Source organism: Vibrio sp. YT-15, from assembly GCF_033337445.1.
GTDB classification, from domain to species: Bacteria; Pseudomonadota; Gammaproteobacteria; order Enterobacterales; family Vibrionaceae; genus Vibrio; species Vibrio alginolyticus.
This window is the reverse complement of sequence record NZ_JAWOQR010000001.1, coordinates 403,067-460,737: the sequence shown is the minus strand read 5'-3', so window position 1 is coordinate 460,737 and position 57,671 is coordinate 403,067. Positions and strand designations below refer to the sequence as shown.

The 57,671-nt window shown below is 44.7% G+C and carries 52 protein-coding genes and 1 pseudogene (1 of these 53 cut by a window edge); 21 read left to right on the top strand and 32 right to left on the bottom strand.

Translation table 11 applies throughout. The annotated features are described in order from the left end of the window. The 4 genes in view from fhuB to R7D93_RS01970 are tightly spaced (at most 51 nt apart) and all read right to left on the bottom strand, a layout consistent with a single transcriptional unit that may run on beyond the window. Window positions 1-387: the beginning of a Fe(3+)-hydroxamate ABC transporter permease FhuB gene (gene fhuB, locus R7D93_RS01985; RefSeq protein ID WP_225495621.1), read on the bottom strand. It extends 1,581 nt beyond the left edge of the window; 387 of the gene's 1,968 nt are visible here — the first part of the coding sequence; its start codon is at window positions 385-387; its stop codon lies beyond the left edge, outside the window. Beyond that, a complete protein-coding gene (locus R7D93_RS01980) occupies window positions 384-1,313 on the bottom strand; it encodes an iron-siderophore ABC transporter substrate-binding protein (protein WP_213905448.1) in 930 nt (309 codons plus the stop codon). Before R7D93_RS01980 ends, fhuB begins: the two co-directional genes overlap by 4 nt. After that, entirely contained in the window at window positions 1,304-2,089 is a 786-nt protein-coding gene (locus tag R7D93_RS01975) for an ABC transporter ATP-binding protein (protein ID WP_017635311.1), read from the bottom strand. Before R7D93_RS01975 ends, R7D93_RS01980 begins: the two co-directional genes overlap by 10 nt. A 51-nt stretch (window positions 2,090-2,140) precedes the next feature. Then, window positions 2,141-4,243, bottom strand: a complete 2,103-nt coding sequence (locus R7D93_RS01970; protein WP_132936302.1) for a TonB-dependent siderophore receptor — start codon at window positions 4,241-4,243, stop codon at window positions 2,141-2,143. Window positions 4,244-4,388: 145 nt separating this feature from the next. Between R7D93_RS01970 and R7D93_RS01965 the strand changes: the two genes are divergently transcribed. The 6 genes from R7D93_RS01965 to gcvA all read left to right on the top strand — a co-directional run bounded on the left by R7D93_RS01965 (window position 4,389) and on the right by gcvA (window position 11,554). After that, a complete protein-coding gene (locus R7D93_RS01965) occupies window positions 4,389-6,242 on the top strand; it encodes an ABC transporter ATP-binding protein (RefSeq protein ID WP_225495619.1) in 1,854 nt (617 codons plus the stop codon). 237 nt (window positions 6,243-6,479) lie between these two features. Next, complete coding sequence (locus tag R7D93_RS01960; protein ID WP_207220427.1) at window positions 6,480-7,514, top strand: DUF4118 domain-containing protein; 1,035 nt, start codon at window positions 6,480-6,482, stop codon at window positions 7,512-7,514. Continuing rightward, a complete protein-coding gene (locus tag R7D93_RS01955) occupies window positions 7,511-8,209 on the top strand; it encodes a response regulator transcription factor (protein WP_172563914.1) in 699 nt (232 codons plus the stop codon). Before R7D93_RS01960 ends, R7D93_RS01955 begins: the two co-directional genes overlap by 4 nt. 151 nt (window positions 8,210-8,360) lie before the next feature. Further along, on the top strand, window positions 8,361-9,014 hold the full coding sequence (locus tag R7D93_RS01950) for a potassium channel family protein (protein ID WP_005375180.1): 654 nt from the start codon (window positions 8,361-8,363) through the stop codon (window positions 9,012-9,014). Window position 9,015: 1 nt separating this feature from the next. Further along, a complete protein-coding gene (locus R7D93_RS01945; protein ID WP_225495617.1) occupies window positions 9,016-10,380 on the top strand; it encodes a TrkH family potassium uptake protein in 1,365 nt (454 codons plus the stop codon). Between the two features lie 247 nt (window positions 10,381-10,627). After that, on the top strand, window positions 10,628-11,554 hold the full coding sequence (gene gcvA / locus R7D93_RS01940) for a transcriptional regulator GcvA (RefSeq protein WP_047103923.1): 927 nt from the start codon (window positions 10,628-10,630) through the stop codon (window positions 11,552-11,554). Window positions 11,555-11,648: 94 nt separating this feature from the next. Here gcvA and R7D93_RS01935 read toward each other — a convergent pair whose 3' ends face one another. Beyond that, on the bottom strand, window positions 11,649-13,385 hold the full coding sequence (locus R7D93_RS01935; protein WP_225495615.1) for a BCCT family transporter: 1,737 nt from the start codon (window positions 13,383-13,385) through the stop codon (window positions 11,649-11,651). A 319-nt stretch (window positions 13,386-13,704) separates the two neighbouring features. On the opposite strand from R7D93_RS01935, the gene R7D93_RS01930 reads away from it, so the two are divergent. The 6 genes and pseudogenes from R7D93_RS01930 to R7D93_RS01905 all read left to right on the top strand — a co-directional run bounded on the left by R7D93_RS01930 (window position 13,705) and on the right by R7D93_RS01905 (window position 19,582). Then, window positions 13,705-14,892, top strand: a complete 1,188-nt coding sequence (locus tag R7D93_RS01930) for an aromatic ring-hydroxylating oxygenase subunit alpha (RefSeq protein WP_225495614.1) — start codon at window positions 13,705-13,707, stop codon at window positions 14,890-14,892. 1 nt (window position 14,893) lies between these two features. Then, entirely contained in the window at window positions 14,894-16,330 is a 1,437-nt protein-coding gene (locus R7D93_RS01925) for an aldehyde dehydrogenase family protein (RefSeq protein ID WP_225495612.1), read from the top strand. Between the two features lie 142 nt (window positions 16,331-16,472). Beyond that, window positions 16,473-16,634, top strand: a pseudogene (locus R7D93_RS01920) (rubredoxin); the annotation flags it as partial. After that, window positions 16,623-17,906 carry an NAD(P)/FAD-dependent oxidoreductase gene (locus R7D93_RS01915; protein WP_225495832.1) on the top strand — a complete coding sequence of 428 codons (1,284 nt, stop codon included), beginning with the start codon at window positions 16,623-16,625 and terminating at the stop codon, window positions 17,904-17,906. The pseudogene R7D93_RS01920 and the gene R7D93_RS01915, both read left to right, overlap by 12 nt. A gap of 12 nt (window positions 17,907-17,918) precedes the next feature. Continuing rightward, entirely contained in the window at window positions 17,919-19,235 is a 1,317-nt protein-coding gene (locus R7D93_RS01910) for an NAD(P)/FAD-dependent oxidoreductase (protein ID WP_005385877.1), read from the top strand. After that, the gene (locus tag R7D93_RS01905; RefSeq protein ID WP_005385875.1) at window positions 19,232-19,582 is read left to right on the top strand and encodes an ethanolamine utilization protein EutQ; all 351 of its coding nucleotides are present in this window, start codon (window positions 19,232-19,234) and stop codon (window positions 19,580-19,582) included. Before R7D93_RS01910 ends, R7D93_RS01905 begins: the two co-directional genes overlap by 4 nt. A gap of 226 nt (window positions 19,583-19,808) precedes the next feature. On the opposite strand, the gene azu is transcribed toward R7D93_RS01905, so the two are convergent. The 4 genes from azu to norR all read right to left on the bottom strand — a co-directional run bounded on the left by azu (window position 19,809) and on the right by norR (window position 23,964). Beyond that, a complete protein-coding gene (azu, locus tag R7D93_RS01900; RefSeq protein ID WP_005375211.1) occupies window positions 19,809-20,261 on the bottom strand; it encodes an azurin in 453 nt (150 codons plus the stop codon). A 335-nt stretch (window positions 20,262-20,596) separates the two neighbouring features. After that, complete coding sequence (locus tag R7D93_RS01895) at window positions 20,597-21,247, bottom strand: HAD family hydrolase (protein ID WP_005385872.1); 651 nt, start codon at window positions 21,245-21,247, stop codon at window positions 20,597-20,599. Between the two features lie 267 nt (window positions 21,248-21,514). Further along, window positions 21,515-22,033 carry a hypothetical protein gene (locus R7D93_RS01890; RefSeq protein WP_005375218.1) on the bottom strand — a complete coding sequence of 173 codons (519 nt, stop codon included), beginning with the start codon at window positions 22,031-22,033 and terminating at the stop codon, window positions 21,515-21,517. Window positions 22,034-22,431: 398 nt separating this feature from the next. Then, a complete protein-coding gene (norR, locus tag R7D93_RS01885) occupies window positions 22,432-23,964 on the bottom strand; it encodes a nitric oxide reductase transcriptional regulator NorR (protein WP_262631743.1) in 1,533 nt (510 codons plus the stop codon). A gap of 190 nt (window positions 23,965-24,154) precedes the next feature. Between norR and norV the strand changes: the two genes are divergently transcribed. The 4 genes from norV to R7D93_RS01865 all read left to right on the top strand — a co-directional run bounded on the left by norV (window position 24,155) and on the right by R7D93_RS01865 (window position 28,260). After that, entirely contained in the window at window positions 24,155-25,657 is a 1,503-nt protein-coding gene (gene norV, locus R7D93_RS01880; RefSeq protein ID WP_213897542.1) for an anaerobic nitric oxide reductase flavorubredoxin, read from the top strand. Window positions 25,658-25,667: 10 nt separating this feature from the next. Then, the gene (gene norW / locus R7D93_RS01875) at window positions 25,668-26,816 is read left to right on the top strand and encodes an NADH:flavorubredoxin reductase NorW (protein ID WP_225496359.1); all 1,149 of its coding nucleotides are present in this window, start codon (window positions 25,668-25,670) and stop codon (window positions 26,814-26,816) included. A 42-nt stretch (window positions 26,817-26,858) separates the two neighbouring features. Further along, on the top strand, window positions 26,859-27,197 hold the full coding sequence (locus R7D93_RS01870; protein WP_225496357.1) for a DUF1971 domain-containing protein: 339 nt from the start codon (window positions 26,859-26,861) through the stop codon (window positions 27,195-27,197). 184 nt (window positions 27,198-27,381) lie between these two features. Beyond that, window positions 27,382-28,260, top strand: a complete 879-nt coding sequence (locus R7D93_RS01865; protein WP_017821261.1) for an NAD(P)-dependent oxidoreductase — start codon at window positions 27,382-27,384, stop codon at window positions 28,258-28,260. Window positions 28,261-28,455: 195 nt separating this feature from the next. Here the strand turns inward: R7D93_RS01865 and R7D93_RS01860 are convergent, their stop codons facing one another. The 17 genes from R7D93_RS01860 to malK form a co-directional block, all read right to left on the bottom strand. Further along, window positions 28,456-29,895 carry a catalase gene (locus R7D93_RS01860; RefSeq protein ID WP_017821260.1) on the bottom strand — a complete coding sequence of 480 codons (1,440 nt, stop codon included), beginning with the start codon at window positions 29,893-29,895 and terminating at the stop codon, window positions 28,456-28,458. Window positions 29,896-30,186: 291 nt separating this feature from the next. Then, window positions 30,187-30,804 carry a glutathione S-transferase family protein gene (locus R7D93_RS01855; protein WP_005375238.1) on the bottom strand — a complete coding sequence of 206 codons (618 nt, stop codon included), beginning with the start codon at window positions 30,802-30,804 and terminating at the stop codon, window positions 30,187-30,189. A gap of 14 nt (window positions 30,805-30,818) precedes the next feature. After that, a complete protein-coding gene (locus R7D93_RS01850; protein WP_225496355.1) occupies window positions 30,819-31,853 on the bottom strand; it encodes an NADP-dependent oxidoreductase in 1,035 nt (344 codons plus the stop codon). Window positions 31,854-32,004: 151 nt separating this feature from the next. Further along, a complete protein-coding gene (locus R7D93_RS01845) occupies window positions 32,005-32,604 on the bottom strand; it encodes a TetR/AcrR family transcriptional regulator (protein ID WP_005385858.1) in 600 nt (199 codons plus the stop codon). A 50-nt stretch (window positions 32,605-32,654) separates the two neighbouring features. Next, window positions 32,655-32,975, bottom strand: coding sequence for a N(4)-acetylcytidine aminohydrolase (yqfB, locus tag R7D93_RS01840; protein WP_005385855.1), 321 nt, complete (start codon window positions 32,973-32,975; stop codon window positions 32,655-32,657). A gap of 67 nt (window positions 32,976-33,042) precedes the next feature. Next, complete coding sequence (locus R7D93_RS01835) at window positions 33,043-33,438, bottom strand: VanZ family protein (protein WP_033906760.1); 396 nt, start codon at window positions 33,436-33,438, stop codon at window positions 33,043-33,045. Window positions 33,439-33,440: 2 nt separating this feature from the next. Next, on the bottom strand, window positions 33,441-34,748 hold the full coding sequence (locus R7D93_RS01830) for an oligosaccharide flippase family protein (RefSeq protein WP_225496353.1): 1,308 nt from the start codon (window positions 34,746-34,748) through the stop codon (window positions 33,441-33,443). A gap of 8 nt (window positions 34,749-34,756) precedes the next feature. Then, on the bottom strand, window positions 34,757-35,788 hold the full coding sequence (locus R7D93_RS01825; RefSeq protein WP_213906928.1) for a glycosyltransferase family 4 protein: 1,032 nt from the start codon (window positions 35,786-35,788) through the stop codon (window positions 34,757-34,759). Further along, a complete protein-coding gene (locus tag R7D93_RS01820) occupies window positions 35,785-36,618 on the bottom strand; it encodes a putative capsular polysaccharide synthesis family protein (RefSeq protein ID WP_086047258.1) in 834 nt (277 codons plus the stop codon). The genes R7D93_RS01825 and R7D93_RS01820 overlap by 4 nt, the downstream gene beginning before the upstream one ends. A gap of 15 nt (window positions 36,619-36,633) precedes the next feature. Then, window positions 36,634-37,881, bottom strand: a complete 1,248-nt coding sequence (locus R7D93_RS01815) for an O-antigen ligase family protein (protein ID WP_213867852.1) — start codon at window positions 37,879-37,881, stop codon at window positions 36,634-36,636. Further along, entirely contained in the window at window positions 37,847-38,899 is a 1,053-nt protein-coding gene (locus tag R7D93_RS01810; RefSeq protein ID WP_213867851.1) for a glycosyltransferase, read from the bottom strand. Before R7D93_RS01810 ends, R7D93_RS01815 begins: the two co-directional genes overlap by 35 nt. A 2-nt stretch (window positions 38,900-38,901) precedes the next feature. After that, window positions 38,902-39,711, bottom strand: a complete 810-nt coding sequence (locus tag R7D93_RS01805) for a putative capsular polysaccharide synthesis family protein (protein WP_213867850.1) — start codon at window positions 39,709-39,711, stop codon at window positions 38,902-38,904. After that, complete coding sequence (locus R7D93_RS01800) at window positions 39,689-41,869, bottom strand: GumC family protein (protein ID WP_225496351.1); 2,181 nt, start codon at window positions 41,867-41,869, stop codon at window positions 39,689-39,691. Before R7D93_RS01800 ends, R7D93_RS01805 begins: the two co-directional genes overlap by 23 nt. A 15-nt stretch (window positions 41,870-41,884) precedes the next feature. Beyond that, on the bottom strand, window positions 41,885-42,418 hold the full coding sequence (locus tag R7D93_RS01795) for a polysaccharide biosynthesis/export family protein (RefSeq protein ID WP_005375265.1): 534 nt from the start codon (window positions 42,416-42,418) through the stop codon (window positions 41,885-41,887). A 12-nt stretch (window positions 42,419-42,430) separates the two neighbouring features. After that, window positions 42,431-43,636: an outer membrane beta-barrel protein gene (locus tag R7D93_RS01790; protein ID WP_172563907.1), complete on the bottom strand. Its 1,206-nt coding sequence runs from the start codon at window positions 43,634-43,636 to the stop codon at window positions 42,431-42,433. A gap of 10 nt (window positions 43,637-43,646) precedes the next feature. Then, on the bottom strand, window positions 43,647-45,047 hold the full coding sequence (locus R7D93_RS01785; RefSeq protein ID WP_033906767.1) for an undecaprenyl-phosphate glucose phosphotransferase: 1,401 nt from the start codon (window positions 45,045-45,047) through the stop codon (window positions 43,647-43,649). Between the two features lie 421 nt (window positions 45,048-45,468). Further along, complete coding sequence (gene malK / locus R7D93_RS01780; RefSeq protein ID WP_172563906.1) at window positions 45,469-46,587, bottom strand: maltose/maltodextrin ABC transporter ATP-binding protein MalK; 1,119 nt, start codon at window positions 46,585-46,587, stop codon at window positions 45,469-45,471. 672 nt (window positions 46,588-47,259) lie between these two features. Here malK and malE point away from each other — a divergent pair. The 3 genes from malE (at window position 47,260) to malG (ending at window position 50,995) form a co-directional block, all read left to right on the top strand. Further along, window positions 47,260-48,438: a maltose/maltodextrin ABC transporter substrate-binding protein MalE gene (gene malE / locus R7D93_RS01775; protein WP_005375272.1), complete on the top strand. Its 1,179-nt coding sequence runs from the start codon at window positions 47,260-47,262 to the stop codon at window positions 48,436-48,438. A gap of 79 nt (window positions 48,439-48,517) precedes the next feature. Beyond that, a complete protein-coding gene (gene malF / locus R7D93_RS01770) occupies window positions 48,518-50,092 on the top strand; it encodes a maltose ABC transporter permease MalF (protein ID WP_005375273.1) in 1,575 nt (524 codons plus the stop codon). A gap of 12 nt (window positions 50,093-50,104) precedes the next feature. After that, window positions 50,105-50,995: a maltose ABC transporter permease MalG gene (gene malG / locus R7D93_RS01765; protein WP_005375275.1), complete on the top strand. Its 891-nt coding sequence runs from the start codon at window positions 50,105-50,107 to the stop codon at window positions 50,993-50,995. A gap of 367 nt (window positions 50,996-51,362) precedes the next feature. Here malG and R7D93_RS01760 read toward each other — a convergent pair whose 3' ends face one another. The 3 genes from R7D93_RS01760 to R7D93_RS01750 form a co-directional block, all read right to left on the bottom strand. Next, on the bottom strand, window positions 51,363-51,608 hold the full coding sequence (locus R7D93_RS01760) for a hypothetical protein (RefSeq protein WP_005375277.1): 246 nt from the start codon (window positions 51,606-51,608) through the stop codon (window positions 51,363-51,365). A gap of 171 nt (window positions 51,609-51,779) precedes the next feature. After that, window positions 51,780-52,265 carry an acyl-CoA thioesterase gene (locus R7D93_RS01755; RefSeq protein ID WP_005375279.1) on the bottom strand — a complete coding sequence of 162 codons (486 nt, stop codon included), beginning with the start codon at window positions 52,263-52,265 and terminating at the stop codon, window positions 51,780-51,782. 145 nt (window positions 52,266-52,410) lie between these two features. Then, a complete protein-coding gene (locus R7D93_RS01750) occupies window positions 52,411-53,316 on the bottom strand; it encodes a DMT family transporter (RefSeq protein ID WP_047101784.1) in 906 nt (301 codons plus the stop codon). Between the two features lie 98 nt (window positions 53,317-53,414). On the opposite strand from R7D93_RS01750, the gene R7D93_RS01745 reads away from it, so the two are divergent. Next, the gene (locus R7D93_RS01745; RefSeq protein ID WP_005385013.1) at window positions 53,415-54,203 is read left to right on the top strand and encodes an AraC family transcriptional regulator; all 789 of its coding nucleotides are present in this window, start codon (window positions 53,415-53,417) and stop codon (window positions 54,201-54,203) included. Here the strand turns inward: R7D93_RS01745 and R7D93_RS01740 are convergent. After that, window positions 54,198-55,115, bottom strand: a complete 918-nt coding sequence (locus R7D93_RS01740; protein WP_005385015.1) for a M14 family metallocarboxypeptidase — start codon at window positions 55,113-55,115, stop codon at window positions 54,198-54,200. The two genes, R7D93_RS01745 and R7D93_RS01740, sit on opposite strands and share 6 nt — an antisense overlap. A gap of 172 nt (window positions 55,116-55,287) precedes the next feature. Here R7D93_RS01740 and R7D93_RS01735 point away from each other — a divergent pair, with 172 nt between their 5' ends. Next, window positions 55,288-56,193, top strand: coding sequence for a DUF808 domain-containing protein (locus R7D93_RS01735; RefSeq protein ID WP_213867848.1), 906 nt, complete (start codon window positions 55,288-55,290; stop codon window positions 56,191-56,193). A gap of 95 nt (window positions 56,194-56,288) precedes the next feature. Here the strand turns inward: R7D93_RS01735 and pyrC are convergent, their stop codons facing one another. Then, complete coding sequence (gene pyrC / locus R7D93_RS01730) at window positions 56,289-57,317, bottom strand: dihydroorotase (protein ID WP_154203975.1); 1,029 nt, start codon at window positions 57,315-57,317, stop codon at window positions 56,289-56,291. A 155-nt stretch (window positions 57,318-57,472) separates the two neighbouring features. Next, window positions 57,473-57,637: a YqaE/Pmp3 family membrane protein gene (locus R7D93_RS01725; protein ID WP_005375297.1), complete on the bottom strand. Its 165-nt coding sequence runs from the start codon at window positions 57,635-57,637 to the stop codon at window positions 57,473-57,475. Window positions 57,638-57,671: the final 34 nt, after the last annotated feature.

Sequence of the window (57,671 nt, the reverse complement as noted above, 5' to 3'; positions counted from 1 at the left end):
GATCAGGCCAAACGCCACTAAAGCCCCAACCATTGCGGCTAATGCAGAGTAATCGGCGACCCAATCGACGAACCAAATGTTTACCACGACTAATGCAAGCCAAGCACCAGAAGAGGTGCCAAGAGTCAACGGCGAGGTGAGGTTATTCTGCGTTAATTGCTGCATTAAGCTGCCGGTGAGACCAAGCATGGCACCAACAAGCAGGGTCATACTTAACCTAGGAAGCTGCGCTTGCGTAAAGAATACATCACGAAACTCGGTTGCTACCTCTGGTTTTGTTAATAATTGCCATTGTTCGAAAAGTGATAAATTAGTATCAATTTGTAGGCTAAAGACGCTAAGTAACGTAATCAGCGCCAGATAACCAATATAATGTTTCGTTCTCATTGTTCTGGTGCCAACTCTATTAGACTGTCGGTAATCGCTTCTGCGGTGTATTGCAAAGACATGGCACCGCCATACGCCCACACTGCTCTGACTGAATTTACCCGCTGCTTTTTCACAAACGGCATCGCTTGCCAAAGTGGCGACTCTTTCAGTTTTCGTTCTTCTGGGAAAGGTTGTACGTAGAGAACGTAGCTGTTTTGAAGGCTCTGAAGCCGATTGATTCGATCTTGCTTTACTCCCCACGCACGTGGGGCCTCTTTAATTGGAGCCTGTAATCCCAGTTTTCTAACCACGTAGTCAGTGGTGGAGTTTTCGGTTGCAAGTAATACAGTATTCGGAGTTGAAAATCGCATCACAAGAACGCTGAGTGGAGCAGAGTAATAGTGGCGAATTCGCTGGCGCATCTGCGCAAATGAAGCATCTAATTCTGCCAATTTCTGTTCAGCAAGTGCCCCTTTATTGAATAGCTTGCCGAGCGTACGAAAGTGACGAATGGCCGTTTCAGCTGCGGCCTCATTTTCAGAAAAATTAGGTAAATAGATTACCGGAGCAATTTGTTTGAGTAACGGAATCAAGTCTTGCTGTGGAGACGCAGCAAGGATGACATCTGGTTTCAAACTGGCTATTTTTTCTAAGTTGGGCTCTGCTCGGGTTCCAATATCTTCAATTGACTCTGGTGCAGTTGGATTGACGACCCATTGGCGGTAGCCTGGTAAATTTGGGGCTGCGATTGGTTCTACGTTTAGCGCCAAAACTTGTTCTAAGATGTCCCAGTTTAAGGCAACAACGCGTTGAGGCGCTTGCTCAAAACTATGCTCACCATATTCATCGGTAACGGTGATGACTGCATGTGCATTGGTCATAAAAAATACGAGGAGAAAAGCAGATTGTGTAACCACAGTAAGTAAACGAGCCATTATGCGCATACAACAGCCACCTTTTGGCTCGCTAATGTGTTAGCCGGGCTTGGGTGCTCAATCAGCTTAATTGGTGACTCATATAGTTTAGAAAGGCGTGCCTCGTCTAACAACATGTCGGCGTTGCCTTCAAAGGCAATTTTACCTTTTTTGAGCGCAACAATGTGGGTGGCGTAGCGCAGGGCTAAGTTCAGATCGTGCAGGATCACGATAATGCCTACGTTCTCGGTTCGATTCAGTTCTGCCAGCAGCGCCATTAGTTGAAACTGATGGTGAACATCGAGCGCCGAGGTTGGCTCATCGAGAATTAAAATTGGCGATTGTTGAGCCAGTAGCATAGACACCCAAGCGCGTTGGCGCTCGCCGCCCGATAAGTCATCCGCCAAAGCTTGAGCAAAAGGTGTAACCCCTGTTCGTTCCATAGCCTGCGTGATGATCTGTTTGTCTTCAGCTTTCCAACGACCAAGTGCCCCACGCCACGGAAAGCGACCTAAGCGCACTAGCTCTTCTACCGTTAAACCAGCCGAAGAGGGCAGCTTTTGTGGCAAATAGGCGATCTGTTTTGCCAACTCTTTGGTTTTGAGTGATGAAAGGGAAGTATCGTTTAGTGTTACCGTGCCTTTATCTGGTGGCATTTGACCAGAAAGCAGGTTCACCAGTGTCGACTTACCTGAACCGTTATGGCCTAAAACGACCGTTAGCTCATTTGTTGGGATGTTAAGTTGTTCGATGCCGAGGATCTGACGTCCACCTCGCACGATCTCAATATTAGACAGTTGAAACATGGATGGCTCTTAGGAGAAAACTCCCCTCAATAGAGGGGAGTAGAAGTACAATTACCAGCGGTAGTTTGCGTTTAGCATAACAGAGCGAGACTGGCCGTAGTAACACCAGTAATCGCAACCTGAAACAAACTCTTTATCTAGGATGTTGTTCACGTTTAGCTGTGCTTGCCACTGTGAAGTGATGTCGTAAGTGACTGACGCATCCCAAAGAGTGACTGAAGGAACCGTTAGGTTCGAGCTCTTAGGGTTATCTTTTGACTCACCTACGTAGCGCACACCAGTACCGATATTGAGGCCTGGAATCAGGCTGTAGGCGCTGTAGTCTACCCATGCAGAAGCTTGGTGCTCAGGAATAAGTGCGGCTTGTTTTTTACCTTGGCCAAAGCTCTCATCTGTTTTCGCTTTAGTGTAGGTGTAGCTTGCCATCAGTTTTAGATCGTCGGTTAGCTGCGCCGTGCTTTCTAGCTCAACACCTTGAGATGTCACTTCACCTGTTTGTGTCGCAATCCATGTTGATGGGTTTGTGACCAATGCATTCTTTTGCGTGATGTCGAACCATGCAAGGTTGATAAAGCCATCCATAAAGCTTGGCTCATACTTCACACCCACTTCTACTTGCTCGCCTTCCAGCGGTTTGTAAAGTTCATTGGTTGCCGCATCAATAGTGCTGATCACTTCAAACGACTGAGAGTAGTTTGCGTAAGGTGACAGGCCATTGTTTGCAAGGTACATCACACCCGCACTTAGAGAGAGCTGACCATCATCACGAGATTCACTTTGATCAACGGTAGCGCCTTTGCCAGAGTTTTCTGTTTTCACCCAGTCGTAACGAGCACCGATGTTACCAATCCACTGTTCATGCAGTTTCAATTGGTATTGTGAATAGAGACTTGCTTGAGATTTCTCAATCTCACGTTTCACGTTGTTGGCAGGATCAAGAGGGGTGAAGTTACCGTAAACTGGGTTCCACGGATTGATGGTGCCAAATGCGTAGTTGTCCTGCTCGTCGCCATCGGTTTTGTGGAATTGCAGATCCATACCGATAAGCACTGTGTGCTCTGCGTTGTCTGTCATCCAGTTACCGACAGCATTGTTATCGAACGTGATGCTCTGGTTTTTTCCGTCACGGAATACGATGCCTTGCGTTAACTCTTCTTTCGCTGGATCGTTGTTTGAGAACGCGTAAGAGCTGCGCAAGTACAACTCATTCGAACCGTAGTTGAGGTTTTGCGAGAGTGACCACGTGTCATTGATGTCGTGCTCTAGTAAGTAACCTAGAGAAAACTGCGTGCGTTCGTATTTATCGTAGTTTGGCTGACCAAGGTTAGTCGAAGGATCGATTTTGCCAAAGTTAGAACCAATCAGAGTACCTGCTGCCGGGAAGAATGGGTTAGTTGGTACACCGTCATCATGAAGGTAAGTTGCCAAAACGGTCAGCATTGTACGGTCAGAAATGTCGAACTCGACACTTGGCGCTAGGTAGAAACGCTCGTTATTTGTGCCGTCCAGTTCACCATCTTGGCTTGTCATCAAGCCAACCAAACGATAGCGCACAGTGCCTGCGTCGTTTGCTTCGTCAGCAATGTCAAAACCTACGGATTGGTGTTGGTTGTTGCCAACTTCGACTTTTACTTCGCCTTGAGGCGTAAACGTTGGTTTTTTCTGAACAGCATTCACGATACCGCCTGGTGCCGATTCACCAAACAGAATAGCCGATGGACCTTTAACGACTTCTACACTTTCTAGGCCGTAAGGTTCGACCAACCATGTGTAGTAACCATCGCGGAATAGGCGGTTGCCGTTTAGGTAAGTCGCTGCATCAAATCCACGAACTTTGAACCAATCAGTGTCGTTGTCTGCGCCATAAGGCTGAGCGGTTACACCAGACGTGTAGCGTAATGCTTCATCTAGCTTTTTCGGTGCACGAACACGAAGTTCATCTTCAGAAATGATAGATACGCTGCGCGGCGTTTCTGCTGCAGGGGTTTCTACTTTAAGTGCTTGCGCGGTGACCGTTATGGTCTCCATGGCAATCACGTCATCTTGTACGACGTCTTCTTGAGCTTGTGCTGTGAATGCAACCACTGCTGTAGGTGCTAAAGCACAAACCAACGCGTTGCGGATAGCGATGGTCAGTGAGTTATTCTTTTGCATAAATCTATTCCCGATAATTATGATTAACGCTAAGCTTAATTGTAATTATTATCATTTGAGCTTTTGTTTCGGTATTTTACTGACTTTTGTATCAAAAGATAGTAAAACGTTCGCAAATTCATTCGCGGTACCTAAAGTCATTGTTATGTTCAATTGGTTTGAAAAGCTGACCCAACCCTTTCCCCAGATGGAAACCGAAAAGCCACCGAAGACGCTATTTGGCTTTTGTCGTTTTTACACTCGTGGCTTTGAAGCCCCTTTACTCGTTATGGCTGTGTTCAGTGCGCTTATTGCCATTACTGAGGTGACGCTGTTGCGTTATATGGGCGAGCTCGTCGATATTCTCTCTAATCAAGATCGCGCAACATTCTGGCAAGACCAGGGTGATCGCATGCTAATGATGCTGTTCTTAGTGGCGGTTGTGATGCCAGCTCTCGGTTTTGTCCACTCAATGGTGATGCACCAAACGTTATTGGGTAACTACCCGATGTCTATCCGTTGGTTGATTCACCGTTACTTGCTAAAACAAGCGGTTGGATTTTTCCAGCGTGACTTTGCAGGCCGAGTTGCGACCAAAGTGATGCAAAGTGCGTTAGCGGTACGAGAAACGGTCATGAAGCTGGTGGATGTACTGGTTTATATCAGCGTTTATTTTCTTTCGATGCTCTGGATGATGGGCGAAGCCGATGGTTTGCTAATGTTACCTATTGTGATTTGGATAGGAATGTACGCGGTTATCCAGTTCTACTTTATCCCTAAAATGAAACAAGTAGCGACAGAGCAAGCGGATGCTCGTTCTGTAATGACTGGGCGCATTGTCGATTCTTACACCAACATATCTACCGTAAAGCTATTCGCGCACTCGCAACGAGAGTTGGAATACGCAGAAAGCAGCATGAAGCAATTTTTGGTGACGGTTTACCGCCAAATGCGCATGGTGACTTGTTTACTGTTTAGTGTGGATGCCATCAACTATTTGCTGCTGATGTCTATTAGTGCCATTTCGGTTTATCTATGGCTAGATCACGCTGTAACAATTGGTGCTATTGCGATTGCCATCAGTATTGCATTGCGCGTACAAGGTATGTCGAAGTGGATCATGTGGGAAGTTAGCGCACTGTTTGAAAACATCGGTACAGTAGTAGACGGTATTAATACGATTTCAAACGATGTTGAAGTGAAAGACGTACCAAATGCTAAGCCTTTGCAAATCTCTCAAGGTGAGATCTGCTTTGATAACGTTGGTTTTAACTACAGTGATGAGAAGGCAGTATTTGAGAACTTGAATCTGACTATCAAACCGGGCGAAAAAGTCGGCATTGTCGGTCGCTCTGGGGCAGGTAAATCCACGTTGGTCAACTTGTTGCTGCGCTTTTACGACGTAAATAGCGGTAAGATTTGCATTGATGGACAGGACATTTCTCAAGTTGAACAAGAGTCTCTTCGCCAACACATCGGTATGATCACTCAAGACACCTCTTTGCTGCATCGTTCAATTAAAGAGAACATTCTTTACGGTGATCCAGATGCTTCAATGGATGCCGTTATCGCAGCTGCTGAGAAAGCACATGCTAATGATTTCATTCAATCTCTACGAGACGAGCAAGGTAACGTTGGCTATGACGTTGAAGTGGGTGAACGCGGTGTGAAGCTGTCTGGTGGTCAGCGTCAACGTGTGGCGATTGCTCGCGTTCTGCTGAAAAACGCGCCAATTTTGATCATGGATGAAGCAACGTCTGCACTTGATTCAGAAGTAGAATCGGCAATTCAAGAAAACCTTGAACTTCTGATGGAAGGAAAAACAGTGATTGCGATTGCTCACCGTTTATCAACGATTGCCGCGATGGATCGTTTGATTGTAATGGATGACGGAAAAATCATTGAACAAGGATCGCATTACGAGCTGCTGCAATTGGGTGGTGTTTACGCTCAGTTGTGGAAGCATCAAACCGGCGGTTTTTTGTCTGAGCAAGGTGATGCTCAACTGCAAGTCATCTAATATGACGCTACACGAAAGAGGAGCAAATGCTCCTCTTTTTTGTGTCTGTCGTTTATACCGAGTAAGTAGGCGTTAATGGGCAACGTTAACTTGTGATTATTCATTGAGTTAGGCCAACTTAATGATGATTATGTTTATAACTCACTGTCGTTATTGAATTTTTTACGCTTTTTTTACGCGAACTCCGAATGGGCTTTTGCTAAAGTTTTCTACATCGAATTTTGGTTGATGTATTTTATGTTTGTTCAATGGCGAGATAACACCTTTCTCTTTTCTACTACCGTGATTGTTGGTGCGGTTGTGGTCTCATGGCTGTTAGACCAACTGTTTGGCTCTACAGCCGCAGTCCTGCTGATTTTACAGTTAGCAGTCGTGGTAGTGGCGTTTCAATGCAACTCGCGATTCGCTTATGCGGCGGCGGTGATCGAAGCGTTGAGCTTCAACTTCTTTTTCACGACGCCTCGTTACTCTTTGCAGATGTTTCGTCCGGAAGACATTTTTAATTTAGTCGTGTTTATGGTGGTGGCATTTATCACCAGCACCTTTGCGGATCTTTATCGTCGCCAGCAGGGCGAGTTAAAACAAACCAAGCTGCAAAACAGCATCCTGCTATCGGTGTCCCATGACTTACGCACGCCGCTGGCAACCATTATTGGAACATTGACCACACTCAACGAGTACATGCCCAAGCTCAATGACTTAGAGCGTAAAGAATTGCTCGACAGTGCGACTTCAGAAAGCCATCGCTTGCATCAATATATCGAGAACCTCTTACAGGCGACTAAGCTCCAGCACGGCACATTAAAAATTACCAAAAAAGATGAGTTGATTGCAGATATTGTTCGGGATGCGGTTTCTCGTTTGCCAAATTACACCGAGAAAGTGTCCATGAATATGGATGATTCCGTTGATTATTTGTCAGTAAGTCGTTCGCTCATCGAACAAGCGATTTTTAATGTGCTGGATAATGCCATGCGATTTTCACCAGAGAATGAATCTGTTGAGGTTTCTCTTTCTAAGCAGGGTTCGTCGTGCGTGATTGATGTTCGGGACATGGGGATTGGCATCAAAGCTGAAGATGCGGAAAAAATATTCAACCTTTTCTATTCCGGCGCGAACAACAAATCGGCCGATTCAGGCACCGGAATGGGACTCGCGGTTGCCAAAGGCATCATCATCGCACACCAAGGAGAGATTCAATCTATGCCAGTATCAGAAGGGACGCTGATCCGCATTCTACTTCCACTCAATCAAGGAGCAGAGCAGGCGTGAGTTACAAAGTTTTAGTCGTGGACGATGAGCCTCGCATTCATACCTTTATTCGAATTTCGCTGTCTGCTGAAGGGTTTGATTACATTGGCGCGAGTACCATTGCAGAAGCCAAAGCGTGTTTCGAAGCACATTCGCCGCACGTCATTCTGCTAGATTTAGGCTTGCCCGACGGCGATGGGAAGGAGTTTCTCACTACGCTTCGTCAGACGTATAAAACGCCAGTGCTAGTGCTGACGGCTCGCGATCAAGAAGAGGAAAAAATCCGCCTTTTAGAAGCGGGCGCGAATGATTACTTGAGCAAGCCTTTTGGCGTAAAAGAGCTCATCGCGCGCATCAAAGTGCTGGTTCGAGATTTGGTGGATGAGAAATCCATCGCTGATGAGCTGGTGGCTGGCCGAGTCAAAATCATCAAAAGCACCCACCAATTTTGGTTGGATCAGAGGGAAATTCCACTCACCAAGAAAGAATTTTCTTTCATTGAACAGTTGATTCTCAAGCCGGGAAAACTCATTGAGCAAACTCATTTGCTAGCGGTGATTTGGGGAAAAAGTCATGTCGAAGATACTCACTACTTACGCGTGTTAGTGAGTCAACTACGCAAAAAACTGAACGATAGTGCTGACGAACAGCGACTTTTAAAAACCGAGCCGGGGCTGGGTTATCGTTTAGTGCTTGAGACGTCCAAGCACCACTAAATTCCAAATTTAATCAACGTTAATGCCAAGGTTTAGTGCTGGTTATCGGCACTCGAACAGGATTCGTGTTGCCTATTTTTCGTGACGGAAAATCAGCCTAGCCCTTAACGCATTAGCATTTTCTATACATAAAACACAGTTAGGGATTGATATGGCTCACTTTACAGTAATTGGTTTAGGGCGATTTGGCGTTGCCGCTAGCTTAGAACTTATTCATCTTGGACACACCGTAACGGGGGTGGATAGCGACCCGAAAATCGTCGAGAAATACGTCGAAGAGTTAACGCAAGCGGTCATATGTGACGCAACAGACGAAGGCGCACTCAGAGAGTTAGCGCTAGCGAACAGTGATGTGGTGTTGGTGGCGATTGGCGAAGACATGCAAGCCAGTTTGTTGTGTACGTTGGCGCTGAAAAATCTGGGTGTGAAATCCATTTGGGTCAAAGCGAGCACCAAAGCACACCACACCATCGTGTCTAAGCTTGGTGTACAACGCATTATTCATCCGGAAGAGGAGATGGGCGTAAGAGTCGCACAGGCACTCAACTATCCGATGGTGAACAACTATTTGGAAATGGGGCATGGCTTGTATGTGGTGGAAATCCACGTTAAATCCAATCTGCACGATACGCCGCTTTCTAAGTTGATCAGCCGAGGCAGTTACAACATTCAGCCTATCTTGGTGAAGCGCGAAGAAGCCGTCTACACCAATATCAATGATGAGTTTGTGCTTAATGAGTTCGACACGCTGTTGCTTTGTGGTAGTCGCGCTGAGCTGAAATACGTCGCTCCAAGGTTGGTGTAACATGGTTTTGTGGCATCCCTCTATTATCCCCATCGAGCGAAAACCCAAAGCGGGCAAAAAATTGTTGGGCGCACCGCCATTAATACTTAGCCTCAGCTTTGCGTGCTTGATCATGCTCGGCACGGTCTTACTCAAACTGCCGATTGCCACCACAGAGCCCATCACTTGGATTCAAAGCCTGTTTACAGCAACATCGGCCATTACGGTGACGGGATTAGTTGTGGTGGACACGGGCACGGCGTTTACGCCTTTTGGGCAAGTGGTTATTGCTTTCCTGATTCAATGTGGTGGCCTAGGTTTGATGACGTTTGCTATCGTGACCTTGCTGGCTCTGGGCGGAAAAATTGGCTTTTTGGAGCGAGCAGTCGCGAGAGAGGCGTTCAACCAGACTGATTCATCGACACTCATTGCCACTGCTAAATCTGTATTGATGTTCGCTCTGCTCGTTGAACTTATTGGTTTCACTATTTTGAGCGTTTATTGGAGTGAAGAGCTGGGCTGGGAAACCAGTTTGTTCCATGGTTTCTTCTACACCATCAGTGCGTTTAACAATGCAGGTTTTGCGTTGAGTGCCGATAGCTTAATGCCTTACGTGGACGACCCGGTCGTTAACTTCACCATTACCAGTTTGTTCATTATTGGTGGTTTAGGCTTCTCGGTTTGGATTGACTTAAAACGCAATCGCCGTTGGCATCGACTCACCGTTTACAGTCGAATGATGATCTTAGGCACGATGATCATTAACGTGGTGGCACTTATCGCGATTTATCTGATTGAATATGACAACCCCAACACGCTTGGCCCGTTGAGCGAAGCAGGGAAATGGTGGGCATCGTGGTTTCAAGCGGTGACGCCAAGAACGGCAGGGTTCAACACTTTAGCTATCGATCAGTTGGAAGATGCCACAACGGCGATCATTCTGGTGTTGATGTTTATCGGCGGTGGATCATTGAGTACGGCAAGTGGCATTAAAGTTGTGACATTTATGGTATTGGTCTTGGCAACTTACAGCTATTTGCGTCGCGATGAAGCAACCTATGCCTTTCAACGCGAGATTCCCAAAGAGACCATCAGCAAGGCATTGGCGCTGACTCTGATCTCGGTGGGGGTGACTTGGTTTGCCATATTCACGCTGTTACTGACAGAGAAAGCGTCTATGTTAGACATTATGTTCGAAGCGGTCTCGGCACTGGGTACGGTTGGGTTATCGCGAGGCTTAACGGGCAGTTTGTCCGAACCAGGTGAGTTAGTGATCATCTTCATGATGTTTATGGGACGATTAGGGCCTCTTACATTAGCGTACTTCTTAGCCAGTCCAAGAAAGAAAAAAGCGCGTTACGCGAGTACTAAACTGGCAATAGGGTAAATGGGCTAACTCGTACAAAGTGAGCAAAAGGCTAGGCAAAAGAGGAGTAACTGCTCCTCTTTTTGTGCTTGTTGTAGCCACGAAACTGTATACGGCAGTCTCTCTCACAACAATTTATGATTCATCTCTATTTTTTATCATTTATAAATTGTCGTTTTTGAGGTGTTGTCCAGAATGGCATTATCCACGTGCAACATAAGATTGCCGGGAATAAAAATAATTACAATACTGCCTTACTGGAAGATACATGAAAATCAAACCCCTCCCACCTTTAAATAGCCTCGTTGCGTTTGAAGCGTCGGCGCGGCACTTGAGTTTTACGTTAGCCGCTGACGAGCTAAACGTGACCCAAGGTGCTATCAGTCGCCAAATTAGACAATTAGAAGAATACTTAGGCAAGGCTATGTTCACGCGAGCCAATCGAAGCATTAATTTAACGCCTACAGGTCTTCAATATTATCAAGCTGTCAGCCAATCTTTGCTCGATATTGCTCAAATCACGGGTGAAGTGAAGAAGTGGCAGGGCGAACAAAAGATCACGGTTGCGACGACAAATGCAATGGCAGCCTTGTGGTTGTTGCCTAAGGTTGCTCAATTTCAAAATGAACATGATGACATCGATATAAGAATATTGGCCTCAGATAATGTGTTGGACTTACGCCGATTAGATTGCGATATCGCCTTGTTTTATTGTCGCACTCCACCTGCGGAAATGGACGTGACAACGCTATTTTCAGAAGAGGTATTCCCTGTGTGTAGCCCGCTTTATTTAGAGAAAATCGGCCAGCCTAGTGAGCCAGAAGAAATCTTCAATAAAACGTTACTCTATCTGGAAGAGTCTCAAAGAGATTGGGTTAATTGGGAGCAGTGGTTTGCGAGTGTAGGATTGCCAAATATTTCGCCTCGTAATCGCATGAACATCAATAACTATCCAATGCTGTTACAAGCGGCAATTAATGGTCAGGGAATCGCGTTAGCCTGGGGGTCATTAGTGGACGACTATTTACAAAGCGGTGCTTTAGTTAGGCCAGTCGAACACGTGCTTTCAACACCTTCCAATTTCTCTATGCTTGAACCTAAAAATAGAGGTTTAATCCCAGCAAGCGTCAAGCGTTTTAGAGAGTGGCTTTTGCAACAGTTGCCAGATGAGGTGGGTGATCGAGGTTTAGCCTAAATCAATAAGCAGAGAAAATAACAGAGTTTGGTCACGTTAAAAAAGCGGGAGTACCAGTTCCCGCTTTGTTTTAATTGATTGATGAAACGACGCACTAACTTAGTACTGGTCCCTGATTGAGTGTGGAATCACTTTTTTGTGAGGATCTTGAAGCGATAGGCTCGGAAGCCACTGTTTTGCTTTCAACAAGCGGTTCAACAGGACCATCAAGTTTCTCTTGCTCTGGGTGAACATGCTCAGGCAGCATTGCCCATGGCTTAGGTTCGCGTCGAATACTATGAAACAGCGTTAAGCTCATCACCGCGATAAAAATGGCGATAGGGAAACCGGCAATAATGGAGGCCGTTTGCATTGCTTTTAACCCTCCTGCGTATAGAAGTACTCCCGCAATGGCTGCGATCATGATCCCCCACAATACGCGTATAGAGGTAGGAGGCTCACTGTGCCCAGCGGCATCGAGGGTACATAGAACCAAGGTACCCGAGTCTGCGGAGGTAATGAAATAAGTACCGAGTAATAGACACGCAAGCACGCTAAGTAGTTTACCAAACATACCTGTATCTAGATTGTCGAATAGCGTAAACAAAGCGCGTGTCGTATCGGCTTTAGTCGCTTCAAGAATCGGGCCGCCAGAAAAATCCGCAGGTGGTGTTTGTTTGGTTTCTTGTGCCGCAGTGACTTGCTCTTGATGAGCAACACGAGCGTCTTGCTCTACCTTCAACGCTGCACCACCAAATACTGAAATCCATAAGAATGTGATCAGCGTGGGTACGATGAGAGCACCGCCGATAAACTCACGTATTGTGCGTCCTTTAGAGATACGAGCTACAAACATGCCAACGAAAGGCGCCCAAGTCATCCACCAAGGCCAGTAATAAGCCGTCCACCAGTTTTGCCAGCCAGAGTCATTCTGTGCATCGCTCCATAAGCTCATACCGACAATGTTTTGTGCATAAAGCCCCGTGCTTTCAAGTAGCGTATTTAAGATATAGCGAGTTGGGCCAATATAAAGTACGACCAGCACGAGTGCGAGTGAAAGCAGCATGTTCCATTCTGATAAACGGCGAATACCTTTCCCTACACCAGATAGCACCGACGCAACCGCACAAGTACAAAGGGAAACGATAATAAAGAGTTGAATCCCCAAACTAATGTCTAGACCAAAGGCTTGATTCAAACCAGAGTTTATTTGGATAACTCCCATCCCTAAGGTTTGAGAGATACCGAAAGCAGTCACCGCGACTGTTAGGATATCAACCGTGTGTCCGATAGGCCCATAAATACGATCGCCAATCAAAGGGTACAAGATAGAGCGTAGGGTAAAAGGCAGATCTTTACGGTAGGAAAAGTAAGCTAATGCGAGTGCCACAATGATAAAGACAGACCAAGGATGTAGACCCCAGTGAAAGAATGTCAGTTTCATTGATGTTGTTGCGGCTTCATTGGTCAGGCCTTGAGTAAATGGGTTGTCAGCGTAATGCCACATCGGTTCTGCGACCGACCAGAAAATTAAGCCTATCCCCATGCCTCCGGAAAAAAGCATGGATACCCAAGACAAATAACTAAACTCTGGTTTTTCGTCATCTTTACTCAAACGAATATGCCCATATCGACTAACCATAAGGTAAAGAAGAAAACCGACAACGAGTGAAACAAGTCCGATGTAAAACCACTTCATATTCTGTAGCAAAATGCCGGAAATCGTTTCGAAGTATTGGCCCGCTTGATTGGCGAGAATGGCGCAGAAAAGTACAAAACCGATAACGACGATCTTTGATGCGATTGTCACAGTCGGATTGAGTCCTTTCAATATCCCAGATGTTGCTCTCATAGGCATCCCTCACAGTGCGTTTGTTTTAGTGTTATTGTTTGTTGCGTTATTGTTAATTTTTGAAAGAGAGTAGAGAGAGGGCTTTTGTGTTTCAACTGATTAATACTCATCGGTTAATGAGTATTAATCATGACAAGAAGATCATTGTTAATTAAAAGGTTATTTTTTTGTTCGAGATCAATGCATGAATGACAAAAACTCATCCAAGCCCGGCGAAAAAGTCGTTTGTTTGTTGCCGGGTTGTTAATCAAAATCATCTCCACTAACACAACACGATGTTGTACGCACTGGATGCAACTCGACTCTCGGAGATAAGAATATGAGTAATGTCAACCAAACCATTATTCCTGTTGAACTTGTTGATAATGTACTGAACCCAATCAGTGAAGCAACAGGAATGCCGAATCAGGCCTACACTAGCGAAGAGTATTTTACCTTTGAGCGTGATCAGGTGTTTGGTAACACTTGGGTATGCATTGGTTTTGCATCAGACCTGCTTAAAAATGGTTATGTGATGCCACTTGATTTCATGAATCTTCCACTACTCATGATGAGAAATCGTCAAGGTGAAGTCCAAGTCTTCCACAACGTGTGTAGCCACCGAGGTATGAAGCTGGTGCATGAAGCAGGCGAAGTTCAAGGCATGATTCGCTGTCCTTACCATTCATGGACGTACGATCTTGATGGCAATCTAAAAGGCACACCACACATTGGTGGTATCGCAAAACACAAAGATGACCGATTTAAGTGTGAAAAACATGGCCTTAAGCCACTTCGTTCAGCCGTTTGGATGGACATGGTATTCGTCAACTTATCGGGTAATGCAGAAAGCTTTGAAGAGCATATCGCGCCGCTAGAGCAACGTTGGCAGCAGTTCTTAGGTGAAGAAGGATTAGGGCTTCTTCGCCGCGTGAACATGGGTGGCAACTTAGAGATAGAAGTGAAAAGTAACTGGAAGCTTGCCGTAGAAAACTACTGTGAAGCTTACCACTTACCTTGGGTGCATCCGAGTTTGAACAGTTATTCTCGCCTAGAGGATCACTACAACATCATGTTTGCAGAGCGTTTTTCTGGCCAAGGTAGTCTCGCATACAACCTCTCTGATACTGCAGGTACACACTTACCTAAATTTCCAAACTGGCCAGAAGATAAACTGCGTCATGCAGAATATGTTGCACTCTTTCCAAACGTGTTGCTTGGTATTCAAGCCGATCATGCCTTTGCAATGATGATTGAACCAATCACTGCGAATAAGAGTGTTGAGCACCTACGTGTTTTCTATGTGGGTGATGAAGCAACGAAAGATGAGTTCGCTGCGTGCCGTACTGCTACCGTTGAGTCATGGCGAGTCGTATTCGGCGAAGATATTGGAGCGGTCGAGGGCATGCAGGAAGGTCGTTACTCACCTGGCTTTGGTGGTGGTGTGTTCTCACCAGAAATGGATGTTCCGACGCATTTCTTCCAAACCTGGTTGGCAAAGCAAGTGAAAGCGGCACTGGAGCAGTAATATGATGCATTACCTTAATTATATTGATGGTGAGTGGTGCGATTCAGAGCAAGCGCTGACCGTCATTAACCCTGGCACAGCCGAAGCGTATGCGACGATTGCAGAAGCCACTATCACCGATGCAGATCGCGCAATGGCAGCGGCACGTCGAGTGGTCAAGCAAGGTCTTCTTTCGGACGTTCGTCCAGCCGTCAGAACCGAGTGGATGTTAAAAGCCTCCGCGGCTATTCGTGAAATGGTTGATGAAGGTGGGTTAGTTGCCTGCCGTGAAAATGGGAAATCTTTGCAAGATGCCAAAGATGAGTTTTTAGAATCGGCACGTTACTTCGAATACTACGCTGGCATGGCCGACAAGCTGGAAGGCACGTCAATTCCGTTGGGTAAAGATTATGTCGATTTCACCCAATATGTGCCGTTTGGTGTGTCAGTGCAGATTGTGCCGTGGAATTTCCCAGTTTCTATTTGTGCACGCTCATTAGCTCCTGCATTAGCTGCTGGTAACGCAGTGGTGATCAAATCGCCAGAGATTTCCCCACTCGCTATGACGTTGTTGATTAAAGCGATTGAAAAAGCGGGCTTCCCAAAAGGCACGATTAACTTGCTATGTGGCAAAGGCTCCGTAGTTGGCAGCCACTTGGTGCAGCATCAAGACGTTGATCAAATTGTCTTTACAGGTTCTGTGCCGACCGGCCAACGCATCCTGCAAGATTCAGCGCAACGCGCCACACCATCTGTGATGGAGCTGGGTGGTAAATCGGCTGCTATCGCACTGAAAGATGTGAGTCTCGAAACACTTTTGAAAAGTGTCCAGGTCGGTATTTTCTTTAACGCTGGTCAAGTGTGCTCGGCAATGTCTCGTTTGCTGATTCAAAAAGAGCGTTATGAAGAAGTAAAAGCGGCGGTAGTGGAAATGGCAAAAAGCCTAACTATTGGCCAAGGCGAGAGCCAACCAGATATCACGCCACTGGTTTCCGCTGATCAGCAAGCACGCGTGCTTGAAATGATAGAACAAGCAAAAGCCGACGGCGCGAACATCCTAACGGGTGGATACGCCCCTGATTTGTCGGGTTACTTTGTGGCACCGACGGTGATTGAAGCCTCACCAGATATGCGTATTGCTCAAGAAGAAGTGTTTGGTCCTGTACTGGTGATTACACCGTTCGAAACCGAGCAAGAAGCTGTCGCGATCGCCAATGGAACAGACTTTGGCCTTGTCGCAGGCGTATTTGGTGAGAACTTAAATCAGACGTTACGCGTTGCGCAGCAACTTCGTGGTGGGCAAGTGTTCATCAACGAATGGTTCGCTGGTGGCATTGAAACACCATTTGGTGGTGTAGGGTTATCTGGCTTCGGCCGAGAGAAAGGACAAGAAGCGATATATAGCTATGTCCAGACACGCAATATTGCCATTCGTTTGCAGCAAGACAGCAACGTATAGCCACCGTGTAACTGTATTTTCATCACCTCGTACCGGCTTGGACTTCAGACCACAAGCTAGGGCGAGGTTGATGGAATCACAACAAATCTGACAACGGTTTGTAAACACGGAAATTCTGAACAAGGTAGTTGGAGTATAAGTGATGAGAAAGTGGCTCTGTATTATTTGCGGCTTAATCTATGATGAAGCACAAGGTTGGCCATCCGATGGCATTGCACCAGGAACAGCATGGGAAGATGTACCGGATGACTGGTTATGTCCTGACTGTTTAGTGGGTAAGGCCGATTTTGAAATGATCGAAATTACCGACGATGCGCCACTAGAAGAGGTTGCAGCGGTGTCTTCGGTGTCGGTAGAAGCGTCTGTTCAGCCAAATACTGCTCAGCCTCTTCCATCTGAAGTTACTCAACCTGTATTCTCAAATGACCCTATCGTTATCATCGGTAGTGGCTACAGTGGTTACCAGTTGGCGGCGGCACTTAGAGCGCAATCTGAGACGGTTCCGATCACTGTCTTTACCGCTGATGATGGCGCTCTGTACAGCAAACCAGCTTTGTCTAATGCACTGGTCATGAATAAAGACGGCGACGCGCTACAAAGTGAGAGCGCGTTGGAGTGGGAAAGCCGTCTCAATATCCGAGTTTACCCGCATACCCGTGTTGAACAGATCGATCGTGCCAATTCAACGTTACATACCTCCATCGGTAAATACGCCTACAGCCGCTTGGTACTGGCAACAGGTGCATCACCGATTGAAATCCCAATTGAGGGCGATCGCTCTTGGGTTATGAGTGTGAACGACTTAGTTGATTACCGCCGTTTCAGAGCGGAGCTGCAAGACAAAAAGCGCATCGCGATCCTAGGTGATGGCTTAATTGGCTGTGAGTTCGCAAATGATCTGATCGAAAGCGGTTATGAAGTAACAGTTATCGGGTTGGGTCAATGGCCAATGGAGCGTTTGATCCCGCAACAGTTGGGTGAATCATTACAAAGCGCACTTGCCGATCGAGGCGTGCAATGGGCTCTACAAGACAGTATCACCAGAATCGAACCAAGGTCGGAATCTAGTGCGGTTTTACATCTAAACAGTGGCAAGCAGATTGAAGCAGACCTAGTGCTAAGCGCGGTTGGACTCAAACCAAATGTTTCTCTGGCTGAGCGCGCGGGGCTCGAAGTGGGCCGCGGCATTAAAGTGAATCAATTCGGCCAGACGAGTGATGAGAGTATTTACTCGCTAGGCGACTGTGTTGAAACGGAGCAAGGTTGGCAGCCGTATATTGCGCCGATTAATCAAATGATTCCTTCCGTAGCGAAAAGCTTGCTAGGTGATATTACGCCTACCTCTTTAACACCAACTCCAGTGATTGTAAAAACGCCGATTCTTCCACTCACGATTTTCCCGGTAGCCGCTGAAGAACAGGGACAATGGTACATCGAGAACCAAGCAGATGAATTGACCGCTGCGTTTTATTCACCAGAAGGAGCAATGCTCGGTTTTGCGTTGCTAGGAAGAAAAGTACAGTCATTACGCGGCCCTTGGCTAGATCAATTGTCATTGAAACTGTCAGCAGCGTAGCGGAGAAAAAAGATGATTCATTTACCCAATGATGACGTGACGTGTGGTTGGTATCATGCGTTGCCAAGTATTCCAGAAAAATCGGCGTTAAAAGGTAAACAAAGTGCTGACTATGCCGTGTTAGGTGCCGGTTTCGCAGGCCTAGCTATGGCAAGACGTTTAGCTGAACTTATGCCTAATGCACGAATTATACTGATTGATGCGCAACGTATCGGCCAAGGGGCTTCAGGAAGAAATTCGGGCTTTGTTATCGATTTGCCTCATAAGTTTTCACTTGAGCATCCCGACCCTGAGCACAAGCAAAAGTTATTATCACTCAACCGTTCTGCGATTGCTCAGCTAAACACTTTAGTGTCGAAGCACAGTATTTCTTGTCAGTGGTCAGCAAAGGGCAAATATCAAGGAGCCGTAGGGGCGCGCGGTGAAGCATATCTCGATCACTTTGAGCACCTAATGAAAGACCTTGGCGAACCATACTTCCATGTTAATGGCAGTGAGCTTGCGAAAGTCTTAGGGACAAATTACTACAGCCGCGCAATTTACACGCCAGGTGGTTATTTAATGCAACCTGCTGCTCTGGTGCGTGGGCTAGGGGAAAGCCTTCCAGAGAATGTCGAGGTGTTAGAAAACTCGCCAATCCGCAAGCTCAGTAAAGAAAACGGTTGCTGGGTATTACATGGAGATAGTGGCTCTGTTGAAACCCCTGAACTGCTGCTTGGGACCAGCATTTTTACTCGGGAGTTTGGTTATCTTAAAAACAGACTACTTCCAGTGATGACGTTTGCAAGCTGGACGCGTCCATTAACCGACGCAGAAATGCAACGATACGGAGGTGAGCTGAATTGGGGGTTAACTCCAGCTGATCATGCGGGAACGACGTTACGTATGACCGCCGATCGACGTATTTTGATCCGCAATACTTACAAACACGTGCCGAAATATGGCTCAAGCATGAACGATAAAGTCAGAGAACAAATTCGCGACGATCATCGTCAGGTCTTTCTGGCGCGTTATCCCGAGCTGGCCGACGTACCATTTACTCACACATGGGGTGGGGTGTATGCCATCTCTCGTAACTTTACTAACTTTTTCGGTCAATTAGATGAAGGTGTTTATGCCAGCGCTTGTGACAATGGTGTTGGTGCTGCGTGGGGAACCATTTCTGGAACACTGTTAGCTGACTATGTCGTTGGTGCGACATCTAAATCATTGGATGACATACAGCAAGTGACAGGAATGCCTTGTTTGAATCCGCCAGAGCCTTTTTTAGGTTTGGGAGTAAAAACGCGTATCCAATTAGCAAAATGGCAAAGCCGGAGTGAATTATGAAGCAAGTCAAACTTGTTGATAGTAAAAGTCTAGATTTCAATGTTCGTGGTGATACGCCGGGAATGGCGTATGTTGCCAGGGCGTTAAGCCCAGAAATTTCACCAAACATTGGTGTAGGCTTTGCTAAATGGGAAGGCGCTAAAGTGGCTTGGACAGTGCTTTATGATGAAGTTGTTTTTGTGATTGAAGGCTGTTTTGAGCTGACCGCAAATGGTGAGACACATTTTGTGCACCCAGGTCAGATGCTTTGGATACCGGAAGGAACTGAATTGGTTTATGGTGGGCATGCTCTGTTCGGCTATGTGGTTCATCCAGGAAACTGGAAAGAGTTACATGGTATTGAATGACTTTTATCATTTAGTAGTGTCTCGGAAAGGCAAAACAAAAATCCGATTTTTACCCATGAGTTTTCGTAAAAGAACTTAATCTCAATGGAGCAAGGGTTTCTTACTTGCTATGTTTCTTGGTCACGTTTCCAGACGTGTTAGACCTTTCTCAATTGCTATTTTATCTATCAAAAAGGGAAGCCTTGGCTTCCCTATAATGAGTCTTCTTTTGGCTTGGCTAAATCTTTTATTTTAGCTCAAATTTACCCTGCATGATTGCCCAGTGACCCGGGAATGAACAGAAGAATGAATAGTCACCGCCGGCTTTCATTTTCTCAGTACTGAACGTAATGCTGGTGCTTTCACCGCCACCAATTACTTTTGTGTGAGCGTAGACGCGATCATCATTTGGTTTTACGTAGTTATTTTCTGCTCCAGCTGCCATGCCATCAGTACCGACTGCTTGTAGGTTGGCTGTGTCAGAGATGACCACGTTGTGACCCATCGATTGCGCTGGCATCTTACCTGTGTGATTCAGCGTCAGTTTTACCTCTTTACAAGTGGCTGGTACGCTCAATGTTTTAGTAGAAAACTGCATCATATCGTTAGCATCTAATGACACTTCACACTCGGCACTGGCTTGGGCACCAAAGCTCATTCCGACTAATGCGAAGGTTGTTGCTAATAAACGTAAAGACATATAACACTCTCCATTTTGTATTTTAGGCTGACTTGGATTGATCTTATCCAATAGTTCTCATTATCAGCCAATTTTCACTCCAAAAACGTGCTTCAATCGGTATATTGACGTTTTGTTGCAAGCTTGTACTGGTCAGTTCCGCTATTTGATCACTCAAATACCTTATTTCATGCGATTGCGTGAGTTAAATCAAAAGTCGTGATTAGCCAGAGTTAAGGTGAAATTAATCTCGCTAAACGGGTGGAAGAATCGTTTGGTTTTAAGGTATTGGAGAGGTTTCGAGAAAGAAGCTCAGCTAAATTGCTGAGCTTCTAGAGAACAGATGACAAGTAAACCTAGCGAGTTTGTTTTAACGTGTGCAACACATCATGCAGTGAAGGTGCGACAGTATGGCCTAATTGCTTTATTTCGTCACAAGGCTCAACCAGATCAGGAATTTGATAAGTGATCATGTTCGCTGCTACCGCAGCACGTACGCCATTATTTGAATCTTCAAAGGCGAGACATTTGGTTGGATCTACGCTTAGACGACTTGCTGCAAGCAGGTAGATCTCTGGATCAGGTTTGCCGTGTGACACTTCACAGCCTGTCGTTAAGTTGTCGAAATACTTGCTTAGGCCCGCTAACTCCAACTTCTTCTGTGCCACTTCTTTTGCTGTAGAAGTGGCGACTGCAATTGGCAACCCTTGGCCTTTCAACCACTCAAGCAGCTCAATCACCCCTTCTTTTACCGGTATAGCTTGGTGCTTAACCACAGCGTCGTAACGGTCGCGCCACTCTTGGTGTAAGCGGTCAAGATCATCCCCATAAGCTTTACGAAAAATCACTTCAATGCCCGCTGCATTGCGACCAATGATTGAAAGGTAAACATCTTTATAGAAGGGTAGGTTCTGGGCTTCACATGCTTCTTGGAAAATATGCATACAGACGCGCTCAGTATCAAGGAGCAAACCATCCATATCAAAAATAGCAGCTTGGTAGTTCATTACATTAAGACTTTTTGGTTGGGATGGAGCATTTTGACACAAGCAGATCGGTTTTTCTTCTAAAAATTAGAACTTGATTTTGATCCTATGAGTTCACATTGCCTCTGAACACACTATACACAGAGTCTATAAATTAGGTGTGAAATATAATGTTTTTAAAATTATAAAATTCAGTTAAATAGATAAAACTCTATCTTAATATAAGCTAGAGTTTTATTAATATTCTATTGTTATTTTAACTATTGGATGATTTATTAATAGTTAAAATTAATAATAAAATAATACCAAATCACGATTGTTTACGACTGCATGAGTGTACCAGCTCTTGACTTCAGATATTTGTTGCTCTGATAAGCCTCCGAAGTCAACGTTATCTTGGTGAATATCTTGATTTTTTATCATAAAAACAACAGGGAAATCGTCAGGGAATGGGAATTTTATAGGATAATCGGTATTAGTGAATGGAATATCGCAGAAATCGTTTACATCGCAAGGATACCAAGAGTTATTGGATAAGTAATAACCAGTTATCTTACATATAGCTTCAAGCAAGTAAGCATAGGCGTAACCCAAGTGACTGTATTTTATCTCTTCAGACAACATTTGCATAAGAAGCTCTTCAGCTCGGATGCTTTCGCCACTACTTTCCAGCATTTCATTAATTACTTTAAAGGAGTCTTGACACCTTTCCATGATGGCTTTTTCTAGCTCTGGATTACGCTCATTCTTTAGTACGTTAAAAACCTTTTCAGTATCTAATGAATATACTGTCGCCCCATATCCCATATTTTTATTCTCCTCACTTTTATACAGTTAAATTCATTTAAGTGTTTTTATCGAAGGGATTATATTTTGATGTTTTTTGAAGGTAAAGTGTATACATAGAGGTTGTATTTATTATGATGAACTTTGAAAGTTTAGATTCTTAAAATAAATACTATATATTTAATTTTATTAGATCTGGCTCATAAAAATACCTTAACTATTATTGTGTTTATTGTTAAGGGTTATTAAATCTGTGAGGTGGTTCAAGACAATAAAATTTAGAAGAAAATACCGTCAAACTTAGGTGGCTATTCTATCTGAGCACTCAGCTCACTACTTATAGTGGGCTGAGTGAGCGGTTGGGCATCGGCTCTTTATTTGGCGATGAATATGCCATATTAGGTGATATTCGTTAGTGTCTATTTTATCGCCAGCCGTTTTGCTAATCGGTGCAAATTGCCGTTATCTAATTCAAGCTGACGTGCCGTTGCTGCCCAGTTGCCTTGGTTTTTTTCCAGAGCTCGAACAATCATCGCTTTTTGGAAGGCGTCTGTGGCAGGCTTTAATCCGCCTTCTGGTAGCTCAAGCCGAGATTTTTGTTCCGTTTTTTCAACGTTCTTGATGTTCTGATTCGGCGTTCGAATATCAAAATCTTGCTCAACTAACTCAATGTCCATGGCGTGAGTACGCGCCTTTGCCAAAACACCAGCACGTTTAATGACATGTTCAAGCTCTCGCACGTTGCCTGGCCATGAATAGTCTTTGAGTGCCTGCACCAAAGTGGGAGACAAACGAATGCTGTTCAATCCCAATTTGCTTCTTAAGCGTTCGGCGAAAAAGCCCGCTAACAACACCACATCGTCTTCACGTTCACGAAGAGGTGGAACATGAAGCGGGAAGACGCTTAGGCGGTGATATAAGTCGGCTCGGAAGCGACCAGCAGTCACTTCTTCATGCAATATACGGTTAGTTGCGGCGACAATGCGTGTGTTGACTCGAATATGGCGGTCATCACCCACACGTTGAATGTCTCCATATTGTAGAGCTCGAAGTAACTTGGCTTGCAGCTCTAACGACAGTTCGCCGACTTCATCCAAAAACAGTGTGCCGCCATCGGCTTGTTCGAACTTACCTTTACGATTGCTGATCGCGCCCGTAAATGCGCCTTTGATATGTCCGAACAACTCGCTTTCCGCGACTGATTCGGGCAGCGCCGCACAGTTGAGGTAAACCAAGGTATTGTTAGAGCGGCTAGAGCGATGGTGAATAGCGCTGGCAACCAACTCTTTACCTACGCCCGTTTCTCCCATCACTAGCACAGACAATTCCGTATCGGCGACTGCATCAATCTGCTCTTGAAGATTCTTCATCCCCTTAGAGTTGCCAATGATTTCATTACTTAAGGTGCGTTTCTCGGCGTAAGAGTCGCGTGGCAGGCTCGCTTGTGTCTCGAGCTGTTCTAGTAGGAGTGCAGTGTGCAAGCCACCTGCTGCCAATGCGCTGACAAAACGTAACTCTTGGTTGCGTAGCCCATCAAATTGGTTGGGATCGAAGGCGTCAATCGTAATGGCACCAATCAGTTGATCGTCGATCAGTAGAGGTAAACCAATGCAGGAATGGACATGCAGTTTGTCATCGTGGTTTGGAATCAAGCCGTCGTATGGATCAGGTAAGTCGCTGTCAGAGGGAAAGCGCACGATGTCGCCTGCTCGGGCAATGGCTTCTAATCTTGGGTGCTGCTCAATGGAGAAACGGCGTCCAAGCACTTCTTTCGCCAATCCATTGATTGCTAAAGGTTTAAAGTGCTGGTCTTCATACAAAAGAAGGGCAGAAGAGTCACACTTCAATACATCTCGAATCGTGGTTAACAACGTATCGAAGCGAGCCTGTTGAGTGAGCGCCGAGTTAAGGTCTTGCGTGATGTGTAGCCATTGCGCGATTAAAGAAGTCATAGCCAATACCGATTGTGTCAATATGACTATTGTAGTGTCTTAATGACAATTTTCAACTGTGTCTAAATGACACTTGTCAAAGTTGGATTTTAATTAAGATATTGAAATGTATAGTAATTAAAAGTTGGCACGCCCAGTGCAATACAAGAAGAAATTATTTTTGTTTATCCCGTCATTCAAGGTAGTAATTATGACAATTCACGTAAAAAACAACATCCACTGGGTAGGTCAACGCGATTGGGAAGTTCAAGACTTCCACGGTACAGAATACAAAATGACAAAAGGTACCAGCTACAACAGTTATCTAATTCGTGAAGAGAAAACCGTATTGATTGATACGGTCGATCATCGATTCAGTCAACAATTCATCCAAAATTTAGAGATGGAAATCGACCTTAAGTCTATCGACTTTATCGTGGTAAACCATGCAGAGGAAGATCACTCAGGCGCATTGTCGGCATTAATGGAGAAGATTCCGAACACGCCAATTTACTGTACAGAAGCGGCGATTGATTCGATTGTGGGTCATCACCACCATCCTGAGTGGAACTTCAAAACCGTAAAAACGGGCGACAGCATCGATATTGGTAACGGTAAGCAATTGGTCTTCGTGGAAGCGCCGATGCTGCATTGGCCAGACAGCATGATGACTTACCTAACTGGCGATGCAGTGTTATTCAGCAATGACGCATTTGGTCAGCACTACTGCGATGAACGCCTGTTCAATGATGAGGTGGATCAAAATGAGTTGATGGAACAGTGTTTGCGTTACTACTCAAACATCCTAACGCCATTCAGCAGCTTGGTAACCGCTAAAATCAAAGAAGTGCTGAGTTTCAATTTGCCTGTCGACATGATCGCAACGTCACACGGTATTGTATGGCGCGATAATCCGGTTCAAATCATCGAGCAATACTTGGCGTGGGCAGACAATTATCAAGAAGATCGCATTACGATTTTCTACGATTCTATGTCAAATAACACCCGAATGATGGCAGATGCAATCGCGCAAGGCATTCACGATGTCGATCCTAGTGTGGCGGTCAAAGTCTTTAATGTCTCTAAGCACGATAAGAATGAAATTCTCGCCAACGTATTCCGCTCAAAAGGCATCTTGGTTGGTTCGTCTACCATGAACAACGTCATGATGCCGAAGATCGCAGGCATGCTAGAAGAAATTACCGGTCTGCGCTTTAAGGCGAAGAAAGCCGCTGCATTCGGTAGCTACGGGTGGAATGGTGGCGCGGTGGATCGTATCCATGCTCGATTGACCGACGCAGGTTTTGAAACCGCAGTGAGCTTGAAAACCAAATGGCGACCAGATGGTAAAGCGATGCGTGAATGTCGCGAACATGGTCAAAACATCGCGAAATTGTGGGCAAAGCATGATCTGACAAGTCCTGTTCTTGCTCCGGCGATTGCTGCGTCTGCGCCACAAGTTCAATCACAACCCGCTGCGCCAGCGACAACACAGGCGGTAGTAGATGCTGCTCCTAGCAACCCTAGTACTGAGGCGCATCCTGCAGATTGTCAATGCATGGTTTGTACGGTTTGTAATTGGGTATACGACCCAGCTAAAGGCGAGCCTAATCAAGGCGTTGAACCGGGCACGGCATGGTCTGAAGTGCCAGATTACTTCTTGTGCCCAGAATGCCATTTGGGTAAAGACGTCTTTGTCGAATACAACGGGTAAGGGGGCGAATATGCAAGCACCTATTGTGATTATTGGTAGCGGCTTTGCGGCTTACCAATTGGTGAAAACAGTGCGTCGAATGGACGCACATATTCCGCTGCAAGTGTTTACTGCTGATGATGGCGCGGAATACAACAAGCCCGATTTGAGTCATGTATTCAGCAACAAGCAAACCGCCCGAGACTTGGTAGTTAAAAGTGGTGAGGCGTTTGCACAGGAACACAACATCGAACTGTTCGCCCATACCAAGGTTGAGCATGTCGACGTGCAAGCTCAGCAAGTGGTCGCCAAAGGCCAAACCTATCCTTATTCCAAACTGGTGTTTGCGACAGGCGCGAAAGCCTTTGTGCCACCAATATCTGGCGATGCAGCACCTGAGGTGATAACGCTAAACTCGCTACAAGAATATCAATTAGCGGAAGAGCAAATTAGCCGTGCGAAACGAATTCTAGTAATGGGTGGTGGTTTGATCGGCGTCGAGATCGCCATGGATCTCGCAACCAGTGGTAAAGCCGGTACGGTGGTTGAGCCAAATCCCCGTTTGCTCGCTAACTTGATTCCTGAATTTGTTGCATTACCGCTGGAGAATCAACTTAAGCAGCAAGGTATTCAACTTGCTTTGGAGACTGGAGTTGTCGCGATCAATCACTCGGAAGATTCGCTGGTGGCAAGCTTGAGCAAAGGTAAGGAAATCGAAGCCGATGTAGTGATTTCAGCGGCGGGTTTACGTGCAAACACTTGGTTAGCGAAGGCTTGTGGGGTGAGTGTCAATAAAGGCATCGAGGTAGATGCCCGATTACAGACATCAGCAGCCAATGTATTTGCATTAGGCGATTGTGCTGAGATCCAAGGTCGAATGATGCCGTACCTCCAACCGATCGTGCTAAGTGCCAATGCTTTGGGCAAACAACTACTGGGGCAAGAAGCAGAGTTGAAACTACCGCCTATGATGGTAAAGGTCAAAACGCCGAGCTACCCAATTCAATTGGCAGGCGATTTTAGCTCGGTGACGAACTGGAGCGTGCAGATTTCTCAAACTGGCATTGCCGCGAAAGCAGAAGATGAAAATAGCCGACTCATGGGCTTCGTCGTGACGGGAGAACAAGTTACGCAAGCATTTCCACTACTCCGAGAGTTGTCTCAAGCCGCTCAGGCTTAACCGATTTTAACGAAAAAAATTGTAATTAGAGAGGGTATCATTATGTCGCATCTAAGAATTCCTAAAGACTGGACTGTTCAACGTTCAACGCCTTTCTTCACTAAAGACAGTGTGCCACCAGCGCTACTGACTCATCATAATACCGCTGAGGGAGTGTTTGGACAGCTGTGCGTCATGGAAGGGCAAGTGACTTACTACGGCTTTGCTGATGAAAATGCCACAGAAGCAGAAGTAGTGGTGGTGATTAATGCAGGCCAGTTTGCTACAAGCCCACCGCAGTACTGGCACCGTATTGAGATGAGCGATGATGCTCAGTTCAACATCAATTTCTGGTCGAACAAAGATAAGAGTGGGCAAGCGATGTTCCACGCTAAGCAGTAGTAAACCTTTTTAAGTGCTTTGACTGTTATGCTAATCGTCAAGTAAAGGGGTGTAGAAGGCGCAATAAACGAACTGAAATACTGGATCATTGAGACCGTGGAAAGAGAAATCACGAGTAATGATTTCAATTCTTTAGTAGCATGTTACGAAACATTTCAGTCAGGTGAACTAAGGGAAGCGTGCAATGGAAAAACAACGAGTAGCATTTATTGGTCTGGGTGTGATGGGATACCCAATGGCTGGTTACCTAAGTAAAGCGGGCTTTGAAACCAAAGTATACAACCGCACAAAAGCGAAAGCCGACAAATGGGCTGAAGAATACCAAGGCGTGGCTTGTGAAACACCACGTGAAGCGGCAGAAGGCTGTGACATTGTTTTTACCTGTGTGGGTAATGATGATGACGTTCGTAGCGTTGTTTACGGTGAAGAAGGCATTCTGGTTGGCTTGAAAGCGGATGCAGTGTTAGTGGACCACACAACGACTTCTGCAGACCTAGCGGTTGAGTTGGCTGAAGCGTGTGTTAAGTATGGTAATCACTTCATTGATGCGCCAGTTTCTGGTGGTCAAGCGGGCGCAGAAAATGGTGTTCTAACCATCATGTGTGGTGGTGAACAAAGCATTTTTGACCGTGTGTCTCCGGCGATGGATGTGTACGCGAAGCAGATGACGCTACTGGGTGAAAACGGTCAGGGTCAACGCTGTAAGATGGTAAACCAAATCTGTATTGGTGGCGTTTTACAAGGCCTGAGTGAAGCTTTGCTGCTGGCACAAAAATCAGGCTTGGACATTGCTCAAGTTGTAGAAACACTTAAGCATGGCGCTGCAGGTTCTTGGCAGATGGAAAACCGCGCAAATACGATGGCTGAAGACAAGTTCGATTTTGGCTTCGCTATTGATTGGATGCGCAAAGACTTAGGTTTCTGTCTGCAAGAAGCTGAGCGAGTGGGTCTAGAACTTCCACTGACTAAGAAAGTGGATGAGCAATACGCAGACCTTCAACGTGATGGTTTAGGTCGCATGGATACATCAGTACTGATCAAAGCGGTAGCTAAAAATCAGTAGTTGATGAATCAGTAATAGATAAACAGTTCTTTGGTATCAAAGAGCTTAAAGAAATCTAAGTTAATCATAATGAATCACCTTGAGCATGTTTTGTGACTTGTGATTAAGGATTAGTGATTTGAAATCAGGAGGTACTGTAGAGTACCTCCTTTTTTTCGTCTTTAAATCACACAGTGTAATGATTGCAGCGTTCGCTTACTTGTTTAAGCCTAGTGCAATTTCAAGACCTTTGCCGTACGCTTCGTCCGCTTGGTATGCGTGTTGAACGTGGCGCTGTTGGATGAACTCTGGCACACCGTCCATTGCGCGAGCTGTGTTATCGAACAGAGTTTGACGTTGCTCTTCGCTCATCAGACGGAATAGGTCACCCGCTTGGCTGAAGTAGTCTTCGTCTACACGATGATCGTAGTGATCAGCGTTGCCATTGATGCGTAGAGGTGGCTCAGAGTAATCTGGTTGCTCTGCCCATTCTTGTTTGTAGTTTGGCTCGTAACCCAGTGTTGAACCAAAGTTGCCATCAACGCGCATTGCGCCATCGCGGTGGTAGCTGTGAACAGGGCAACGAGGTGCGTTCACTGGGATTTGATGGTGGTTCACACCTAGACGGTAACGCTGAGCATCGCCGTAAGCGAACAGACGACCTTGTAGCATCTTATCTGGAGAGAAGCCTATACCAGGTACTACTGCAGCTGGGTTGAACGCTGATTGCTCAACTTCTGCGTAGAAGTTTTCTGGGTTACGGTTCAGTTCAAACTCACCAACTGGGATCAGTGGGTAGTCTTTTTGAGACCATACACGTGTTAGGTCGAATGGGTTGAAGTTGACTTCATCCGCTTCTAGCTCAGGCATGATCTGTACGTACATCTTCCATTTAGGGAAGTCTTGACGCTCAATCGCTTCGTAAAGGTCACGGTGATGGCTTTCGCGGTCTTTACCTACGATCGCTTCTGCTTCTTGGTCAGTTAGGTTTTTGATGCCTTGCTGAGTTTTGAAGTGGAATTTCACCCAGTAACGCTCGTTTTCTGCGTTGATGAAGCTGAATGTGTGGCTACCAAAACCATGCATATGACGGTAAGACGCTGGGATACCACGGTCACTCATTACGATAGTCACTTGGTGGAATGCTTCTGGTAGTGATGTCCAGAAATCCCAGTTGTTGGTAGAGCTACGCATGTTAGTGCGAGGGTCGCGTTTTACTGCGTGGTTTAGGTCTGGGAATTTTAGTGGGTCACGTAGGAAGAATACTGGTGTGTTGTTACCAACCAAGTCCCAGTTACCTTCTTCAGTGTAGAATTTTAGTGCGAAACCACGGATGTCGCGTTCTGCGTCTGCTGCACCGCGCTCACCAGCTACAGTAGTGAAGCGAGCGAATAGTTCTGTTTTTTTTCCGATGTCAGAGAAGATCTTAGCGCGAGTGTATTTTGTGATGTCGTGCGTTACTGTGAACGTACCGTAAGCACCAGAACCTTTTGCGTGCATACGACGCTCAGGGATCACTTCGCGGTCAAAGTGTGCCAATTTTTCAAGGAACCAAACGTCTTGTAATAGTTGAGGGCCACGAGGACCTGCAGTCATAACGTTTTGGTTATGTGCGACAGGGCAACCTGCTGCTGTAGTCAATTTCTTGTTTGTCATTTTTCTTCCCCCTCCAGGGTTCAATACCTTAGAAACTGTAGAGGAGGTTATTACGGAAAAGCTGGGGGAGAAAACTGATATTGCTTATCAATTCAATAGATGGTGACTATGGTCGAAACTATATTAGAATCAGAAATTTACTACATTAGCTTGATTGACATAACAATCGGCGTTCTCGAAAGCGATTTACTGGGGGGGAGCGCTATCCAGTTAGCGTGTCTGCGATGCTAGTAATATCGCCCCTTAAATGAAGTTTTACGTGTCATCAAAGGGGCGAAAGGGGGGAAGTAATTAAGAGTACTTCACTTCAAGTTGTTCAGCTTTTGCAAATGCTGGGTGTGTCGCGAGCTGTTTCCCATAACGTTCAATATTAGGGAAGTGATTAACTAAACCAAACTTTTGAACCAATTCGACAATGAAAGACATCATGATGTCAGCGCCAGTCAGACGCTCTTCTACTAGGTAAGTTTTGCCTTCTAAGGATTGCTCGAAGTAGCCTAGTACATTCATTGCTTCCTTGTCGGCATAGCCTGATAAAAACTGAGTTTCATTTGGCTCTTTGCTTACGAAGATTTTTAGCAGCATAGGTAAAATTGCAGAGCTTTCTGCAAAGTGCATCCATTGCAAATATTCTGTGTGTGCTTTTGTACCGCGCTCAGGAGCAAAGGCTCCGTCACTGTATTTCTCAATCAAATATTCGGTCATTGCACCTGACTCAATGATAATCTCGCCGTTATCTTCAAGAACAGGTGACTTTCCTAATGGGTGAACACTTTTTAGTTCTGGCGGTGCCATGAAGGTCACGGAATCACGGACATAGGGTACAATTTCGTAATTTACATCTAGCTCTTCAAGTAACCAAATGATGCGCTTTGAACGAGACTGATTGAGGTGGTGAAGTTTAATCATTTACATATCCCTTTTTATAATGGGTCGTTAATCTGTACTACAAGTTTGCCGAAATTCTTACCTTCCAACAGACCGATGAATGCTTCTGGCGCATTATCCAGTCCTTGTACTAGATGTTCGCGGTATTGGATCTTTCCTTCTGCCAACCATTGATTAATATCTTGCGCAAATTCACCGTAACGATGTCCGTAATCATCAAAAATGATGAAGCCTTGCACCTTGATTCGTTTGGTCAGGAGCTTACTCATTAGTAATGGAAGGTGGTCGGTACCTTCAGGCAGCTCTGTCGCGTTGTACTGAGAAACCAAACCACAAAGTGGGATACGCGCATTTGTATTCAGAAGTGGCATTACAGCCTCGAATACTTTGCCACCTACGTTTTCGAAGTAAACATCAATACCTTTGTCACAGGCATTTTTCAGTTGTTCTGCAAAATCTTCAGCTTTGTGATCAATACACTCATCGAAACCAAGCACCTCTTTAGCGTAACGGCATTTTTCGTCTCCGCCTGCTATACCAACAACTCGGCAACCTTTGATTTTACCAATTTGACCAACTGTTGCGCCTACAGGCCCCGTAGCAGCTGCTACCACGATGGTTTCCCCTGGTTTTGGCTGACCAATGTCGAGTAAACCCATGTACGCGGTAAATCCTGGCATACCTGCAACGCCTAGCGCGTAAGAAGGATTTTGCGGTTCTTTACCAAGTTTAATGACCATCTCACCAGTTGAGATAGCGTAGTCTTGCCAGCCAACAGTGTAGGCAAGAACCCATTCACCTGCTTCGTAATCTGGGTGGTTTGATGCTTCTACCTGACAAACTGTACCACCGACCATTACGTCATCAATTGCAACAGGGTCAGCGTATGATTCGGCATCACTCATGCGACCACGCATGTATGGATCTAGAGATAAATAAACCGTTCTCAATAGCATTTCACCCTCTTTCGGAGTCGGTTTCGTTACCTCTTCTAAACGAAAGTTTTCTTGTGTCGGTGCACCATGGGGACGTGACGCGAGTACTATTCTGCGATTTGTTGCGTTAGTCATATCTATCTCACTTGTTGATTAGACCGGTCGTCTAGTATTTATTTCAAAATATCCCGCTTATGTAAAGCGGGAAGGTTTACTGTGTTAACACTGACGCTTTTTCTGACAGTGAAACGTGTGTAGGGTGTTCATTCTGCTTCCACGCCGCCCGTTATGGGCAAGTGCGCGTATTCTGCAGTAAGTGTTGAGTATAGGTCAGACTTTGCGTCAATGCTGCCTGATCTTGATAAAGTTTGTTCAGCAAGCTAGCGCCATTCCAAAGGTAGTATATCTGCCTTGCTAATAACGCACTGTCACCATTGGGGATTGAGCCATCTTGAATGCCGATGTCAATGCAATCCGCTATCGCTTGAATGGTTTTGTCTGCTCCTTGGCGTAATGCCAAGCGCATTGACTCTGAGAGATCGGAGACTTCTGCACTTAACTTAACCAATAAACATTTGTTCGCATTACACACGTCGTCTTCTACTTTGACCATTTCTTCGAAATAGCTCATTAGGCGTTGGTAGCCACTCAGTTCAGTATTGGTAAAGCGTGCGTTTAAACGCTCAAAATACTTAGTAAAGTAGTCTTGAATCATCGCTTCACCAAATTGTTCTTTGGACTTGAAGTAATGATAAAACGAGCCTTTTGGCACTGCGGCCTTTTTTAATAGCTCTGAAAGACCAACACTCGTGAACCCTCGGTTTACGATCAACTCGTATCCGACGTCGAGAATATGTTGGCGTGTGTCATTCGTCTTTGCGTTCATGAAGTGTACTATAGAATGAATTAGACCAGTCGTCTAGCCTTTGTTGTGGGTTATTTAATCAGCTCATACTCAATAACAAATAGCGTGTCGGTATTTGGGTAGATTTCTCGAATTAGCTGCTTGAGTTTTGGTAGTTCGATGGCTTCTTGTTCGGCATGAAACTCATTAATATCTTCAAAGTGAAGTGGTTCTACAGAACGTATCTTGATATCGCAGACTTTACGATCCGTTTCTAAGGTAAAAACTTCGACTTCTGTATTGGGAACGTAATGGCTTTCTGATTCATCTCGAATCGTTATCGTCTTTTTGCCTGACGTGATCAACGGGGTTAAGAATTCAAAAAAAGTAATCTTGGTTGGATGAGATGGCATGATGTACTCGTTAGTCTGGTTGTTTGGCGTAATTATATACCCAAATCCCCCAGAGATTCCTGTATTACTAGAACGATCGAGCGCGGATGAAGCGAATTAACTTGGCACTAAAGTAACCTGAGATAACGCCTATCCAGTTGGTGCTGAGATCATCAAAACTAAATGATCGATTTGGAATAAAAAGTTGGCTTATTTCTTCCATTGAAACGATAGCTAACAGCAGTAGCAAAAGACGAATCCCAAAAACGTCGGTTTTATTCGAGCTCACCAGAGAAGGGAACGTGAAGACCGATAAAAAGCCGATCAATAAACTGAAAGTAAAGTGAAGCGTACTTGATCCGCCTAAGTAGGTTTCCATTTGCAGGTAAGCAGTATGGTGTAGGTCAGAGCTTTTCCACAAAGAGAGTGAAGCGGTTAGCATCAGGACTAAAACAAAACTCGTGCGTGCCAGTATTAAAGCCATAATTAACCTATTGGAAAGAAGCCTAAGTAACGTTTTACAAAGTACAGTGCAGCTAAATTCTGGATAGCCATGCCAATTGCCATTGCCCACGCTGCACCAATCACACCAAACATTTGACAAAGCGTAACAAGTAGGCAGATGGACACCGTACCGGAGGAAATTGTAATGTATTTCATGGTTCTCTCATGACCACTCATTAATAATAAAAAACCTACTGAACCAGTCGCAACATTGACTAACTGCCCCAGAGAAAGGACGACTAATAGTGGTGCCGCGGCGAGAAACTCCTCACCAAAAAACTGCATTACAAACTCGGGGAAGAGGGTGCAAATAATTACGGGTACAATCGCTAAACCAACATTGGCTCGGCACGCCAAGCGGCTCAGATTCTGCAGTTTGCGCATGTGGCGCTCTTTGTAGAGAGAGGCAAACATCGGGGCGACCACAAAGTTAATGGTAATCAGCACAAAGCCAATCAGTAGTGATGTACGTTGGGCTGCGGCTAACAAACCGAGTTCCGTTGTTGAGATGAAAAAGCCCGCAATAACAAGGCTTCCCCACTGAAGAACATTCGTGAAGATACTGCCAACCCAGACTTGCTTGGCAGAAGCGACCATTTTTTTGTTTGGTACGAAAGCCGATGTTTGATATTGATCTGAGCCAAGCCAATTGGCACTAGATATGACCGCGACACCTATGCTCGCTAAAAGCAGTGCGGTCATTAGATTGTTGATATTTTGCTGACCGATATAGTCTAGGGCAAAGACAAAAATGACCATCAACATGCTTACCCCAAGCTGCAACGCAAACAGAGATGATACAACTTTTCTACATGCTTGAAGCACCCGACTGTTGGTTTGCGCAAGCACCAAGAAAGGTATGCAAAGCAAGCATAAAATAATCGCATACATTGGTGATTGAGTCTGGTTTAGCTGCTCTGGAAACAGATTAAATCCTGCCAACAAAACGCCAATGGCGAGCAGGCAAAATGCCATACTTCGATAAAGTGCGGTTTTATAGTTTTGGCTTTGTTCAAGCTTCTCTTTGTTATTAAAAGCGATCGCATTGTAACGAACTAACGAAACATCAAAACCTAGCTGAGAAACGATAGCGAGTAGCGAGACTAGGTTGAATAAAAAGAAAAATTGACCGGCCGTCGAAGCGTCACTGGTCTTCGATACAATCAGAGTCAGTAAAAAAGCAAATAGCGCACTCAACACACGCGTGATTGCGGTTTTTAATCCGGTAGATAACAAGCTTTTTTTACCGCTGGGCATCAACAGTAATTTTTGTTGAACAGTGTGAAACATAGGGGCATTTAACCGTAAAGTTTATTGAGTGCGAGGCGCTGCTTTTCTTCACTGAAGGCATCGTTTAATTCTGCTGTATACTGACGAAAATCGATCTCTTCATAATGATTGACACAATGCGCGATCTGCTTGGCCATTTTTTCAGGTGTGAGCGCTAAAAACGGGTAGTTGAGATCTTTGGTTGCGCCGATGGTCCGAATAACCATAGGAAGATGTAACTTGGATGCTTCTAGAATGGTTAACGGCATCCCTTCCCATGCTGCAGTATGTAGATAAAGGTCTGAACCCTTGAGCTTTTCAACTACCTCATCGCGAGGCAGCATACCCGTTACATCCACATTTTCAGTACGTAATTTCTGTTCGAGTACGTGGTTACCGCCACCTATCCATGTGATCTCTATCGGGCGGTTAAGCGCATACCGATTAAGGAACTGCAATGTGCTGATAAGAAACTGAGGATCTTTTTGGGGCGCGACACGACCAAGTACAACGATCTTCAGCGCTTCTTGCTTGTCTCGCTCTATACGATCTTCACTTTGATAAGACACGTAGTTGTTGAGCAGTTCGGCATGTTTCGCACCAATGCTAATGGCTAGGTCACACTCTCGTTGGCTACAGCCTGCAACCACATCAATTTTGCTCAGTTTTACTTTCTCTAGTGCTTTATAGATCTGGCGTGCAAGCTCTGAGATATCTTCACGTTCGAAGGCATAACAGTGCGGTGTGTAAACCAAGCGTGCCTTGCCAAGCTTTAGAAATCGGCCGAGAAATCCTGCTTTACTCGAGTGCAAATGCACGACGTCGGGACCAAGTGATGCAATCATGTGGTTTGCATCGCGAATAAATTGAAGCAAGCCGCCTTCTACCCACTTTGTCTGTACGAAAATGTGGTGGTTGTTCTCATTGGTCAAGTCGTTTTCTCGGGCTCTGGCTAGCAAGAAATGTTGATAAGGCTCGTCTCTGGATGAGTGAACATAACTATAGAGGGCGGTTTGAACGCCACCTCCAAATGCTTCTGTAACATGGAGCACTTTCTTCATGATGATTTTGTCCCTGGTGTTTGCATCCATTTGTGTTTAAAAGCATCACGCTCTTGCTCTGAATAAACGTGGCGATACAAGGGAAGATCGTACATATAGAACAGTTTTGAGAAGTCGTAGTGATTCTTAAAGTGTTGGTGGATATTAGAGTACCACTTGTTTTTCGCTTCGTTGCTGTTTTTCAGCACGAAGTCTTGCAACTCAAGAAACTCACCGATTTCTTTATCAAGAGAACTGAGCTGTTCGCATTTGATTAGCATGACGTTGGCCTGACCGTTCTGGAATGTGAAGAAAGGTTGAGTGTTGTCCAGCTCTTGGCGCATCACATCGATATTGAAATTACGCTTTAACTCGTTGTCGAACCAGTCCGCAAAATAGTTGAGATTGATATAGTTATCAAAGCAATGCTCGAGGTGCTGATACGTGACTTCCATATCTCGGTGAATTGCATCGTTCTTTTTGCCTTCGATAAATTGCAAATGGAGATCTTGAAAGAAGCGAGAAAAGACAGTTGCGATTGGATCGCGGACCAGCGTAACGATTTTAATCTGCTCGCGTTTTTGTAAGATACGTTTTCGCTGCTTGAGCACTAAGCGATAGAGTGCGCGGTTTCGGAAGTCGAAGAATTTACTCACGTCTTTTTTATTGTGATACATGTGAAATTCTTCGTGATCATCAAAGGTGTGGATGTGATAGCTCGGGATATTTTTCTCCCCTAGCGTGTGCTCAATTGATGAGGAGCCAACTTTGCCCATTTGGTAAACTAAAACAAAATTATCAGCTTGGAGTTCTCGGTTCTTTTCAAATTGTCGAGAGATTGAATACTTCATCTATCCTATCCTTGATTATTCATATTCGTGGTGATGGTTTACCGGAAAAGTATGAGCAATGGCCCTTGAGTCGTTGCTCATGCTGATCATGACGGGTAATAAGAGTATTAAAATTATGGTGGTGTTTACCGCAACGAAAAACACCATGATGAGGGCGTATATCGCAAGTAATAGGCTTTTTCTGTTTTCATTAAGACTACGGAAGCAAAAGCGAATAAAAAGAAAATAACCACCAAACAGCAGACCAATACCAAGCAATCCGTATTCAATTGCGGTATCTAACACAAAGTTGTGGGTGTAGATCGCCAGCTCATCATAATTAAAGTAACTGATCATAAAGTTGGGTAACATTTTCGCGCCGACACCTAACACTGGGTGTTGAAGTAAAATATCTAGCCCATTGGCAAGTAAAAGTTTTCTATGAAGATTCGATACCCAGCGGGCTTCACTTTGGTTGGCAAATAAGACGTCTTCTTGGGTTATTTCCAATGTGTCTGCTAGAGTTTCAAACCCAACGTAGAGTGTGGTTGTGACGGCAGTAAACACAATGAAGCTCAAGGCTAATAAAATCGCCCACGTGTACGTTTCGCTGAGCGATTTTCTCATTAAGTTTTTTACGAGCAGTTGGTCAAAGAAGAAAAGCAGACAAAAACCAAGTAGCGCTTTTCTTTCTTGTGACAACACCAGTAATACTAAAGCTACGAGCATCAAAAGGTGGAAAGCGCGAATTTTATCTCGATAAAGGTACAGTAGTGAGCACAGTACACCGAACCCGTATTTACTTACCCCGAGTAACTTAAACCCGCTTTGATAGCCCTGAGCAAAGTGCCATAAGGCAACGAGCGTACAGATGAAAAACAACAGATACGTGAAATAAACCATTACCCGTTCGTCATCAAACACGCCATAGGCGTACATTAGGCTCAGTAGGCACAAAATCGCTAACCATTGCACAGTTTCTATAACTAGCGGCATTAAAGGGACGCGATTTAGCAGACCATTTATGAACACATACCCAGTGAACAATATGAGGAACCCCATACAGGGATGCATGAGTTTTTCAGCTTTTCCTTCCAATACCACTAATGCAGTAAAACTAATGGACAAAAGGCTTGCGATGTCAGATGGGGCTAGCGCTATTCCTCCAGCACGAAACTTCATAGGAATAAAGAACAATGCTAATAGGCATGCTGCAAGCAATGAGGCGCGATGGCTCGATGGCACGGAACTATTTGTTGGCGCAAAGCTGCTGGTAGATTCCATAGTAACCTTCACGAAATTTATCGATGGTGTAGAGAGAGGCCCTATTGACTGAGTATTGACTTGCAGCGTCATACCGCTCAACACTTTCACACAGCTGGAGAACTTTTTGGCTCAGTTCAGTGGCGTTACCAACTTGAAATAAATATTCGGCACGTCCGGTGACGTCATCCAAACCAGGTACGTCCGATGATAATACGGGTAAGCCTGCTGCCATGGCCTCAACCGCCGCCAAGCCAAAGCCTTCGACGTGCGACGATTGCACGTAAATATCCATGTCGTTCAAAAAGGCTGGAACGTCAGAAACTACGCCATGAAAGTGAACACGTTGCGCGATGTTGATTTTTGTTGCCAATGCTTGCAGTGACGATTTTTTTTCTCCATCTCCCGCAAGGTGGAGTTCGTATCGTCTTGGTAAATGGATAAGTGCTTGGATAAGCGTTTCATGATCTTTATGTTGGTGAAGTCGGCCCACCATTCCAATCTTGATAACTGGTTTGTCGATTAGGTGGCTGGCGAATCTTGGTGTCATAGAAAACCTTTTTAAATCAACGCCATTGTGCACCACGTGATATTTGTGTTGGTAGCGAGGCATGAACTTCACCAGTTCATCTTGTACTTTTTCACTAATACTGACCGTCAAGTCGTGGCCCCAATACAAGACGTATTCCATGAACTTAAACAGCGGATAGTCACGTCGACGGTTATAAGAACAGTGCTCAGTCTGGATTCGTTTTTTACCTACCGCCAATAGCGCTAGGTAAATGGAAGGGTAGAGGTGCCCGTGAACGACATCCGGCCAACGCAGCAAAGAGAATTTCTCACTCAATGACAATGTGCGCCAGTTAAAACACTCTATCCCTTGGGCGGATAGCATTGGTAAGTAATCATTTTCATCACACAAGACCAAAATTTTGATTTCGTATTCAGGCTTATGTTCTAAAACAAGGTCGACTAAGAACTTCTGAGCACCGCCGTTCTGAGAAAGATCATTAATAATATGTAGAATCTTGGTTTTCATGATTAATTGGTCAGATATTGCTGTTTAAGGTCGATGATTTCTGCATTTGAGAAAAAGTGCTTCGTCAATTTAGAATTCAGCATTTCTTCAACGTACTCGGGTGTTGGTTGAAATTGCGTTTTGAATTCTTTCAGTAGTGGCGAGTACCATTTGTTGTCTGATTGATTTTCATAAACAACATCCACGGGGTAACCTAAAAAGTCTTCAACTGCGGAGTTAGCCTTTGTTAGCTTGTCACTTCGAATGACCAACAGTGAGAAGTTATTGTTATGGTATGTTTGATAGCCTACTTCGTGATTAAAAGACTCGTTAAACACATCAATCCCTGTTAGTTGTTTGATCTCGTTGTCAAACCACTGCAGCGCATATTGATGATTCATGTGCTTATCAAATGCTTCTTGGAGTAATTGCGGTCGTTCGGTACGTATTGCGCTGTCATCCTTTAGATATTTGTCCGCCATCCAAAAAGGAAGTGCTTGAAAGAACATTGAGACATTTCGTCCGATCGGTTCACGCACCAGCGAGATAATTCGAACTTTTTTTTTGCGCTTTAACATATGGCTCATCGTTATACGCTTTAGTCGTCGCTTTAACGCATTGATCTGAGGCTTATGCAATTGCGCTCTAACGGGGGATATTTGTTTTTGCGCATCGACGGTCATAAGGTCGTGCAAGTGAATCGAGTCAGGAATGGAATGCTCTAATGCACTCGAACCTACTTTGCCCATTTGATAGATCAATACCGGCTGTTCTTGGCTTTTCAACGTTTGGTACCAAGATAGGTTTACGTTAGTAGGCGTATTTCTGGACATAAAGCGTCTCTCCTTCCTTGGCCTTGGCTTGTGTGATTAAGACGCCAAGAGATGGAACTGAGTGTTGTATTTGTTTAGATAACGCAAGGTTAACCAGTGATGATTTTGTTGATTCTGAGCGAATGACGGTAATCAGACCATTGGCATATTGACCAAGAATAAGTGCGTCACTCACTGACAGTAGGGGCGGTGTATCGATAATGATCCGGTCATACTTATTTTGAAAATGTTCGAGCAACTTTTTAAAGCGATCAGAAGCCAGTAATTCCTGTGGGTTTGGCGGAATTAGGCCGGCCGATAATACATCTAAGTTGGCTTCTTTTATATGTGTAACACAATCTTTGATTGGCGTATCCATCGTCAGGATATGCGTTAAGCCAGGGCTTGATTCAGCAATACCGAATCGCTTTGCGATGGAAGGTCGACGTAAATCGCAGTCGATGATCAACACCTTTTCCATTTTTGAAAACGACACCGCCATATTGATACTGGTCGATGTTTTTCCTTCTTCTGGAATAGCAGAGGTAAAGGGCAATATCTTTTGCTTCGTGTTGGTTAATCTGAGCAGAAGCGAGGTTCTGACGGAGCGGCAAGCTTCACTAAATAGCTTTTCTTCATCATCTAAATACGCGGTATAACTGACGCCGTTTTTACGCAAATTGCGTTTTTTGACCATAGGAATCACACCTAAACACGTAACACCAAGTTTTTCCTGCACATCGGCTGTGCTTCGGATAACTTCTCGCATCGTTTCTAAGATGATGACTAGAGCGCAAGCAATGGCAAAGCCAAAAAAGGTGGCAATTAGTACCAGTTTGATTCGTTGTGGTGCCACCGGGAATAGAGGAATGATGGCTTTATCAGTAAAGCGAGCAGTGACATTCTTGTAGTCGCTGGTGGCGTTGGTCTCTTTCTCACGATTTAAGAACGCTTCATAGAGTGCCTTATTGGATTCAACCTCGCGTTTTAACTGTTCGTAACGCGCTTTTTGTGACCCTAACGATTGGAAGTCTGACTTTTTGTTATCGAGTTCTGCTCGAAGCATGTCCTCTTGCGCTTTTGCAGCAAGAAGGTCTTGTTGCTTACTGAAGGAAATGTCACGGATGAGTTGCTGGGTTCTAGATTGAATTTCAGCAAGCTGCGCTTTCGCCTGAATCATTCGATCATGTTTAGGTCCGTAGCGCTGTGCCAGTTCAGAGAGATTTTTGGCTGCCTGTGCTTCCGACAATTTTAGATCGCGGATTTGCGCTTGATTAGCGAATTCATCAATTGACAACAAGCTGTCTAAACTTTGCGAAGATTTACGTCGTAACAATTGGATTAACGTCTGCGCTTCAATACGCTTATTAACAGCGATATTCAGCTTGCGAGTGAGTTCTTCTAGCTCATTTGCGTAAATTTCATCAATACCATTTATATCGATCAACCCTTCTTTTAACAAGAATTCTTGCAGCGCTTGCTCCGAGTTACGTAATCGCTCCTCCAATTTTTGAGAGTTATTTGTCAACCAAGTAGCCGCATTTTGTGTAACGACCAATTTGGCTTCAAAATTTGCGTCAATGTAGGCTTGGCCGACCGCGTTGGCGATTGTCGTCGCAAGCTTAGGATCGGTAGAACGAAAGCGAATTCTGACTAATTGGGTGTTACGTACTGGCTCAATATCGAGTTTACTTCTGAAAGCTTGAAGTGCCTGATAATAGGATTCTGAAAACTGGGCGGTTTCTTTTGGGCTTGGTGCCACATTCAGTAGGTCTTGAACAAAAGGAATCGACTTTATTTGGTCGACTTTTTTATTTAACCCCCCTGAGCTTGTGAATTCAGGTAATTGGGTGAGGTTCAGCTCTCTAATGACCTTATCTGCAATATGATTCGATTTTAAAATGGCGATTTGCGTTTGAAAGTACTCTTTTTTTGTCGTGTCGACGCCATATACTTCCTCGATTGAAAGGGCGCTTTTTTGCTCCTCTTGGATGAGTAGCGTAGCTGTAGCTTGGTATATCGATGCTTTGGAGTAGATATACCAAGTACAAGTTAATGAGAACAGAAGCGTGAATGCTGCGATGCTTAGCCAATTCTTTTTAATCGCTTTGAAGTGATGGCCAAAACGAATCAGTTCTACTTTGTTCATCTGGAGATTATTTGGATGAGTCCCGTTCATTTGATTCCCTGTCACTTAAAAGAAGCTCTGGTCAATAAATACAATGTCACCAGGTTCAACGTTGCGGTGCATACTGACCCCTTCCATCGTTTGACCCGTTTTATGCTTGGTGAGGTTAATGCCTTTGCGTGAGGCTCTGTCGGTCAAGCCGCCTGCTAGAGCGATGGCCTTCTCTATGGTTAATCCTGGACGGTACTCAAATCCACCAGGCTTCCTGACTTCGCCATTAACGTAAAACAGACGAAAATTATTGATGGTGACCATCACTTTTGGATTGATGAGATAATCGCCTTTTAAGCCCGTTTCTATTTCGTACTTGAGTTGTTTTGGTGTTTTTTTGATTGCTTTAATTCGGCCAAGGTAGGGGTAATCAAAGTAGCCATCTGACGTTATTAGAATATTTTTAATCGTAAGATCTTCTTCACCATAGACCTGCACGGAAATGGTATCGCCAGTATCGAGTAAGTAATCTTCCTCGTTTGAGTCAGCGTTGACCAAAGTGCTAAATAGCAACAACGCTACACTCATGAATTTGATGAATGCCTTCATTAATAATCCTTTTTACAGAGAAAACTGTGCGCTTAAAGTCCAAATATTTTGTTCGAAGCTATAATCCGATCGGCTAGAGTTTTTATCTTGGTATTGCCAATCGGCTTGCAGCTGTATCCAACGTTTGATCTGATAATCGATACCAAAAGATAGAGTGTACCGATCGTCGTTTCTGGAGATTCCCGTGTAATCATCTTGTTGATAAACAGCACCTAAGCGAGTTGCAAGGTAACTATTCCAATCGTGCTTCAGGTTCAGTCGGTAACGAGTTTGTAGGTTGTAATCGCCATCTTGATCGGGGTTAACCGCCGCTTGAGTGGTTTTCACGCTGACTAGAGTTTGTTCTTGAGGCAACCATTCAAAGCCGATATCCCAACTAAAGCCTTTAAATGTCTCTCGTTGAGCGCTGTCAAAATCTTTGATTTGATAACCGAGTCGAGCGATGCCTTTGGTTTTTCCTGTGACTTCCCATTCGGCACCGGTGTAATAGAAACTGGTGTTGTTATCTTTCGATGGCTGCGCAGAATTTCGGTGCTGATACTCGGTTACGATTTGGTTTGTTCCGACTAACCAATAGGTTCTTGGCGTCGCTCTTAAATAGAACTCCAAATGTGCATTGGGAGCTCGAAAATCGTTGTATTTAGTTTTAGCGTTTGGGCGCCCAGGCAAGCCGTCACGATAGTTTTGATAGGTTTTATCACTATAGCCTAAACCGAATTCGAGTCTGCCTTTGGCACCGTTAGATCCAAAGACATAATTGGTTTTTACATCGTTACGGTTGAACTCTATTGGTGAGTCGATTGCGCTACCATTACCTTCGGTAATATCTTCTCCTCGAACTTCATGCTGGGCGCGAAAACGGTAATCAACCACTAAACGATGACGATGATTAAATTCGAAAAAGTTGGAAAACTGAAAAGTGTGGTCGTCGAAGTCGTTGCGATCGTCAGATGAAAAGCCAGCTTTTAACTTATATAAAATATCTGCGCGATAGCGATTCCGTTCTATACGTGCTAGTAAGCTTGGTTCTATACCCCAAATATTGACCGATTCTACATTGCCGGATTTTTCCGCTTTATTGATGTTGTCATCTCCCTCGTAGAAAGTTTTTACGAGGGGAATCAACTCTATACCAGACTCGGTTTGGTAAGCCATCGGTTCTGCGAGCAAGTCAGTAGAAGACAGACTCAATGCTATTGTCATTGTCAGTTTCTTCATAATCTCAACCTTAGTAAGCGTTAGCACCAGTGAAGCCTTTGAAAACGGTCATAAAGATGATTTTGATGTCCATCCAAACCGACCAATGGTGGATGTAATCCAAATCAAACTCGACTCTCTTTTCCATTTTTTCTAAGGTGTCGGTTTCGCCGCGATAACCATTAATCTGTGCCCAGCCAGTAATGCCTGGTTTTACTTTGTGACGTAGCATGTAGCGATCCACGATCTGACGGTATTCTTCATTGTGTGCCACGGCATGAGGGCGTGGGCCGACAATAGACATGGTCCCTTGCAGTACATTGATAAATTGAGGTAGTTCGTCCAAAGAGGTGCGACGTAGAAATCCGCCAAAAGGCGTAATACGAGGATCGTTCTTTGTCGCCTGTTTCACGTTGGAACCTTGATCCATGGTTGTCATTGAACGGAACTTCCAGACTTCAATCTTGCGTCCATCAAGACCGTAACGATGTTGTTTAAAGATGACAGGGCCTTTAGAAGTTGCCTTAATGCCAATCGCAATGACGAATAGAATAGGGGCGATTAAGACCAAAATAATGCTCGAAAACAAGATGTCTTCAAACCGTTTTACCCAAGAAGAAATTCCAGCAAAAGGTGTATCAAAGACACTTAGTGTTTGAACTTGGCCGATCTGCGCCCAACGAGAATGTAAAAGGTTATAAGTGAAGAAGTCGGGAATCAGATACGTATTTGCGGTGGTATCTGAGAATTGGTTAAGAAGTGACGCAATGCGCTCTTTTGCGTGCATTGGCATCGCGATATAGACGTAATCTACTTCCCCTTTTTTAGCTCGCTCAAGGGCGTGGTCAACAGCTCCTTTAATAGGATAATCAGAATTTGGCAATCTGTCGGAAGATCGTTCGTCGTAAAAGCCATCAAAAAGCACGCCGTGTTCTGTGTGGTTTTGAATTTCGTTAGCTAGGGTAATGCCGTGAGGAGTTTGGCCGATGATGATCGCAGTGCGAGTGTTGAATCCTTTTTTTCTCAAATAGGCTAATCCGGTACGGAATGTTACTCGCCATGCTAAAAGCAGAGCGGGCGTAATCGCAAACCACAGCGCTAAAATTGTGTTATCAAATAAGGTATGGACTTCAGAAAAATACAGCACAATAAAGATAAGTGCAGAAGTCACCGCCCAAGCAACACAGACAATAAACATCTGCTCTTTAAACGAACTGGTTCGCCAAGAGCGATACAGATTGCCGCTTTCTGCCATAAATAGAAAGGAGATGCCTCCAACGAAAGCCAATATGACGTAATCTTTCCCCATCGCAGTATTCATGTCTTTGAACACTAAAAGCAGCATAAAAGAGACGATGACAGCAAGATCTGAGATGCGATATAAAAAAGCGAACTCCATCTCATGAGAGCGGATAAGTCCTTTTTGTTTCATGACTCAGTTTCCCTTCTGACACGCTACCGCCCTTGGGTGTCTTCCCCAATTGCCGTGTCGTGAACGTTATTAGTAGTTAGTGCACAGAGCATTCTGTGGAATGCTGCTGAGTTTTTTGTCACGTGTAATTTCGTTGATAAGTGTAAAAATTTGCGTTGTTGAGGTAAGTGGAAATAAGAATGATATTTAGCCCTTTGGCTAAGTTTGGCGGGTTAGGAAAAAGCTGGTACTTACTTATGAGGAATGAGGAAAAGTATTAAAAATGAAGTATCAGTACAAAGACAATGGTTTATGTGAGGGTAGAAGAAACGGGTGATTTGATTCGTTCACGATTAATGATTTAGTATCGAATTGCTGATATTTATTAAGATAAAAAAATCCCTCTCACTTGAGAGGGATTTTTTGAGTAAGGACGAATGAATTATTCGACTTGTACGCCGTTTTCTTTGTATAGGCGGCGGCATGCGCGACCATCACTGTGGAACAGGTGACAACGATGAGCTGGAATACCGATCTCGATTTTATCGCCAGTGTCGACTGCAAGCGTGTCAGGCTGACGGAAAATAACGTCGGCGTCCGCACCTTCTAGGTTTAGGTATACTTGAGTTTCGTTACCTAGCTTCTCAACAATCATCACTTCACCGTGAATACTTGCATCAGCTTCAGAAGCGGATAATAGGTGCTCAGGGCGAATGCCTAAAGACATTCGGTCGCCGCGGTTAACTGTTGTACCATCCACCGGAATCCAGAAAGATACGCCGTTAGATAGTTGAACTTTGACGCGCTCTGCTTCTACTTCATCAATGAATACGCTCATGAAGTTCATTTTCGGAGAACCGATAAAGCCAGCTACAAAGCGGTTTTGTGGGTAATGGTAAAGCTCAAGCGGCTTACCAACTTGCGATACATAACCGCCGTCTAGTACAACGATTTTATCTGCCATTGTCATCGCTTCTACCTGATCGTGCGTTACGTAGATCATGGTACAACCAAGTTGGCGCTGAAGTTTCGTGATTTGTGCACGCATGTTTACACGCAGTGCCGCATCCAAGTTTGATAGTGGCTCGTCTAGAAGGAATACATTTGGCTGCGATACCAATGTTCGGCCAATCGCCACACGTTGACGCTGTCCACCAGAAAGTGCTTTTGGTTGGCGCTCAAGCAAGTGGCCTAGTTGTAGGATTTCTGCTGCTTGTTCAACACGCTTGTCGATTTCTGCTTTGTCTGCTTTTGCTAGTTTCAAGCCAAATGACATGTTGTCATATAAGTTAAGGTGCGGGTAAAGAGCGTAAGACTGGAATACCATACCAACACCACGTTTGGATGGTTCGACGTCATTCATGCGCTGGTCACCAATATACAAATCACCTGAAGTAATGTCTTCAAGACCGGCAATACAACGTAAAAGGGTAGATTTACCACAACCTGATGGACCTACGAAAACAACAAATTCACCTTCGTTGATTGTTAGGTCTACGTTCTTAGAAATCAGTACGTCGCCATACGCTTTACAAACATTTTTTAACGTGACACTCGCCATGTAGCTCGTCCTCGATCAATTTTTTATTATTCACCGCTCATCATTATATGAATTATCTAGCGAGCAGTAACAGTAGGAATCGGTAAGTTCTTGCGGTTGGTAAGAAAAGTAGGGTAGCACTTCAATAAAATGTCCTGAATAGAAGTGCTACCCATCATAGCCAAGTACGAGTTTCTCTCCCCCACATTATTCGTATTGTCTCCCCCGTGAAATAATTACCACAAACAACACTAATAATGACATTCCACTCGTCTGGCAATGCAAAACCAGCAAATCTTTTTCCTAATACGTAGGCACTGCTGGGAAAGGGTTCTTACCATCCACTCTTGGATGACTGCAGTTTCTAAGATTGTGCGTAGTGCGACATCCTCCTAATAGAAATAATTGTAGGGGGAGTAGAAAGGGAGGAGTAAAAAAGGAGGAGGAAGAAAGCAGTTGGTCGGAAATCACATTATTGCACCACCTAAAGTTGAAACCGATCACAGGAACTATCCATTTTGTGATTTGAGTCTCTTACCCTTGGCGATTTAGATCACGAAAATACGTCATAATTGTAAGGGCGTAGGGATTAGGAGGATGAGACATATTGGATTATTTCAGATGATATATGTCGAAATACGGCTGAACCTCAATGGACTAGCCCTACATCAAAAATATAAAAAGGATACGAACATGAAAAAGTTAAGCGCTGTAGCACTAGGTACTCTTGTTGCTTTGGGTTCTTTTGGTGCTAATGCTGCCATCGAAGAAGGACAACTTACTATCTGGATCAACGGTGATAAAGGCTACAACGGCCTTGCTGAAGTTGGTAAGAAATTTGAAGAAGACACAGGCATTAAAGTGACTGTGGCTCACCCAGATGGCCTTCAAGACAAATTCCCTCAAACTGCAGCGACTGGCGACGGTCCTGATATCGTATTCTGGGCTCACGACCGTTTCGGTGGTTACGCAGAAGCTGGCCTGCTAGCAGAAATTAAACCTTCTAAGAATATTCAAGAAGGTATCGTTGATTTCGCTTGGGATGCAGTACGTTACGACGGCAAATTGATCGGCTATCCAGTTGCGGTTGAGTCTCTATCTCTAATCTACAACAAAGACCTAGTTCCAAACCCACCAAAGTCTTGGGAAGAGGTTGCAGCATTAGATGCAAAACTTAAAAAAGACGGCAAGTCTGCAATCATGTGGAACCTAAAAGAACCGTACTTCACTTGGCCATTAATGGCGGCTGATGGCGGCTACGCGTTCAAATACACTTCTGAAGGTTACGATGTTAAAGACGCTGGTATCGCGAAAGAAGGCGTTAAAGACGCAATGAGCTTCGTAAAAGGCTTAGTTGATAAAGGCGTAATCTCTGCGGATATGGATTACTCCGTGTCTGAGTCTGCGTTCAACCAAGGCAAAACAGCGATGACGATTAACGGTCCATGGTCTTGGGGCAACATTGAGAAGTCTGGCGTTAACTACGGCGTGACTACGCTACCTAAGTTCCAAGGTCAATCTTCTAAGCCATTCGTTGGTGTTCTAACGGCTGGTATCAGCACTGCGTCTCCAAACAAAGACCTAGCAGTTGAGTTCATTGAGAACTACCTACTAACAAACGATGGCCTACGTATGGTTAACAACGATAAGCCTCTAGGTGCGGTAGCACTTAACTCGTTCCAACGTGAGCTTGATTCAGATACTCGTATCGCAGCAACAATGGACAATGCGATGAACGGCGAAATCATGCCAAATATCCCTCAAATGAACGCATTCTGGGGTGCGGCTAAGAACGCAATCATCAACGTAGTTGACGGTCGTCAAACTGTCGATGCAGCTCTTGCAGATGCAGAAAAACAAATGACTAAATAATTAAGTAAGACCTTTTTAAGGAGGAGGCAACTCCTCCTTACTTTTCTATATTTATTCTATATTCGCTAGCAGGTTCCCTATGCAGTCAGTTCAAGGTACAAATGCTATGACAGCACCAGAAGCCAGCCTTCCGAGCAGCAAAAAAGTGTTCATGAAATGGTCACTTTTAGGCACAGTCGGCATCATCAATGGCTACGCAACAATCCTTATGTATTCTCGCGGTGAGATTGCGTTTGCACTACTTACGCTCATTCTTACCGCTTTAGCGTTGTTCATCTTTGGTAGCAAAAAGACGTACGCACACCGTTACATCTACCCTGGTATAGCAGGGATGATCCTTTTCATTCTTTTTCCTTTGGCGTACACCATAGGTTTGGCGTTTACCAACTATAGCGCGAAGAACCAACTCTCTTTTGATCGCGCTCAGAACGTACTTTTGGACCGAACTTACCAAAGTGGTGATAGCTACCCGTTCACTTTGTATAAAACGGAGCAAGGCCATCAACTTGTGGTTGAAAAAGATGGTGAGCTACTTGCAAGCCCGACTTTTCAGCTTGATAACCTTTCAGCATCGGAGTTTGATCTTTCACCAATTGAAGAAGTAACGGGTGAAAAAGAATCAATCAAGGCGATTGTTAAGAACCGCAGTGCGTTGAGCAGTGTCGATTTACATTTGCCAAGTGGTGATGATATCCGCATGAGTGGGCTGCGCAAATTTGCTGCAGTTGTACCTTTGTACACATTACAAGAAGATGGTGAAACGCTTTACAACAACCGGACTGAAGAAACGCTACGTCCAAATATGGAAGTAGGTTACTACCAGCCTGTCGATGAAAACGGTCAATTTGTTGGTAGCACAGTGTCACCAGGTTTCGTGGTGAACATTGGTACCCACAACTTTGAGCGTGTTTGGAAAGATGATGGTATCAAAGAGCCGTTTATCAGTATCTTTATCTGGACCATTGTTTTCTCTGCGCTAACCGTATTGTTTACGCTTGTTATTGGTCTTGTCCTTGCCAGTGTGGTTCAGTGGGAAGCACTTAAAGGTCGCTCAGTTTACCGTTTGTTGCTAATCCTGCCTTATGCAGTTCCGGCGTTTATTTCTATCTTGATCTTTAAAGGTTTGTTTAACCAAAGCTTTGGTGAGATCAACATGTTGTTGGAAGGCTTGTTCGGCATTAGCCCGGCTTGGTTCTCTGATCCGTTCATGGCGAAAACCATGATCTTAATTGTGAACACTTGGCTTGGTTTCCCTTACATGATGATTTTGTGTATGGGCTTACTAAAAGCGATTCCAGACGATTTATATGAAGCATCAGCAATTGATGGTGCGAACTTTGTCACGAACTTTACACGTATCACACTACCAATGATGTTGAAGCCATTAACACCATTGTTGATCGCGAGTTTTGCATTTAACTTCAACAACTTCGTACTTATCCAGTTGTTGACTGGCGGTGGTCCAAACATGATTGGTACATCAGAGCCTGCGGGTTACACCGACCTGCTAGTAAGTTACACCTACCGAATCGCATTCGAAGGTGCTGGTGGTCAAGACTTCGGTCTAGCAAGTGCGGTAGCAACGCTTATCTTCCTATTGGTTGGCGCATTGGCACTTATCAACCTACGCGTAACTAAAGTAGCTCAGGACTAAGGAGAAATTACAATGGCAATGGTACAAGGTAAGTCATTAAAGTATCGTGTTTGGGCTACTCATATTGCAATGTGGGCATTCTTGGCACTGATTATTTTCCCTTTACTGATGATCATCGCGATTTCATTCCGTGAAGGTAACTTTGCAACAGGTAGCCTGATCCCAGACAACCCAACACTTGATCACTGGAAATTGGCATTAGGTTTCTCGGTGACTAATCCAGACGGTACAGTTACACCGCCACCATTCCCAGTAATGACATGGCTGTGGAACTCGGTAAAAGTGGGTGGTATTTCTGCAATCCTAATCGTGGCGCTATCAACCACATCGGCTTACGCGTTTGCTCGTATGAAGTTCAAAGGTAAGAACACCATTCTTAAAGCGATGATGATCTTCCAGATGTTCCCTGCGGTGTTGGCATTGGTTGCTCTGTACGCGTTGTTCGACAAACTGGGTCAGTACATTCCTTTCCTTGGTCTGAACACGCATGGCGGTCTGATCTTCGCTTACTTAGGTGGTATCGCACTGCACGTTTGGACCATTAAAGGCTACTTCGAAAGTATTGACTCGTCTCTAGAAGAAGCGGCGGCTCTTGATGGTGCTACACCATGGCAAGCATTCCGTTTGGTATTGCTGCCACTGTCTGTGCCAATCCTAGCGGTAGTCTTCATATTGTCGTTCATCATGGTAATTGGTGAAGTTCCTGTAGCGTCACTACTGCTTTCTGATGTAGACTCGTACACACTTGCAGTGGGTATGCAGCAATACCTATATCCACAAAACTACTTGTGGGGTGACTTTGCCGCAGCTGCTGTACTTTCAGCAGTGCCAATCACTGCCGTATTCTTACTTGCGCAGCGCTGGTTGGTTGGTGGTCTAACCGCTGGTGGTGTAAAAGGATAATCTCTTGTGGTCTGAGATTGATAAGAATAACTAGAAAAGGGCGACCACATGGTCGCCCTTATACTTAGCACGGATATTACAATTTTGGTTTGGCCGCCGATCAGTAATATCTTGGCTTTTATTGGCGTTACGCATAGCTGGCTGTTAGCTTAGTTCCTTACGATTCAATCACTAACAGTTTTTGTAACCATAACCTGAGTTTAGACTCAGGTTTTTTTATGCCTGTTAAAGGCAATTTTGCAATAAGTAGATAGAGATTAGCGGCTTTGCAATGGATTACACAGGGCTTGAATAATGCCCTGCGTAGCACTTCACATAAATAACTAGAGCTTAGTAAAAAGCGAAATTGAGGTAGGGAAGGAAGAGATTAAAACTCTCGGCTGGAAGGTGCGCATCCAACGTATTGAAGCAGCGTGTACAAACTTTCTTGCTGCAGTGCGACGCGACGAAATAGATTAGCAAAGGTAACGTCACCGCCAAAGCAAGTTTGAATGTAATGATTAATTTCTGTTTCGTTATACCCCTCGACGTACATGGTTCTCACCCACTGGTACTCGACCGCTTTTAAATTGGTCAACGTCTCTTCACTTAAGGTCGTTTCTTTTAGTCTCAAGATCCAAACTCTATCCAACTCTAAAATAATGGATGGATTTAAGCAAAGCTAGGTGAAGGATTTATGACAGAGAAGGGCGAGCGTGAAACAAATGGCAAAACCATGATGTTGCTCCACACTCTGGGTCTGGGTAACGTTGAGGTACTTAATAGCGTTCTTAACGGATGCCAGTTACTTGAGATATTTAACGTGTGCTTCCATTTCTTCCCCAATCTCTTTACGCATGTTCATAAGACGGATAGCGGATTGCTCTAAGGCTTTGTCTTCATCCGACTCTGGAATCCATTTCGGTACATCGGTTGGTTTTCCGTTTTCATCTACAGCAACCATGATAACGATACAGTGAGTGGTGAGTCTGTTTTTCATTTGCTTTGGATCACTAGCTTGCACGTCAATCGCAATGTGCATTGAGCTTCGTCCGGTATAAATGACTTTCGCGCTAACTTCGACTAAGTTGCCGACATGAATCGGAGCAACAAACCGAATGCCGCCAGCATATGCGGTAATGCAATATTTACCACTCCACGCTGCAGAACAGGCGTACGCTGCCAAGTCGATCCATTTCATTACGGCGCCGCCGTGCACTTTTCCGCCAAAATTTACGTCGCTGGGTTCTGCTAAAAAGCGAAGGGTAATGTCTCTTTGACCACTGCTCATCTGTCTTTCCTTGATGGGTTATTGTTTTCCCAATTTAGCAGCAAGATGAATTTTCGGGAATAGCGAATGAAACAAAATATTAACTTTTATTCGAACGCTGGAAGTGACAAGCCACAGCGTAGTTCTGTGGCTTGAGGTGTAGATGTTAATTGGCGGTAGAGGCAATCTCAGAATTGGACAATAGTTTTCTCTGTCTTACTTTTATTTGCGACAGGATAACGCCAGAGATGACTAACAACCCACCAATAATATGGTAAGCGTAAATTTTCTCACCAATTAGTGTTGAAGCAAGTATGACGGAAACCACAGGCATTAGGTTCATGAACATAGCACTTGAATCAGCACCAATTGAATCAATCGCTTTGACCCACATCAGCGGCGCGAAAATGGAAGCAGCAATACCAGCATAAGCGATTAATGGTAGCGCGTCTTGGCTTGGTAACAGTTGCTCACTAGAGAGCCAAAGTGGTGTGAGCATCAAAACAGAAAAGAAGCCCTGCATGTAAACCAGAGTCAAACTACTGAATGGCATTTTCCAGCGTTTTAGCAGAACACAATAAGCCGCGTATACCATGGCAGCAACGAGCATTAAGCTGTCACCTTGCGTTAAGTCTTGATGTAAAAAGTAAGTGATATCACCGTGACCAAGCATAAATGCCAAGCCGCCGAGCGAAATGACACCACCGACGATACTTAACATTGATATAGATTTACCGAGCAATGGGACACTTAAAAACACACTGATCAACGGAACTAAAGAGGTGATCAGGGCCATATTAGAGGCCGTTGTTGTTAAACCGGCATAGTATCCAAGTGACTGGTTGAGAACCATACCAAGTAACGCAAGAAACGCCAACTTAGCTAAGTAAGGTCGAATAATGTGTCGTTGTTTGATGATTGCAGGCAGGCAAAATGGCGTTAGGAGGACCATTGCGACAAACCAACGGTAGAAACTCATCGCACTTGGTTCAATGGCGCTTGCTGCCATCTTGTTCACAATTGAGTTACCACCCCAAATCATAACGGTGAAAAACGGAAGTAAATAAATCATGAGAACCCTATAGCACAATTATTGATGGCGCTAGTCTGGCAGGTCTTTATAATAAAAAGTATCTCTTAAAAGACATCGTAAGCGATAGGAAGACAATTTTGAAAAAGAGCGCCAGAAATCTTCACCCCTCCTTATCAATCGATCGTGCGCCATCAGATGTATTTATGAATTTCGAAGCGTTTCTCTCTAATACAGAAACACGAATTCATAGCCACCCTTGGGGGCAAGTGCAACTGATCAGCGGTGGGATTCTGGAGATGGATGCAGAAGACACAAGATTTCTAGCACCTCCACATCTTGCTATTTGGGTTCCCGCCGGAATTCGTCACACTAGCTACAACCGTAAGCCAATCGAATATTGTTCTTTGAACATTGCCCCTGAATTGACGGCGCATTTTCCAACTAAAACGAGCTTGATCAAAGTGACTCCAATCGTGTCATCTATTATTGAGGACTTTCGTCAGCGAGACATTAACGTGGCGCAAACTGATGAAGACAAGCGCTTGGTACAAGTGTTATTGGACCAGCTTGCAAAGCAAGAAGTCGAACATCACTTTTTACCGACTACCGACAATAAGTATCTTGAACCGATTTTAAAAGCAGTAGAAGAATCGCCGACGGATGAGATCAGTTTGGCGGAGTGGGCGGCAAAAGTGCATACCACAGAACGCACGTTAGCGAGACATTGCCAGAGTGAGTTGGGCATGAGCTTTACTGAGTGGCGCTTACGTGTGCGATATTTACATTCTATGGAGTTGCTGCGTAAAGGGCAGACTGTGAAAGAAGTCGCTCTGACGTTAGGTTATAACCAAGCTAGCCCTTTTATCGCGATGTTCAAGAAATACTCCGGCATGACACCGGAGCAATACAAGAATCGATTGTTATAGCTGAGCGATTATGTAATTCAAACCACCCACCACGGCTGCAACCTGTGCATCGTTACATTCTTCGTCGGTCACCGTTGGGCTGTCTGGGTACACTTCCGTTGTCGTGCCGTAAACGCAATTTGTTACGCCGCCACACAGGCCCAGTTTTACCATTGGGTAGTTGATAACGCCAAACTGTACGACGGGTGAACCAATGATTTCGCCGTTTTCATCTGCTGGTGCAATGTGAGTCACTTTTGCAACTGACTCAATGACCGCTTTTTGGAAGTCAGGCTGAGGGTTTTCACTATCTCCCACCGTGTAAAAGCCATCTGGGATCATACCTTCAATGTACTCAATACCATCACGAGCAGCTAAGGCTGGACGGAACTCAGTTTCGTCAGAATCTGTCGTTTCATGTAGATCAATGTGCATTAACACATCGCCTAAAGTTGCAACGAGCTTCATGAGGTTAGCGGACTCTTCGGCAGGGCTATCCTTATAGAAAGAGCGGTTTGGATCAATCGCGTTTGGATTCCAGCGGTTGATCACCTCGTAACCCCAAGGGCTTACGCAGGGTGCAACGACAATATTGAAATGCTCTGCATAGCGCTCTGCTTCTGTTTCTACAAACTTTAATGCGCCATGTACACCGCTGGTTTCGTAACCGTGCACGCCGCCTGTGACCAACACAGCAGGTTTAGTTGAATCCCAATTGCGTGTTTTGATACAAAACAGAGGGAAGCGTGCCTCGTTGTATGAGAGCGCACCATATTGTTCAACATCAAAACGCTCGCGTAGGGCATCGATTTTACTGACGACTTCATCTTGGTAGCTACGTTTTACTTCTTGCGTTGCTAACCAAGCTTTACGTTCTTCTTCGTTCCAAGGTTGGCCAGGAGTACCGATCGGGTAAATGTATCCACTTTTCATCTATACTTTTTCTTTTGACTGCTGAAAGGTATCACAAGACTAGACCTGTCTTATCTTTACGGCAATATAAAACACCATTTGGGGTGGTATTCTTTGCAAAATCATCACTTTGATGAGTGATTCATTGGTGTTACATTTTGTTACTTACTCAATTTCATATAAGAGACAAAAAATGGCTGGAGCAAGTTTACTCACACTGTTGGACGATATTGCCACGGTGCTTGATGATGTCGCCTTAATGTCAAAAATGGCGGCAAAGAAAACCGCAGGTGTATTGGGAGATGATCTAGCGTTAAACGCTCAACAAGTGTCTGGTGTTGCATCTGAGCGAGAGATTCCAGTGGTTTGGGCGGTTGCAAAAGGCTCATTCAAAAATAAATTGATTTTAGTTCCTTCAGCTTTACTTATTAGCGCGATTATTCCATGGCTTATCATGCCATTATTGCTAATTGGCGGCTTATTTCTCTGCTTTGAAGGGGCAGAGAAAGTACTTGAGAAAGTGTTTCCTCACTCGCATCCGCACGAAGAAGAAGATGAGCTAGTTAATACTGGCGAGTCGATAGAAGAGTATGAAAAGCGTAAAGTTTCTGGTGCAATTCGAACAGACTTTATCCTTTCAGCAGAAATTATCGTGATTGCGTTAGGTACCGTGACCGGAGCCAGTCTTGTTACGCAAATTTTAGTTGTCAGTTTAATTGCAGTGATTATGACGGTTGGAGTTTATGGACTAGTCGCTGGGATTGTGAAGCTAGATGATTTAGGCCTTTACCTTGAAAGTCGCTCAAACGGTAAAGGTTGGGTGGCGAAAGTCGGAGGGGCCTTGGTCGCTTTTGCACCAAAGTTGATGAAGTTGTTAACCATTGTAGGAACTGCTGCGATGTTTTTGGTGGGTGGAGGAATTGTGGTGCACAACGTGCCAGCCATTCATCACTTTGTAGAGCCGATTATTATGAACTTTAGTGGTCATTCGGTTGCTACAGCCATTTTGCCTATTTTACTGAACGGTATTATCGGCTTTGTGGCGGGGGTGGTTGTGGTTGCGGTATGGACGATGGTTGAAAAGCTTCGTGGTCAATAATCACATCTAAAACATGAGACGATAATAACAAGGGTCATGACTTCTTTTTACAAAAAGCATGACCCTGTTTTATGGGTGAAACGTCAGTAAAGTACTTACTTCACTTTCCACTCGATCTGTTCATTTGCTCGAATAGGCACAACGATATCATTGCCAAATGGCATCGTTTCTGGCACATCCCAAGCGGATTTTTCTAACGTTACTGTATCTGTGTTACGTGCAATGCCGTAAAAATCAGGACCGTTGAAGCTTGCGAAAGCTTCCAAGTTTTCCAACTTGCCTTCTTTTTCGAAGACTTCTGCATAAAGCTCTAGCGCAGCGTGTGCAGTGTAAGAACCAGCACAACCGCAAGCCGATTCTTTTGCCCCTTTCGCATGTGGCGCTGAGTCTGTACCTAGGAAAAACTTCTTGCTACCACTAGTTGCTGCTTCGATCAGCGCTTGCTGGTGGGTTCCGCGCTTAAGAATTGGCAAACAGTAGAAATGAGGTTTAATACCACCCACAAGCATGTGGTTACGGTTGAAAAGAAGGTGGTGGGCAGTGATGGTAGCCGCTACGTTGTCTGAGGCGTTGCTAACGAAGTTTGCTGCGTCGGCGGTGGTGATATGTTCTAGAACGATTTTAAGATTAGGGAAGTCATTGACGATAGGAGCGAGGACAGTATCAAGGAATTCTTTCTCTCGGTCGAAGATATCAATATCGTGATGTGTTACTTCGCCATGAACTAGAAGTAACATTCCGACTTCTTCCATTGCTTCTAAAACGTGATAAATGTTTTTCGCATTGGTCACACCGGAATCTGAGTTTGTTGTGGCGCCAGCAGGATAGAGCTTGGCAGCAACAATGTGTCCGGTTGCTTTAGCCTTACGTATTTCGTCTGGTGTCGTGTTATCTGTAAGGTAAAGCGCCATTAAAGGCTTAAACTGTTCGCCATGTTGCTCTTTGAGAATTCGGTCACGGTAGGCTAGGGCGAGCTCAGTTGTAGTAACAGGTGGGACGGTATTTGGCATAATCAGCGCACGGCCATTGTAGCGGCTGATGTCGCGAACGGTGTCTTTAAGAACTTCCCCATCGCGTAAGTGAACGTGCCAGTCGTCAGGACGAGTGATAGTCAGTGTTGTCATTAATTGCTCCCACCATTGAAAAGTTGTCTGATTGGAGCCTAAGCGCCGTATTTGCTTTTGAGCAAACGCTTGCGCTTAGGCGACAGGATGATAGAGGAATTGCCCTCATATTTCATCCCATTTTTCAATTTTATAAAGAGTGAGAGTGTAAGTGGTTACTTCATTGTTAACCAAAGCGCGTGGATCGTACCTGGTAGAAAGAAGAAACACGTCAATATTAGATTAATCAAAAAGTCTTTATTTAGACCTTTCTCCATAAACACCGCGACAGGCGGAAGAAAGATACATAACAAAATCAGAACCAGTTTTCTTGTATCCATAATTAAGCTCCAAATCGATAAATGGGAGTAGTGA

What these genes read in the sequence shown, in the direction of transcription:
- R7D93_RS01740 (WP_005385015.1), bottom strand. Translation starts at nt 55,115, where the DNA reads ATGAAAAGTGGATACATTTACCCGATCGGTACTCCTGGCCAACCTTGG.
- R7D93_RS01970 (WP_132936302.1), bottom strand. Translation starts at nt 4,243, where the DNA reads ATGCAAAAGAATAACTCACTGACCATCGCTATCCGCAACGCGTTGGTT.
- R7D93_RS01845 (WP_005385858.1), bottom strand. Translation starts at nt 32,604, where the DNA reads ATGAACGCAAAGACGAATGACACACGCCAACATATTCTCGACGTCGGA.
- R7D93_RS01905 (WP_005385875.1), top strand. Translation starts at nt 19,232, where the DNA reads ATGAAGCAAGTCAAACTTGTTGATAGTAAAAGTCTAGATTTCAATGTT.
- malE (WP_005375272.1), top strand. Translation starts at nt 47,260, where the DNA reads ATGAAAAAGTTAAGCGCTGTAGCACTAGGTACTCTTGTTGCTTTGGGT.
- R7D93_RS01850 (WP_225496355.1), bottom strand. Translation starts at nt 31,853, where the DNA reads ATGACTAACGCAACAAATCGCAGAATAGTACTCGCGTCACGTCCCCAT.
- R7D93_RS01915 (WP_225495832.1), top strand. Translation starts at nt 16,623, where the DNA reads ATGATCGAAATTACCGACGATGCGCCACTAGAAGAGGTTGCAGCGGTG.
- pyrC (WP_154203975.1), bottom strand. Translation starts at nt 57,317, where the DNA reads ATGACAACACTGACTATCACTCGTCCTGACGACTGGCACGTTCACTTA.
- gcvA (WP_047103923.1), top strand. Translation starts at nt 10,628, where the DNA reads ATGAAAATCAAACCCCTCCCACCTTTAAATAGCCTCGTTGCGTTTGAA.
- R7D93_RS01980 (WP_213905448.1), bottom strand. Translation starts at nt 1,313, where the DNA reads ATGCGCATAATGGCTCGTTTACTTACTGTGGTTACACAATCTGCTTTT.
- malK (WP_172563906.1), bottom strand. Translation starts at nt 46,587, where the DNA reads ATGGCGAGTGTCACGTTAAAAAATGTTTGTAAAGCGTATGGCGACGTA.
- R7D93_RS01865 (WP_017821261.1), top strand. Translation starts at nt 27,382, where the DNA reads ATGGAAAAACAACGAGTAGCATTTATTGGTCTGGGTGTGATGGGATAC.
- R7D93_RS01795 (WP_005375265.1), bottom strand. Translation starts at nt 42,418, where the DNA reads ATGAAGGCATTCATCAAATTCATGAGTGTAGCGTTGTTGCTATTTAGC.
- R7D93_RS01750 (WP_047101784.1), bottom strand. Translation starts at nt 53,316, where the DNA reads ATGATTTATTTACTTCCGTTTTTCACCGTTATGATTTGGGGTGGTAAC.
- malG (WP_005375275.1), top strand. Translation starts at nt 50,105, where the DNA reads ATGGCAATGGTACAAGGTAAGTCATTAAAGTATCGTGTTTGGGCTACT.
- yqfB (WP_005385855.1), bottom strand. Translation starts at nt 32,975, where the DNA reads ATGCCATCTCATCCAACCAAGATTACTTTTTTTGAATTCTTAACCCCG.
- R7D93_RS01790 (WP_172563907.1), bottom strand. Translation starts at nt 43,636, where the DNA reads ATGAAGAAACTGACAATGACAATAGCATTGAGTCTGTCTTCTACTGAC.
- R7D93_RS01860 (WP_017821260.1), bottom strand. Translation starts at nt 29,895, where the DNA reads ATGACAAACAAGAAATTGACTACAGCAGCAGGTTGCCCTGTCGCACAT.
- R7D93_RS01975 (WP_017635311.1), bottom strand. Translation starts at nt 2,089, where the DNA reads ATGTTTCAACTGTCTAATATTGAGATCGTGCGAGGTGGACGTCAGATC.
- R7D93_RS01805 (WP_213867850.1), bottom strand. Translation starts at nt 39,711, where the DNA reads ATGTCCAGAAATACGCCTACTAACGTAAACCTATCTTGGTACCAAACG.
- malF (WP_005375273.1), top strand. Translation starts at nt 48,518, where the DNA reads ATGCAGTCAGTTCAAGGTACAAATGCTATGACAGCACCAGAAGCCAGC.
- R7D93_RS01895 (WP_005385872.1), bottom strand. Translation starts at nt 21,247, where the DNA reads ATGAACTACCAAGCTGCTATTTTTGATATGGATGGTTTGCTCCTTGAT.
- R7D93_RS01785 (WP_033906767.1), bottom strand. Translation starts at nt 45,047, where the DNA reads ATGAAACAAAAAGGACTTATCCGCTCTCATGAGATGGAGTTCGCTTTT.
- R7D93_RS01800 (WP_225496351.1), bottom strand. Translation starts at nt 41,869, where the DNA reads ATGAACGGGACTCATCCAAATAATCTCCAGATGAACAAAGTAGAACTG.
- R7D93_RS01820 (WP_086047258.1), bottom strand. Translation starts at nt 36,618, where the DNA reads ATGAAGTATTCAATCTCTCGACAATTTGAAAAGAACCGAGAACTCCAA.
- R7D93_RS01830 (WP_225496353.1), bottom strand. Translation starts at nt 34,748, where the DNA reads ATGTTTCACACTGTTCAACAAAAATTACTGTTGATGCCCAGCGGTAAA.
- R7D93_RS01960 (WP_207220427.1), top strand. Translation starts at nt 6,480, where the DNA reads ATGTTTGTTCAATGGCGAGATAACACCTTTCTCTTTTCTACTACCGTG.
- R7D93_RS01935 (WP_225495615.1), bottom strand. Translation starts at nt 13,385, where the DNA reads ATGAGAGCAACATCTGGGATATTGAAAGGACTCAATCCGACTGTGACA.
- R7D93_RS01890 (WP_005375218.1), bottom strand. Translation starts at nt 22,033, where the DNA reads ATGGGATATGGGGCGACAGTATATTCATTAGATACTGAAAAGGTTTTT.
- R7D93_RS01825 (WP_213906928.1), bottom strand. Translation starts at nt 35,788, where the DNA reads ATGAAGAAAGTGCTCCATGTTACAGAAGCATTTGGAGGTGGCGTTCAA.
- R7D93_RS01950 (WP_005375180.1), top strand. Translation starts at nt 8,361, where the DNA reads ATGGCTCACTTTACAGTAATTGGTTTAGGGCGATTTGGCGTTGCCGCT.
- norW (WP_225496359.1), top strand. Translation starts at nt 25,668, where the DNA reads ATGCAAGCACCTATTGTGATTATTGGTAGCGGCTTTGCGGCTTACCAA.
- R7D93_RS01725 (WP_005375297.1), bottom strand. Translation starts at nt 57,637, where the DNA reads ATGGATACAAGAAAACTGGTTCTGATTTTGTTATGTATCTTTCTTCCG.
- R7D93_RS01965 (WP_225495619.1), top strand. Translation starts at nt 4,389, where the DNA reads ATGTTCAATTGGTTTGAAAAGCTGACCCAACCCTTTCCCCAGATGGAA.
- R7D93_RS01870 (WP_225496357.1), top strand. Translation starts at nt 26,859, where the DNA reads ATGTCGCATCTAAGAATTCCTAAAGACTGGACTGTTCAACGTTCAACG.
- R7D93_RS01855 (WP_005375238.1), bottom strand. Translation starts at nt 30,804, where the DNA reads ATGATTAAACTTCACCACCTCAATCAGTCTCGTTCAAAGCGCATCATT.
- R7D93_RS01925 (WP_225495612.1), top strand. Translation starts at nt 14,894, where the DNA reads ATGATGCATTACCTTAATTATATTGATGGTGAGTGGTGCGATTCAGAG.
- R7D93_RS01910 (WP_005385877.1), top strand. Translation starts at nt 17,919, where the DNA reads ATGATTCATTTACCCAATGATGACGTGACGTGTGGTTGGTATCATGCG.
- R7D93_RS01755 (WP_005375279.1), bottom strand. Translation starts at nt 52,265, where the DNA reads ATGAGCAGTGGTCAAAGAGACATTACCCTTCGCTTTTTAGCAGAACCC.
- norV (WP_213897542.1), top strand. Translation starts at nt 24,155, where the DNA reads ATGACAATTCACGTAAAAAACAACATCCACTGGGTAGGTCAACGCGAT.
- R7D93_RS01930 (WP_225495614.1), top strand. Translation starts at nt 13,705, where the DNA reads ATGAGTAATGTCAACCAAACCATTATTCCTGTTGAACTTGTTGATAAT.
- R7D93_RS01835 (WP_033906760.1), bottom strand. Translation starts at nt 33,438, where the DNA reads ATGGCTTTAATACTGGCACGCACGAGTTTTGTTTTAGTCCTGATGCTA.
- azu (WP_005375211.1), bottom strand. Translation starts at nt 20,261, where the DNA reads ATGTCTTTACGTTTATTAGCAACAACCTTCGCATTAGTCGGAATGAGC.
- R7D93_RS01810 (WP_213867851.1), bottom strand. Translation starts at nt 38,899, where the DNA reads ATGAAAACCAAGATTCTACATATTATTAATGATCTTTCTCAGAACGGC.
- norR (WP_262631743.1), bottom strand. Translation starts at nt 23,964, where the DNA reads ATGACTTCTTTAATCGCGCAATGGCTACACATCACGCAAGACCTTAAC.
- R7D93_RS01945 (WP_225495617.1), top strand. Translation starts at nt 9,016, where the DNA reads ATGGTTTTGTGGCATCCCTCTATTATCCCCATCGAGCGAAAACCCAAA.
- R7D93_RS01815 (WP_213867852.1), bottom strand. Translation starts at nt 37,881, where the DNA reads ATGGAATCTACCAGCAGCTTTGCGCCAACAAATAGTTCCGTGCCATCG.
- R7D93_RS01735 (WP_213867848.1), top strand. Translation starts at nt 55,288, where the DNA reads ATGGCTGGAGCAAGTTTACTCACACTGTTGGACGATATTGCCACGGTG.